The sequence below is a fragment of the Mycoplasmopsis arginini genome (genome assembly GCF_965278885.1).
Classification (GTDB): Bacteria; Bacillota_I; Bacilli_A; order Mycoplasmatales; family Metamycoplasmataceae; genus Metamycoplasma; species Metamycoplasma arginini_B.
On sequence record NZ_CBDIHE010000005.1, the window covers coordinates 1 to 57,671 of the forward strand.

At 25.3% G+C, this 57,671-nt stretch carries 47 protein-coding genes and 3 tRNA genes (1 of these 50 running past the window's edge); 32 read left to right on the top strand and 18 right to left on the bottom strand.

The window, feature by feature from the left end:
• Positions 1 to 2,226 (top strand): hypothetical protein (locus ACQW0Y_RS02130; protein WP_427867536.1); only part of this gene is annotated, 2,226 nt, incomplete at its 5' end.
• 44 nt (positions 2,227 to 2,270) lie between these two features.
• Here the strand turns inward: ACQW0Y_RS02130 and thrS are convergent.
• Positions 2,271 to 4,010 carry a threonine--tRNA ligase gene (thrS, locus tag ACQW0Y_RS02135; RefSeq protein WP_427867537.1) on the bottom strand — a complete coding sequence of 580 codons (1,740 nt, stop codon included), beginning with the start codon at positions 4,008 to 4,010 and terminating at the stop codon, positions 2,271 to 2,273.
• The gene (trpS, locus tag ACQW0Y_RS02140) at positions 3,997 to 5,001 is read right to left on the bottom strand and encodes a tryptophan--tRNA ligase (protein WP_427867538.1); all 1,005 of its coding nucleotides are present in this window, start codon (positions 4,999 to 5,001) and stop codon (positions 3,997 to 3,999) included. The genes thrS and trpS overlap by 14 nt, the downstream gene beginning before the upstream one ends.
• A 301-nt stretch (positions 5,002 to 5,302) precedes the next feature.
• Between trpS and ACQW0Y_RS02145 the strand changes: the two genes are divergently transcribed.
• Genes ACQW0Y_RS02145 through ACQW0Y_RS02155 form a run of 3 tightly spaced genes read left to right on the top strand, consistent with a single transcriptional unit; the run spans position 5,303 to position 10,783 of the window.
• On the top strand, positions 5,303 to 5,665 hold the full coding sequence (locus ACQW0Y_RS02145; RefSeq protein ID WP_427867539.1) for a PTS glucose transporter subunit IIB: 363 nt from the start codon (positions 5,303 to 5,305) through the stop codon (positions 5,663 to 5,665).
• A gap of 1 nt (position 5,666) precedes the next feature.
• A complete protein-coding gene (locus ACQW0Y_RS02150) occupies positions 5,667 to 9,668 on the top strand; it encodes an AAA domain-containing protein (protein ID WP_427867540.1) in 4,002 nt (1,333 codons plus the stop codon).
• Positions 9,668 to 10,783 carry a hypothetical protein gene (locus ACQW0Y_RS02155; RefSeq protein WP_427867541.1) on the top strand — a complete coding sequence of 372 codons (1,116 nt, stop codon included), beginning with the start codon at positions 9,668 to 9,670 and terminating at the stop codon, positions 10,781 to 10,783. The genes ACQW0Y_RS02150 and ACQW0Y_RS02155 overlap by 1 nt, the downstream gene beginning before the upstream one ends.
• 30 nt (positions 10,784 to 10,813) lie before the next feature.
• Here ACQW0Y_RS02155 and def read toward each other — a convergent pair whose 3' ends face one another.
• Entirely contained in the window at positions 10,814 to 11,371 is a 558-nt protein-coding gene (gene def / locus ACQW0Y_RS02160) for a peptide deformylase (protein ID WP_427867542.1), read from the bottom strand.
• Between the two features lie 98 nt (positions 11,372 to 11,469).
• Here def and ACQW0Y_RS02165 point away from each other — a divergent pair, with 98 nt between their 5' ends.
• Positions 11,470 to 12,729 carry a hemolysin family protein gene (locus ACQW0Y_RS02165; protein WP_427867543.1) on the top strand — a complete coding sequence of 420 codons (1,260 nt, stop codon included), beginning with the start codon at positions 11,470 to 11,472 and terminating at the stop codon, positions 12,727 to 12,729.
• A gap of 34 nt (positions 12,730 to 12,763) precedes the next feature.
• On the opposite strand, the gene ACQW0Y_RS02170 is transcribed toward ACQW0Y_RS02165, so the two are convergent.
• Entirely contained in the window at positions 12,764 to 14,377 is a 1,614-nt protein-coding gene (locus ACQW0Y_RS02170) for an ABC-F family ATP-binding cassette domain-containing protein (protein WP_427867544.1), read from the bottom strand.
• A gap of 153 nt (positions 14,378 to 14,530) precedes the next feature.
• Between ACQW0Y_RS02170 and ACQW0Y_RS02175 the strand changes: the two genes are divergently transcribed.
• The 3 genes from ACQW0Y_RS02175 to ACQW0Y_RS02185 all read left to right on the top strand — a co-directional run bounded on the left by ACQW0Y_RS02175 (position 14,531) and on the right by ACQW0Y_RS02185 (position 15,467).
• Positions 14,531 to 14,686 carry a hypothetical protein gene (locus tag ACQW0Y_RS02175; protein ID WP_427867545.1) on the top strand — a complete coding sequence of 52 codons (156 nt, stop codon included), beginning with the start codon at positions 14,531 to 14,533 and terminating at the stop codon, positions 14,684 to 14,686.
• Positions 14,687 to 14,727: 41 nt separating this feature from the next.
• Positions 14,728 to 15,288, top strand: a complete 561-nt coding sequence (locus ACQW0Y_RS02180; RefSeq protein WP_427867546.1) for a hypothetical protein — start codon at positions 14,728 to 14,730, stop codon at positions 15,286 to 15,288.
• A gap of 103 nt (positions 15,289 to 15,391) precedes the next feature.
• Positions 15,392 to 15,467 (top strand) — tRNA-Lys (locus ACQW0Y_RS02185).
• 34 nt (positions 15,468 to 15,501) lie between these two features.
• Here ACQW0Y_RS02185 and ACQW0Y_RS02190 read toward each other — a convergent pair.
• The gene (locus ACQW0Y_RS02190) at positions 15,502 to 17,649 is read right to left on the bottom strand and encodes an ATP-dependent Clp protease ATP-binding subunit (protein ID WP_427867547.1); all 2,148 of its coding nucleotides are present in this window, start codon (positions 17,647 to 17,649) and stop codon (positions 15,502 to 15,504) included.
• 205 nt (positions 17,650 to 17,854) lie between these two features.
• On the opposite strand from ACQW0Y_RS02190, the gene ACQW0Y_RS02195 reads away from it, so the two are divergent.
• From ACQW0Y_RS02195 to ACQW0Y_RS02245, 11 genes are all read left to right on the top strand, one after another.
• The gene (locus ACQW0Y_RS02195) at positions 17,855 to 18,322 is read left to right on the top strand and encodes a hypothetical protein (RefSeq protein ID WP_427867548.1); all 468 of its coding nucleotides are present in this window, start codon (positions 17,855 to 17,857) and stop codon (positions 18,320 to 18,322) included.
• Entirely contained in the window at positions 18,300 to 19,103 is an 804-nt protein-coding gene (locus ACQW0Y_RS02200; protein ID WP_427867549.1) for a F0F1 ATP synthase subunit A, read from the top strand. Before ACQW0Y_RS02195 ends, ACQW0Y_RS02200 begins: the two co-directional genes overlap by 23 nt.
• A 41-nt stretch (positions 19,104 to 19,144) precedes the next feature.
• Positions 19,145 to 19,453 (top strand): ATP synthase F0 subunit C, encoded by a 309-nt coding sequence (gene atpE / locus ACQW0Y_RS02205; protein WP_427867550.1) that lies wholly within the window; start codon positions 19,145 to 19,147, stop codon positions 19,451 to 19,453.
• A 19-nt stretch (positions 19,454 to 19,472) separates the two neighbouring features.
• The gene (locus ACQW0Y_RS02210; RefSeq protein ID WP_427867551.1) at positions 19,473 to 20,024 is read left to right on the top strand and encodes a hypothetical protein; all 552 of its coding nucleotides are present in this window, start codon (positions 19,473 to 19,475) and stop codon (positions 20,022 to 20,024) included.
• Positions 20,025 to 20,026: 2 nt separating this feature from the next.
• Entirely contained in the window at positions 20,027 to 20,557 is a 531-nt protein-coding gene (locus ACQW0Y_RS02215; protein WP_427867552.1) for a F0F1 ATP synthase subunit delta, read from the top strand.
• A 13-nt stretch (positions 20,558 to 20,570) separates the two neighbouring features.
• The gene (gene atpA, locus ACQW0Y_RS02220) at positions 20,571 to 22,154 is read left to right on the top strand and encodes a F0F1 ATP synthase subunit alpha (RefSeq protein WP_427867553.1); all 1,584 of its coding nucleotides are present in this window, start codon (positions 20,571 to 20,573) and stop codon (positions 22,152 to 22,154) included.
• Positions 22,133 to 23,017 (top strand): ATP synthase F1 subunit gamma, encoded by an 885-nt coding sequence (gene atpG, locus ACQW0Y_RS02225; RefSeq protein ID WP_427867554.1) that lies wholly within the window; start codon positions 22,133 to 22,135, stop codon positions 23,015 to 23,017. Before atpA ends, atpG begins: the two co-directional genes overlap by 22 nt.
• A 15-nt stretch (positions 23,018 to 23,032) precedes the next feature.
• Complete coding sequence (gene atpD, locus ACQW0Y_RS02230; protein ID WP_427867555.1) at positions 23,033 to 24,469, top strand: F0F1 ATP synthase subunit beta; 1,437 nt, start codon at positions 23,033 to 23,035, stop codon at positions 24,467 to 24,469.
• Positions 24,470 to 24,472: 3 nt separating this feature from the next.
• Positions 24,473 to 24,841, top strand: a complete 369-nt coding sequence (locus ACQW0Y_RS02235; RefSeq protein WP_427867556.1) for a F0F1 ATP synthase subunit epsilon — start codon at positions 24,473 to 24,475, stop codon at positions 24,839 to 24,841.
• Between the two features lie 165 nt (positions 24,842 to 25,006).
• Positions 25,007 to 27,253 (top strand): hypothetical protein, encoded by a 2,247-nt coding sequence (locus ACQW0Y_RS02240; protein WP_427867557.1) that lies wholly within the window; start codon positions 25,007 to 25,009, stop codon positions 27,251 to 27,253.
• A gap of 132 nt (positions 27,254 to 27,385) precedes the next feature.
• A tRNA-His gene (locus tag ACQW0Y_RS02245) sits at positions 27,386 to 27,461 on the top strand.
• Between the two features lie 11 nt (positions 27,462 to 27,472).
• Here the strand turns inward: ACQW0Y_RS02245 and ACQW0Y_RS02250 are convergent.
• From ACQW0Y_RS02250 to ACQW0Y_RS02270, 5 genes are all read right to left on the bottom strand, one after another.
• The gene (locus tag ACQW0Y_RS02250) at positions 27,473 to 28,045 is read right to left on the bottom strand and encodes a thymidine kinase (protein WP_427867558.1); all 573 of its coding nucleotides are present in this window, start codon (positions 28,043 to 28,045) and stop codon (positions 27,473 to 27,475) included.
• A 143-nt stretch (positions 28,046 to 28,188) separates the two neighbouring features.
• Entirely contained in the window at positions 28,189 to 30,060 is a 1,872-nt protein-coding gene (locus ACQW0Y_RS02255; protein WP_427867559.1) for a hypothetical protein, read from the bottom strand.
• Between the two features lie 232 nt (positions 30,061 to 30,292).
• On the bottom strand, positions 30,293 to 31,276 hold the full coding sequence (locus ACQW0Y_RS02260; RefSeq protein ID WP_427867560.1) for a hypothetical protein: 984 nt from the start codon (positions 31,274 to 31,276) through the stop codon (positions 30,293 to 30,295).
• A 92-nt stretch (positions 31,277 to 31,368) separates the two neighbouring features.
• A complete protein-coding gene (locus ACQW0Y_RS02265; protein ID WP_427867561.1) occupies positions 31,369 to 32,160 on the bottom strand; it encodes a hypothetical protein in 792 nt (263 codons plus the stop codon).
• 205 nt (positions 32,161 to 32,365) lie between these two features.
• Positions 32,366 to 33,700: a hypothetical protein gene (locus ACQW0Y_RS02270; RefSeq protein WP_427867562.1), complete on the bottom strand. Its 1,335-nt coding sequence runs from the start codon at positions 33,698 to 33,700 to the stop codon at positions 32,366 to 32,368.
• Between the two features lie 16 nt (positions 33,701 to 33,716).
• Here ACQW0Y_RS02270 and ACQW0Y_RS02275 point away from each other — a divergent pair, with 16 nt between their 5' ends.
• Positions 33,717 to 34,004: a hypothetical protein gene (locus tag ACQW0Y_RS02275; protein WP_427867563.1), complete on the top strand. Its 288-nt coding sequence runs from the start codon at positions 33,717 to 33,719 to the stop codon at positions 34,002 to 34,004.
• A gap of 65 nt (positions 34,005 to 34,069) precedes the next feature.
• Here ACQW0Y_RS02275 and ACQW0Y_RS02280 read toward each other — a convergent pair whose 3' ends face one another.
• The 3 genes from ACQW0Y_RS02280 to metK form a co-directional block, all read right to left on the bottom strand.
• Positions 34,070 to 34,219, bottom strand: coding sequence for a hypothetical protein (locus ACQW0Y_RS02280; protein WP_427867564.1), 150 nt, complete (start codon positions 34,217 to 34,219; stop codon positions 34,070 to 34,072).
• Positions 34,220 to 34,691: 472 nt separating this feature from the next.
• Positions 34,692 to 34,765: transfer RNA gene (locus tag ACQW0Y_RS02285), tRNA-Trp, on the bottom strand.
• A gap of 26 nt (positions 34,766 to 34,791) precedes the next feature.
• Positions 34,792 to 35,931: a methionine adenosyltransferase gene (metK, locus tag ACQW0Y_RS02290; RefSeq protein WP_427867565.1), complete on the bottom strand. Its 1,140-nt coding sequence runs from the start codon at positions 35,929 to 35,931 to the stop codon at positions 34,792 to 34,794.
• A 363-nt stretch (positions 35,932 to 36,294) separates the two neighbouring features.
• Here metK and ychF point away from each other — a divergent pair, with 363 nt between their 5' ends.
• A complete protein-coding gene (ychF, locus tag ACQW0Y_RS02295) occupies positions 36,295 to 37,398 on the top strand; it encodes a redox-regulated ATPase YchF (RefSeq protein WP_427867566.1) in 1,104 nt (367 codons plus the stop codon).
• 24 nt (positions 37,399 to 37,422) lie between these two features.
• Here the strand turns inward: ychF and ACQW0Y_RS02300 are convergent, their stop codons facing one another.
• From ACQW0Y_RS02300 to ACQW0Y_RS02315, 4 genes are all read right to left on the bottom strand, one after another.
• The gene (locus ACQW0Y_RS02300) at positions 37,423 to 37,776 is read right to left on the bottom strand and encodes a hypothetical protein (RefSeq protein WP_427867567.1); all 354 of its coding nucleotides are present in this window, start codon (positions 37,774 to 37,776) and stop codon (positions 37,423 to 37,425) included.
• A gap of 1,120 nt (positions 37,777 to 38,896) precedes the next feature.
• Positions 38,897 to 39,877, bottom strand: coding sequence for an aspartate--ammonia ligase (asnA, locus tag ACQW0Y_RS02305; RefSeq protein ID WP_427867568.1), 981 nt, complete (start codon positions 39,875 to 39,877; stop codon positions 38,897 to 38,899).
• A 100-nt stretch (positions 39,878 to 39,977) separates the two neighbouring features.
• Positions 39,978 to 41,897 (bottom strand): hypothetical protein, encoded by a 1,920-nt coding sequence (locus tag ACQW0Y_RS02310; protein ID WP_427867569.1) that lies wholly within the window; start codon positions 41,895 to 41,897, stop codon positions 39,978 to 39,980.
• Between the two features lie 195 nt (positions 41,898 to 42,092).
• Positions 42,093 to 43,286 (bottom strand): phosphoglycerate kinase, encoded by a 1,194-nt coding sequence (locus ACQW0Y_RS02315; RefSeq protein WP_427867570.1) that lies wholly within the window; start codon positions 43,284 to 43,286, stop codon positions 42,093 to 42,095.
• Positions 43,287 to 43,412: 126 nt separating this feature from the next.
• Between ACQW0Y_RS02315 and ACQW0Y_RS02320 the strand changes: the two genes are divergently transcribed.
• The 3 genes from ACQW0Y_RS02320 to tuf all read left to right on the top strand — a co-directional run bounded on the left by ACQW0Y_RS02320 (position 43,413) and on the right by tuf (position 45,986).
• Positions 43,413 to 43,811: a hypothetical protein gene (locus tag ACQW0Y_RS02320; RefSeq protein ID WP_427867571.1), complete on the top strand. Its 399-nt coding sequence runs from the start codon at positions 43,413 to 43,415 to the stop codon at positions 43,809 to 43,811.
• A 34-nt stretch (positions 43,812 to 43,845) separates the two neighbouring features.
• Positions 43,846 to 44,424, top strand: a complete 579-nt coding sequence (locus ACQW0Y_RS02325) for a diadenylate cyclase (RefSeq protein ID WP_427867572.1) — start codon at positions 43,846 to 43,848, stop codon at positions 44,422 to 44,424.
• A gap of 368 nt (positions 44,425 to 44,792) precedes the next feature.
• The gene (gene tuf, locus ACQW0Y_RS02330; protein WP_427867573.1) at positions 44,793 to 45,986 is read left to right on the top strand and encodes an elongation factor Tu; all 1,194 of its coding nucleotides are present in this window, start codon (positions 44,793 to 44,795) and stop codon (positions 45,984 to 45,986) included.
• A gap of 58 nt (positions 45,987 to 46,044) precedes the next feature.
• Here tuf and rmuC read toward each other — a convergent pair whose 3' ends face one another.
• Positions 46,045 to 47,544, bottom strand: a complete 1,500-nt coding sequence (gene rmuC, locus ACQW0Y_RS02335) for a DNA recombination protein RmuC (protein ID WP_427867574.1) — start codon at positions 47,542 to 47,544, stop codon at positions 46,045 to 46,047.
• A 65-nt stretch (positions 47,545 to 47,609) separates the two neighbouring features.
• Between rmuC and ACQW0Y_RS02340 the strand changes: the two genes are divergently transcribed.
• The 8 genes from ACQW0Y_RS02340 to ACQW0Y_RS02375 form a co-directional block, all read left to right on the top strand.
• The gene (locus ACQW0Y_RS02340) at positions 47,610 to 48,350 is read left to right on the top strand and encodes a hypothetical protein (RefSeq protein ID WP_427867575.1); all 741 of its coding nucleotides are present in this window, start codon (positions 47,610 to 47,612) and stop codon (positions 48,348 to 48,350) included.
• Between the two features lie 25 nt (positions 48,351 to 48,375).
• Positions 48,376 to 49,272, top strand: coding sequence for an HAD-IIB family hydrolase (locus tag ACQW0Y_RS02345; RefSeq protein ID WP_427867576.1), 897 nt, complete (start codon positions 48,376 to 48,378; stop codon positions 49,270 to 49,272).
• A gap of 3 nt (positions 49,273 to 49,275) precedes the next feature.
• Positions 49,276 to 50,568 (top strand): hypothetical protein, encoded by a 1,293-nt coding sequence (locus ACQW0Y_RS02350; RefSeq protein ID WP_427867577.1) that lies wholly within the window; start codon positions 49,276 to 49,278, stop codon positions 50,566 to 50,568.
• Positions 50,569 to 50,644: 76 nt separating this feature from the next.
• A complete protein-coding gene (gene uvrA, locus ACQW0Y_RS02355) occupies positions 50,645 to 53,476 on the top strand; it encodes an excinuclease ABC subunit UvrA (protein ID WP_427867578.1) in 2,832 nt (943 codons plus the stop codon).
• Positions 53,477 to 53,563: 87 nt separating this feature from the next.
• Positions 53,564 to 54,508, top strand: a complete 945-nt coding sequence (gene lgt, locus ACQW0Y_RS02360) for a prolipoprotein diacylglyceryl transferase (protein WP_427867579.1) — start codon at positions 53,564 to 53,566, stop codon at positions 54,506 to 54,508.
• 28 nt (positions 54,509 to 54,536) lie between these two features.
• Entirely contained in the window at positions 54,537 to 55,451 is a 915-nt protein-coding gene (locus ACQW0Y_RS02365) for an NAD(P)/FAD-dependent oxidoreductase (protein WP_427867580.1), read from the top strand.
• Between the two features lies 1 nt (position 55,452).
• Entirely contained in the window at positions 55,453 to 57,033 is a 1,581-nt protein-coding gene (locus ACQW0Y_RS02370) for a hypothetical protein (protein WP_427867581.1), read from the top strand.
• Positions 57,034 to 57,043: 10 nt separating this feature from the next.
• Positions 57,044 to 57,671: the 5' end (the start) of a hypothetical protein gene (locus ACQW0Y_RS02375; protein ID WP_427867582.1), read on the top strand. It continues 929 nt past the right edge of the window; the window shows 628 of its 1,557 coding nt (coding positions 1-628); it begins with the start codon at positions 57,044 to 57,046; the stop codon falls past the right edge of the window.

Sequence of the window (57,671 nt, forward strand, 5' to 3'; positions counted from 1 at the left end):
CTAGATAAAGCTAAAGCTGCTAAGTTATCACTAGATAGTTCGAATACAAATATTGGTGATGCTAAAGAACAATATGAAGCTAAAAAATCTGAAGCACAAAATTATTCAACAAATGAATTAGCCAAAGATAAGTATGAAAGCATTAAAAATGAATTAGATTCTGAACTAACTAGAATTCAAAATCTAGTCGATAGTGCATCTGAAGAACAAAAAACCCCTGAATTTTACTTAGATAAGAAGCAAAAAGTTCAAGATGCTCTAGATAAAGCTAAAGCTGCTAAAAATGAATTGGATAATAGTTCTTCTTCAGAAGGTTTACAATATTGAAGAAATAAATATATAGAATTAAAAACAGAAATCAACAATTATAAGAATAGTAATTATTATTCTACATTACAACCTGAGCGAAGAGAATATGATAGATTATCACAAATTGATGATAAAGATTATGAAAAATATGAGGAAGATGATGAATCAGTTAAGACTGAGGATTATTTTAAAAAGAGATATGAATATATTTCAAAAGAATTTGAACTTTCAAAAAAACATATAGAAAATATTAATGAAGTAAAAGAAGTTTTTGAAAATAAAAAGCAGGAAGTATCCGAATACATTTTAAATCAATTGAACGATGAAAATTATTCTGAAATTAAAAAAGAGTTAAACAACTCATTATTAAACGTTGAAAAAATATTAAAAACTATAAAAGATAATAATGTAGAATATAAAAAAGATTATTTATTTTTTGAAAGTTTAATTGATTATTTGAATTATGAGTTAAATAAGGCTAAAGAAGAAAAAGAATCATTTAATGATTTCGCAAATTGATTTAATTCATATAAAACCACAGTTGAAGATTTTGCTAGTTCTTCTCTAGGAGAAAATAAATATAAACAAATTAAAAATAAGTTAGAAAATAAGATTTTAGAAATAACTAACGAAATTGAATCTATTCCTGAAAGCCAAAGAAATTTTGATGTTTATAAAGCAGCAAAACAAAAACTAGAAAAAGAATTAAAGGAATCTAAATTTTCAAAATTGTTAGAAGACGATTATTATGAAGCATATAATAAAATGAGAATAGAAGCGGAAAAATTTAATAATATTTCCCTAGCTAATTTTAATTTTTCAACAAATATTACTTTAAATAAGTTATCATCATCAGCAGAATCAATTTATGACTGATTTTTAAGAAATAATAGTGAAGTTGATAAAGATATGTCAAGAAACTTTTCTTTAGAAGAAAAAACACAAGAATTTTATAAAAATAATATAAATAAAATTAAAGAGTATATGAAATATGCTGATAATGTTAAAGAAGAGATTTTAAAATTTAATGATTTTAGTAATCAAAAAGAATATTTAGATTTTAAAAAAGCACTTAACGTTGCAAAAACACTTGTAAGAACAAAATATAGCATTTTTGGTTTAAATCATTCTAAATGACAGGAAGCAATACAATTTGAAAAAGATTATTTATCTGGTATATCTAGAGCTTTTTATTATAGAAATATAGATCAATTTAAAGAAAATTACAATGAATATAAAAATAACTTCTTACCTAAATTAAAAAAATATAGAGAAGAATGATTAGACAAAGTTGATTATGCAATATTAAATCCTGGCACAGAAAGCGGTTATAAATATAATTTACAAAATACATTAGATAAATATAAATCTAAATTAAATGAACATTTTGGAATTAATGAAATTCCAAATGAAATGATAGAAAGAAACAATAAATGAGCATCTGAATTAATTAAAATCTTTTCAGACGAGGAAAATCTTATTTCAAATCTTGCAAAATACGAAACTTTATTAACTTATAGTTATAACCAATATTACGATACATTTATGACAAAATATGAAAATAAAAATATTAAGTTAACAGATGATGAAATAGTTGAATTAATTAAAAGTTTCATTGATGAAAAAAATAGCTTTAGTCAAAAATTAGAAGAAATTAAAACATTTAAAGAATCGTTAAATGACGATAAATATAATGATTTAAAAGAACAAATTAATACTTTTATTGAAGAAACTAATAACTCATATAATGAAAATAAAAATGATTATATAAATTTAAAATATTATTTAGAATATAAGCAAAATTTAGCTGATTCAACAATTGATTATGTTGCTCATTTAAAAGAAGTAAATCAAAATTTAATAAATAAATTATCTGAATTTGAAGCTTCAAAATCACAATTAGATCAAAGCAATTAATTTTTAAAAAATAAACGCTAAGCTAATAACTTAACGTTTATTTTTTATTTCAATTCTCTTTTTAAAGTAAATAATTTTTGTATAAATTCTTCTTTAGAATATGTTGTAGTTTGATCACTTCCATATTCACGCACAGCTAATACATTATTTTCGACTTCTTGTTTTCCGATAACAATAATAAACTTAGTTTTTTGAATTTGTGCTTCACGAATTTTTTTGTTGATTCTCTCATTTCTTAAATCAACATTAACATTAATATCTAAATCTAATAATTCTTCATATAATTTTTGACAATAATCATTTAACTCGCTAGTAATTGGCATTATTGTTACTTGTCTTGGACTTAATCAATATGGTAAAACACCTTTAGTTTGCTCTAATAAAGTTGCAATAAATCTTTCATATGTTCCAATTAAACCACGGTGAATTAAAACAGGTCTTTCAAACTCTTCGTTATCATTTACAAATTTCATATCAAATCTTTGTGGAAGTAAAAAATCTAATTGTAATGTCGACATAGTAATAATTCTATTTAAAACTGTTCTAACTTGGAAGTCAACTTTAGGACCATAGAAAGCAGCTTCCCCAATGAATTCTTTATATTCAATATTTAGCTCTTTTAAAACTTCTCTTAAATCATTTTCAGCCTTATCTCACATTTCATCGTCTTTAAAGAATTTTTCATTATCATTAGGGTCTCTTAAAGAAAGTGAAATATGATCGATTTCAATATTAAAATCTTTTAAAGCAGTTAAAATCATTTTATATAAATGTTTAAATTCTTGTTTAATTTGATCAGGTCTTACAAAAACATGGCCTTCAGTTAAATCCATAGCTCTAACTCTTTCAAGTCCCGATAGAGCTCCAGATTTTTCATAACGGTAAAGTCTTGATTGTTCTGAATAACGAATAGGCAAGTCACGGTATGAGCGTCTTGTTGAATTAAATAAAATGATATGATGAGGACAAGTCATAGGACGTGCCACTAATGTTTCATTATCCATTAATATAGGTTTAAACATTGTATCTTGATAATGAGCTCAGTGACCACTAATTTCATATAGTTTCTTTTCACCAAAATGTGGTGTTAAAACTTCGGTAAAACCAAATTTCTTGTCAAGTTTTAGAACATAATTTTCAATTGCATTATGAATCTTCATTCCATCTTCTAATCAAATCGGAAAGCCTTGTCCTGATAATTGGCTAAACATAAATAAATTTAAGTCTTTACCAATTTTTCTATGGTCTCTTTCTTTTCTTTCTTGTAATATTTGAAGATAGTTATCTAATTCTTCTTTTGTTTCTCATGAAGTACCGTAAATTCTAGTTAACATTTTGTTATTAGAATCGCCCCTTCAGTAAGCTCCTGCTGTTGATAATAATTTAAAGTGTTTAATTTCTTTAGTGTTTTCAACATGACCACCAGCACAAAGATCCGTAAATAAAATTTCATTTGTTTTTGGGTGAATAAATTGGAAAAAGGTTATTTCTTTCCCTTCTGAAGAAAACTCATCAAATAATTCTTTCTTGTAAGGTTGATTTTCGAATGAGAAAAATTCTTTTCCAACTTTTTTAGTTTCATAACCTTGTTCAGCCATTTTCTTCATTAGTTTTTCAATTCGAGGTAAATCTGATTCTAAAATCGGGTTTTCAAATTCAAAATCATAGTAAAAACCCTCTTCAATTGCAGGTCCAATAGCTAATTTTGTATTTGGATATAATTTTAAAATTGCTGCTGCTAGTAAATGGCTGGTTGAGTGGTTAAGTTTATTATTTGCTTTCATTATTTAAGCCTAATCCTTTCATTAATTTCTTAAGATTTTCATTTGCAACTTTAGAAGCTTTTTGTGCTCCTTTTTTTGCAAAGTTATCAATTGATTTTATTACTTCTTTATACTTAAGTTGAATTTTTTCTAAAAATTCTTTAACTAATAATCCAACTTCTTGTTTTAATTCTCCATAGTTTTTATCTTTAAAATAATTTTCTGCATCTTCTAATTCGATATCTTTTAATGAAGAATAAATTGTTAATAAATTTTTTATTCCTGGTTTTTCATCAGAAATATATATTTTTCCTTCTGAATCTGTTACTGCTTTTAGTATCTTTTTGTACGCTTTTTCAGGGTCATCTAGTAAATAAATTGAAGATTTTTCATTAGTATCTGACTTAGACATCTTTTTAGTTGGTTCAGTCAATGACATAATTTTAGCTCCAACTTTTGGAATATATGGTTCTGGAATTTTAAAGCCAATATTAAATTTATTATTTAATCTTTGAGCTAAATTTCTTGTTAGTTCAACGTGTTGTTTTTGATCAATTCCCACAGGAACTAAATCAGCATCATAAAGTAAAATATCTCCTACCATTAATGTTGGATACATTAGTAAACCAGTAGGAATAGTTTCCATTCCGTTTGAGCTTTTTACCTTAGAAGATTTATCCTTAAATTGCGTCATTCTTGATAATTCGCCAATCGTTGTATTTGTTAAAATCAATCAATTCATCAATCCGTGTTCCATTACATCCGATTGAAAGAATAATGTAGATTTTTCAGGATCAATTCCACAAGAAATAAATAAAGCATAAATATTTCTGCGATTTTCTTCTAATACTTTTGGGTCAATTGGTAATGTTAAAGCATGAAGATCAGCTATGAAAATATAACTATCGTATTTATCTTGTAATTTAACCATATTTTTAATAGCACCAATATAGTTTGCGATAGTTAATTTTCCGGTTGCAGTTATTCCACTTAATACTCTTTTTTTAGCCATTATTTCTCCTTGTTTAAATTTCATAAGTTATAATGTTTGTTTTAAAAATAACAAAGTCTTTATAAATTTTATTACTTTTTTTAAAAAATTTACTATATTAAATAATTAATTATTTAATAAAGTCAATAATTGCCAATAAATTAATTTTTAACCTTAAAATAAGTTGAAAACATTTAAAATGTATAAGGAATTTTTAACATATATTAAAAAAAATTCAATTAATTAAATAATTTTAGTTTTTAATTTTAAATTAAAATATAATTTAAAAGTATAAAACTATTAACTTAGATAAAGGATTACAATGAATTCAAGAAATAAATTTTTATATGTCATTTTAATTATTTTAACTTTTGGTCTTATTTTAGTTTACTGAAAAAATAAGTATAAACAAACTAAAACTAAAGATTATTTAAGCAAAGAAACCAAACTTAATTTTAATTTTTATGAACTAGTTGATTATTTAGGTGGAAAAGAAAATATCGAATCTGTAACTTCAACTCAAAAAGTTGTAAAAATAAATTTTTATGAAAAAAGTAAAGTTGAAGCTTTAAAAATTAAAAACTTAGATGGAGTTACTGGTTTGACATTTCAAAGCAAAAGTATTTCATTAGTTGTTGGTAATACAGCAAAACATATTGAAGATTTAATTAATGAGGTAAAGTAAGATGAGTTCAAATAATACAAAATATCAAACATTAATGGCTAATCTTCTTAACATTGATACTAATGATTCATCTTTATTTAGCACAATAGATAATGAGAAATATTTTGATGTTTTAAAAAACTTTGGTGAATCGACATTTGATAAAATTTATACAAAATTTAATATTGATTGTGTTTTATCAGAAGTTGCTAATAGAACTATAGCTGAAAAAGTAAAAGAAGCTAAAACTAAAAGTGAAGTCGTAGCAATTTTTAAAGAGTACAATAAAAGAATTGAAGATAATCTTTTTAAAATGTTAGGATCAAGTTTTGAAAAAGCTAAAAATATTATTATTGCTAACCAAGAAACAGAATTTCAAAAATCAATTGTTAAATGAAAGAAAATTTTAAACAAAGCCCAAAATATAAATATTGAGACTAATATATGACCTTTACATATTGGTTTTTTTTATATTTCAATCAAAACAGAAAATAAAACAGTTTATGCTCCACTTTTCTTTAAAGAGATTTTGATTGAAGTAAAAAACTCTTTAATTTATTTACATTCTAATTCAGATATAAGAGTTAATAGTAAACTTGTTACCTTTTTAAATCAAGAAGGTTTTTCATTGAATGTTGATTCCTTTGATTTTAATAATTTATCAATTCAAGATGTTTTTGAAAAATTTAAAACAATTTGATCTCCGCTATTTAAGATGCCCGAAACTTTAAGAAGGGGCGTTGAACATCTAACTGTTGAAACAATTAACAATACCGCAATTGAATTTCATCCTGGAATAGTTTTAGGTTTTTATAATGTTTCTTCTGGTTATTTATGAAATCAAATGAAAAAAATTATTGATAACGATGAATTTGATGAAATTTTAAATCCTAATTTTAATAAGAACTTATATCGTGAAAAGGTTAATAGAGTTATTTTTGATAATAAATTTAAATTATTTAAAATTCAAGAAACAAACTTTTCACAAGATGTTGCAACTGTTTCGTCACTATATCAAGACACAATTATTTGAGGTCCTCCAGGAACCGGTAAATCTCAAACAATTTCTAATTTAATTGTAAATATTATTGCTAGAGGATATTCAGCATTAGTTGTTAGTCAAAAGAAAGCTGCTTTAGATGTTTTAAGAAATAGAATGAAAAAATTATCTATTTTTTGTCTGTTTGCTTTAAATGATAAAAATTTAAGACAGGAAACTTTTTATGAACCATTACGTGAATTTATACATTTATTAGAAAACTACCAAAGTTCTAGAAAAGAGGAAGGTTTTAGCGTTTTTACTGATGAAGATGAAAATTATGTTGATAATGTTAATTTAATTAAACAAACTAAAAATCTTGACAATATTATTAATTTTTACAGTGCCATCATGAATGGTAATTTTACTGTTGGCACTTATGAAAGTTTAAAACTTTTAGATAAGAGTTTGAATTACAAAATCAATAGTGAATTTAATGATCGTAAAGAAATTATTAAAAAATTATATGAAGCTAATTACAATAAAAAGCATCATATTTTTACAATAGTTCCTAAAAAAATCAAGAACATGGCAGATATATTATTAGCTGATGAAAGTTTAATGACTATTGGTATTAATGAAGCCTTAAAATATGTTAATTTAGTTAATTTTGAAGAAATTACAAATTTTAGTAATCAATATAAAAAGATATTAACAAATAAAACTGTTAAACTAAATGATGATAAAACAATTGTAAAAATGCTTTTAGAAAAAACATTTGAAAAGATGACAAATTTTACTGATGAGCAAAAATCACAATACACATCATTTGCAATGGCAATTAGAACCGGACATTTAAAACCATACAAGTTTTTTCACAAACATAAAGAAATGATTAAATTGTTATTCCCTATTATCATTACTACTCCAGAGTTGGATTTATCGATGTGAGAAAAACAAGAGTTTGACTTTGCTATTTTAGATGAGTCTTCACAAATGTTTATTGAAAAAGGTATTCCAATATTATATTTAGCCAAAAGAAAAGTTTTAGCCGGTGATAGCCAACAAATGCAACCAACAAGATGATTTTCAGCGACATATAATTTTGATGAAGAAGATGACTTTGGAAATATTGAGTCATTATTAGATTATGCTAAAGCGCGTGGTGTTTATTCTTTACTTTTAGATAAAAACTATCGTTCTAAGAAAGCGACATTAATGACTTTTTCTTCAAAACATTTTTATGATTCAAAACTAGATGTAATTGATAATTATGAATTATCTTTATCAGATGAAAAAGCAATTGAAGTATTTCAAGTTGATGGTACTTGAGATAATAGTATGAACGTTGAAGAAGGCGGAAAAGTTATTGAATTAGCTAAAGATAATTTAGCAAAATTTAATAAAATAATAATCTTAGTATTTAACGTTAAACAACAAGAATATTTAATCAATAGAATTTTTGGTAATGAACCAGAACTAGAAGAAGCACTAATGAGCGAAAAGGTTGTTATTAAAAATATTGAAAATATTCAAGGCGATGAAGCAGATTTAGTTATTATGTCGGTTGTATATGATAAAAATACAACATTGTATAATACTTATGTTGCAAGAAAAGGTGGTAAAAACGCTTTAAACGTTGCTATTTCAAGAGCAAAAGAAAAAGTTTTTGTTGTTAAATCAATTTATGCTGAAGATATTGAAATTACTGAACGTTCAACAGTAGATATGATTACTTTTAAAGAATGATTAAAGTTTTTAGATTTATCGATTGAAGAACAAAAAAATTATTTAGATAAAGTTGAAGATTATTTAGCAACTAAATTAATTTCAATTCCCGAAGATATTAAGTTTAAAGTTGATGTTTTAGATGAATTAAGACAGTTAATTGATGATGAAAATTTAACCTTGAAAACAAATTACTCAGTTGGAACAAAATCAATTGATATTGTCTTAATTAATAAACTAAACAATAAACTAGTTCAGGGCTTTATTCTTGATAATTTTAATTATAAAAATGATTACCGTAAATACTTGATTTTTAAAGATAACATTCATTTTTTAGAAGCTAAAGAGTATCCAATTATTACTATTTCTGAAATTGAATGACCAATAATTAAGAACAAAATTTTTGCATATGTAGAAGGCTTAATAAATCAAGAAAAAAATGCTAATAACTTTATAATTAAAAATAAAGAAAATCAAGTTATTGTTGATGATATATCGGGAAATCTTGAACAATCGATTTTAGCTTCAAATTTAAATCAAGAAATTAATTTTCAAGATACTAATCAACAAATTTCAGATGAAAAAAATTCGAGCGATGATGAAAGTAATTCAGATGAAATTGACGATTTTTATGTTGAAGAAGATTCAAATAACAATGTATCATTAAATGAAATTGATGAGTTTGAAGACCAAAATAATTTTGTAGAATTAGCTAACGAAGAAATTGAAGAAGTAGAAGAAACCGATTCTTTAACAAATAATTTTACATCTGAAAAAATTGAACTAGAAAATAGTGAAGATCAAAATAAAATAGATTTTACTTTTGATGAAAAAGAATTGAATAATTTTGAAGAAATAGAAGAATCTGATAATGAAAATGAAATGAAACATCTTTCTAAAGAAATAATTGAAGAAGATTTTTTAGAAAAAGAAAATACTTTAGAATTTTCAAGAGATAATATCAAAAAAAATAATAGCGAAGATATTGAAATTGAACAAACTACTGAAATTAATAACTTTAATTTTGAAAATGCTACATTTAATAATGAAAATAAAAATGAAACTATAGATTTTGAGGAAATTAATTCAGATTTAACAAATAACTTGTATACAGATGAAAAAATTTCTTTTGATGAAAATGATATTGAATTTGAGACTGAAGAAATTAGAAATAATCCAGATGAAAAAACAAAAACAATTGAAATAGAAGAGATACCTCAAATTGATTCATTTAATAATGATGCTAAACAAATATTAGAAGATTTTAATTTGGTTGATACAAACGAAAAAACAACTGAATTTGGAATTGGAGAATAATGAAGAAGAAAAACCCAAAACTAGAATTTGATTGAGAAGATTCAATCGACAAAGATATTAGTCCTGAAGATCAACTCAAACATAAGAAGCACGCTCAAAGTGTGGTCAAAGCTAAAAAAGTGAGAAAAATTTTATTTTGAACTTTTTCAGCAGCAGCACTTTCATCAATTGTTATTGCCACAGTTGCTATTAATTTATCTAAACCTTCTAAGGCACTAATTTATTGGTATAATCATGTTAAGAAGTATTCTTTCAATTCAAATAATTTAAATAATGAGGATATTAGAATAACAATTAAAAAAGACGCGAAAATTGAAGGTACACCAGAAAATGTTATGTCTAAGATAATTAATAATACTAGCGAAGACAATTTTAAATTATTATTCAAAGATTATGCATTAGCAGAAAATTTAAAACCTGAAAAAAATTGAAGTATTGAATATGAAAATTTTGTTATTGATTCAATTTCAAAAAATACTTTATTTATAGATTTAGTGTTTAAACAAAAAGGAAATACCCCAATTGATTTTATTATTAAAAACTTCCCAATTGTTACTTCAGAAAATACAAAAAAATATAACGAAGAGGCAATTAAAGAAAAGAAGAATCAGTTCACAAATGAATTTATTGAATCAATAAAAAAACAAATTTTATATAAATTGCTTTTACCTATTAATATAAAAGATAATTTTTCTGATGAAAAAATTAATAAATATAAAGAAGCATTTAAATCTTATATTGAAAAATTTAATGAAAAAATTTCAAATAATATTGATAACTTTTCATCTTTATTAGATATTTCATGATCTTTTAGTGAACCATTTAAAGTAAATGATAATTTAGAAGAAATGAAAATAATTTCAAACTTTGTAACAGAAACAAATAATTTTTATTCACCAATTATTTTTACTTCACCTATCACTTTAAAGGGCTTTGATCAAGAAGATTGGAAAAATTCCTCAAAACTTGTTTTTAAGGGAAGAATAATTACCTTATCAACAAATACAGAAAAAATCAACAAAATAAAAACTCAATATGGAATTTATATTGAGCCAAAATATGAAAATCAAGAAATACAGTTTGAGATTCCTTTATTATTTGATAAAAACAAATAGCAAAAAATAGGCTTAAAACAAGCCTATTTTTTATAATATTTCTAGTTCTTTATCTTTACCTCAAGGATTTTTTTGATTAATTTTATCAATAAATAAATTTCCTTGTAAGTGATCATATTCATGTTGGAAAACTATAGCAGTATAACCACTAACTTCATAACGTTTAAATTTCTTTTCCATATATGAATAAGCATCAACAATTACTCTTGAATATCTTGGTACATAACCTTCTTGTTTTGGTCAGGATTCGTTAACACTTAAGCAACCTTCACCTTCAGATAAAGCTAATTTATGATTTGAATGACCAACTAATTTAGGATTAATTAAAGCATCATTAAAAATCACTTTATCATTTGCGTCTACTATTAATATATAAAAAATACTTTTAGGTATTCCATATTGAATAGCAGCCACACCAACAGCAGGTCTAAATTTTGTGTTAGGTTTTTGACTATCCGAAACATGGTAAATCATTTTTTCAATTAAATCAATGTTTTCCTGTGATAAAGGAATTTCTATATCTTGTGATTTTTCTCTTAATATTTTTTCTGGTAATTGTACTAATTTAACATCTTCAAATTTAAACATAATATAACATTATAAAAGAATTATTTTATTAAAATGATTTTTTTTGTTAATATTTATACATTACTAAAATAATTATTTTATAAATGGAGAACTTTTAGATGGATATTCACCTCTACCCTTGACAATATGCCCTTTTAATAATATCTTTAATATTATTGCTTGTTAGTTCAGGTATTTTTTCTGCTACCGAAACAGCTTATACTTCGCTATCAAAAGCAAAAATTGAAACAATGATTGAGAAAAAAGTTAAAGGTCATAAGATTATTGAAAAACAACATAACTTTTTTAACCGAACATTAGGAACAATATTAATAGCTAATAATTTGGTAAATATTGCTTCATCAACATTACTTGCTTATTTATTAACTCAAGCATTTGGTGCATCTAAAGTAGGTTTGGCTTCAATTATTTCGACAATTGTTATGACACCTATTATTGTTTTATTTGCTGAAATAATTCCAAAACTAATTGCAAAAAGATACCCAGAAAAAACTGTTAATTCATTTTATTGATTTATTGAAATGTTATATTGAATTTTTATTCCAATAACATATCCTATTTCAAAAATTGGCAAGAAGATCTATATTACAAACACTGAAGAAGATGTAAAAAGTTTATTGAATATTGCCCAAGACGAAGGTGTTTTAGAATTTAAAGAATCTGTTATGGCTCAAAATGTATTAGATCTTGATTCTACAAAAGTTTCACAACATTATATAAAAATGAAAAACGTTGATTTTTTAAGTTCAAAAGCAACAATGCAAGAAGCTTTAGCGATGTTTAAAGAAACAAATTATTCAAGAATACCTGTTGAGAAAGATGGAGATCTTATTGGTATTTTACTTTTAAAAGATATATTCTTTTTACAAAGAGGAAATATTTTAAACTATATAAAATCAGTTCCAAGAGTATCAGCTAATTCGATATTATCAGTAGCATTAGAAAAAATGCGTCAATCTCGTGCTCAAATGGCATTTGTTACCGAAAGCAATAATGATGATAAAGCAATAGGAATTATTACTATTGAAGATATTTTAGAAGAAGTTGTTGGTGAAATTTATGATGAGTATGATAATGATGAGCAAATTTATGAAATAAGTTTAGAGAGATGTGAAGCTAAGGGAACAGTTCTAATGAAAACATTATGAAAACAATTAGAACTTGATCCACATCTTGACTATGAACTAGATGATAAAGAAAAGAATCAAACCTTGTCAGCTTGATTAGAAACTAAAAAAGGTCACGCTTTAAGAAAAAATTCTAAATTTGAACTTGATGAAAAAATAACATTTAAAGTTTTAGAAAAGAAAAATAAAGACCAAAAATATGATTATATTGAAATAGATTGAAGTAACTAAAAATCTGGAAATTAGTTCCAGATTTTTATTATTTTTAATATCCCATAGCTTCTTCATATTCATCAAGATTTCCATAAAATAGGAAACTTGATTTTGGTTTTATTTCTAATAGCACATTAGCACATTCTTTAATCATTGCTCGGTTATATGTTGTAAAAATACATGAACTTTTATATGATTTAATTCCTTCAATTAAACTATCAATTGATTCAGAGTCTAAATGGTCTAAAGGTTGATCAAAAATTAAAAAGTTACTTTCTTCTAACATTAATTTTGACATCATTAAACGTACTTTTTCACCACCACTTGTTACTTGTACATTTTTAAATACACTATCATTTGAAAATAACATTCGTCCTAAAAAAGCTCTCATTCTTGCGTCACTATTATCTTTAGTTTCTTGAGTAGTGTTATTTAAAGGTCATTTACTTAATCAATCAATAATTGTTTCAGATTCTTGGAAATATTCTTGATTATTTGACGGGAAGTAGTTAGGAAAAATGGTAATTCCTCATTCAACAGTTCCAGAAGTTGGTTTTCTTTTGCCCATTAAAATTTCTAATAATCTTGTTTTTGCAATATCATCATTTCCAATTATAACTATCTTATCACCAGGTTTTAAAGAAAATGAAACGTTCTCAAATAATGTATCGCCGGCTTCATTAACATAAGTTAAATTATGAACACTTAAAATTTGTTTACCAGGTAATCTATTTAATTCAAATTTAATGTAAGGGTATTTTCTTGAAGAAGGTTTTATTTCATCAATAACAATTTTTTCTAATAATTTTTTACGGCTTGTTGCTTGCTTTGATTTTGAAGCATTAGCTGAAAAACGCGCAATAAATTCACGTAGTTTTTGGGCTTGTTCTTCTTTTCTTAAATTTGTTTTTTGTTGCATCTCAATTAACAATTGGCTTGATTGTTTTCAAAATGAATAGTTACCAACAAATAATTTAGCCTCTGAATAATCGATATCTATAATATGTGTACAAATAGCATCTAAGAAATCACTGTCGTGGCTAACTACAATAACAATATTAGGATAGTCCATTAAAAAGTTTTCTAATCATTTAATTGTTTTTAAATCTAAACGGTTAGTTGGTTCGTCCATAATTAAAATATCTGGATTACCAAATAATGCTTTAGCTAATAAGACCTTAACTTTTTCATTAGCTTTTAATTCCGACATTTGCATATTTCATTTTTCAGGTTCAATTCCTAAATTGGATAATAATGTTTGTGCATCATTTTCAGCATTTCAACCACCCATTTCACCAAAAAGCTGTTCTAAATGACTAGCTTTTTCATAATCTTCCATAGTTGCATCAGGATTTTCATAAATCTTATTTTTTTCAATATTTATTTGATAAAGTTCCTTATTTCCCATAATAACAACATCAGTTACATTATAATCATTAAATTCATCTTGGTTTTGGCTTAAAACACTCATTCTTGCATTTTTTTCTTTAACAATTTGTCCTTCAGTTGCTTCAATTTCTCCACTTAAAATTTTAAGGAATGTTGATTTTCCAACTCCATTAGCACCAATAATTCCATATACATTTCCTGGTAAAAACTTTAAATTAATATTAGAAAATAATTTCTTATCAGGAAAAATTTTACTTATTCCACAAACGTCTAACATAGTATGCTCCTTTACTTCTTATTATAATTTAAAAATTTTACTAAATTTTATTCGTTTTTTATTGATATTCGCATAGACAAATTAATAATGACAAAATTCAATATAATAATTTATATACTTTAAAATTGAATAAAAAAATAAGGAATTTAGTTTATGTGCAAATATAAATTGGAGTTAGAAAAAGACGAAAATGGTCAAATTATGTTAACGAAAAAAAATGTTGAAATTATTAATTTTATTTTGTCAATAGATTCAAACTATAAATTTAGTACCCAAAATTTTAATTATTCTAATAAAGTAGAATTTTAACTACAAAAAATTTTGAAAATAACTATGACTATATAAAAAGATTGTGCAAAATAATTAACCAAGAGAATTCTACACATTTATCAGTAAGTGGAAATAAAAAAGGAGATAATAATGGAATTGAAATTATGGCAAAAAAAATTAATCAAATTAAAGATTTAGAAGAAAAAAATATACGTGGTGATTTTTCAATAATTGAAGAAATTTCAAAGGCTGTTGAAGGAAGAAATAATTTTAGTTTTGCTACTAAATTTTGTGCTTATGTTTCAAATATTTCTGTAAATATTGAAGATAAAGATAGAGATAAGTTTGTAATTTACGATAACATTATTGCTAATGTTTTACCATATTTTTGTTGAAAATACTTGTCTACTAGTGATTATATAAATGAAAATCAGAAAAGCATTATTAAAAATAAAATTGTAAATAAAAACGGTAAAAATGACTATCAAAGTTTTATAAAAATTATTGATAAAATAATTGAATCAAGTAGCAAAAATACAGGATATAAAATTAGTAGAAGAAATTTTGATAAATTAATTTGATACTTTTATAAAGGTGATTCTGAATTAATAGAATATGCATTGTCCTTTATAAAAAAATAAATAATTTTTATATTTAATAAGGATTTTTTATAAATTAAATTATTATTTTTAAATATGATTTTAATATTTGTTTATAATTTATTACGCGCTTATTAAATATTATGCATCCTTAGCTCAGCAGGTAGAGCAAGGGACTCTTAATCCCTGGGTCGTGGGTTCGAACCCCACAGGATGTACCATATAAAAAGACAAGGTCTTAAAGCCTTGCCTTTTTTATTTAATTTTTATCACAATCTCATCATCTTCAATATTTATTGTTATGATTGAATCTTCTTTTATTTCATTGCTTAAAATAAAGTCTGCGATTTTGTTTTCGATTTGATTTTGAATAAATCTCTTTACTACTCTCGCGCCAAATGCTGGATTGTAAGCCTTATTGGCTATGTATGTTAATACATCTTCTTTATAAAATAAATTTGCTTTTATGTTATCTAAAATTCTTTTTGCTAATTTTCTTAATTCTAAATCTACTATTTCTTTTACTACTTGAATACTTAATTGGTTAAAAGGAACTATTTCATCAATTCTATTAATAAACTCTGGTTTAAATTTGGTTAATAAGATTTTCATTAATTCATCTTTTTCCGGCATTTTTTTCATGATTTGCTCTGAACCAATATTTGAAGTCATAATAATAATTGTATTTTTGAAATTAATCTTTCTTCCCTTGCTATCAGTTAGAATTCCGTCATCTAATATTTGTAATAAAACATTTAGAACATCAACATGAGCTTTTTCAATTTCATCAAATAGAATAATTGAATAAGGATTTTGTCTTACTTTTTCAGTTAATTGTCCACCATTATCGTCATAACCAATGTATCCTGGAGGCGATCCGATTAATTTTGAAGTACTATGTTTTTCCATGTATTCAGACATATCTAAACGAATAATATGATTTTCATTGTCAAAGAGGTTAAATGCAAGTGCTTTTGCTAATTCAGTTTTACCTACCCCTGTTGGGCCTAGAAATAGGAAAGAACCAATCGGACGATTTGGATCGTTTATTTTAGCTTTAGCTCTTTTAATTGCTTCAGAAACTAAGTCAATAGCTTCTTGTTGTCCTTTTACTCTTTTTGCTAAATTTGCACTTAAATTAAGTAATTTATTCTTCTGTGTTTCTAATAATTTAGTTACTGGAACTTTTGTTCATTTACTTACAATTGACGCAATTTCTTCTTCATCAATTGTTTCTTTGATTAAACGATCTTTTAAACTATTTAGTTGATTTTCTACATCTTTTTTAGATTCTTCCAAACTAGGTAATAACGAATACATAACTTTTGATGCTTCTAAATATTTACCTTCAGATTGTAAAATTGTTAAATGTCTTTTTAATTCTTCAATATTATCTTTAAAAGATGATAATTTTGCAATTAATTCTTTTTCTTTATTTCATTGATCAGTTAATAATTTATGTTTTTCCTTCAAGGCATTTAAATTATTATTAATTTGTTTAACTCTTTCACTATTATTCTTAATTTCTTTATTAACTGAGTTTTCAATAGCGGCTTTTTCAATTTCTAATTTAGCAATTTCATAATTTAATTTTTCAATAGGCTCAGGAATATATTTCATTTCTGTTTTAATATTTGCTGCCGCTTCATCAATTAAGTCAATTGCTTTATCAGGTAAAAAACGATCTGAAATATAACGTGCTGATAAATTTGCTGCAGCCACTAAAGCTTCATCTTTAATTTTTACTTCATGAAATGTTTCATATCTTTCTTTTATACCTCTTAAAATGGTAATTGTATCTTCTATTGAAGGTTCATTAATAAATATTTTTTGCATTCTTCTTTCTAATGCTGAATCTTTCTCAATATACTTGCGGTATTCATCTAATGTTGTTGCGCCAATTAAATGTAATTGCCCTCTTGCCATCATTGGTTTTAGCATGTTACCTATATCCATACTACCTTCACCGGTTTGGCCAGCACCAACAATCATATGAATTTCATCAATAAATAAAATTATTTCGCCATTAGAATCTTGAATTCTTTTTAGAATAGCTTGAATTCTTTCTTCAAATTGTCCCCGATAAGATGTTCCAGCGATAATTGATGAAATATTTAATTCATAAACCTTTTTAGATTTTAAATTTTCAGGAACTTGGTTTTCAATAATTTTCCTTGCTAAACCTTCTACGATAGCAGTTTTACCTACCCCAGGTTCTCCCACTAAAACCGGGTTATTCTTAGTTTTACGTGATAAGATCCGTACTAGTGATCTTATTTCCTCGTCACGATTAATAACTGGCTCTAGCTTTCCTTCTAGGGCTAGTTGTGTCAAATCTCTTCCATATTGTAATAATGGATCTTTATTGTTATTTTCTTGTGCAGGTGTTCATGATGCGTGCATAACTTTCCTCCTTTATCTAACTTAAATCCTAAGAAAATTATACCACTTTTTAGCACTCTAGTAATTAAAGTGCTAAAAAAATAGAAAATGTTGGTGGCTATATAAAAAAAGTCAAATAATATTAATTTATTAATATTTATCATTAACCTTAAAAATAAAAAGTAATATAATTTACATAGGTTATTTTATAAATAACCACTTGAGCATGAATAAATTAAATGGAAAACTTTTTTGAATAACTTATACTACCCTAAATATTGCCTTATTGTTAATATTCTCTGCAATAGCCTTTTTAGATTATTCTTTATTACTAGGGTATTTGGTTGGTATAGTTAGTTTTTTATTATTTTTAGTTATGTTAAAGCTGTCACTAAGATTAATAAAAAACAGTATTGATAGTAATAGTAAAAAGCAATATAAAACTCGAATGTTTATTGCTATTTTAATTTTTTTATTATTAATGATTTTAAACGTCGCTATTTTAGGATTTTTTATTTGAATAAATTCTTATTATCATTCGATTTATCCTAGTTCTAATTTAGCATTTTTTCCATTTAATACAATAACAATAACAGCTCCTTATTTATTATTGTCAGTTTTTTCAATAATCTGAGCTGTTATATTTGCAATTAAGAAAAGAAAGGAGGACAATGGACAAACTATTAAAAATTAATTGATTTGGTTCATCTGAAATTAATAGTAATCAAATTTTTTCGCTTATTTCGCTTGTATTTATAACTTTAGTTTTATCAGTTTTAATTTATGTGGCTGTTAAAAGGCAAAAAGTTAATAAAGCACCTAATGCAGCAATTATCTTAGTTGAAACTGCAATTATAGGTGGAGATAAATTTATTTCAGAAACACATGAATCAAAATTTGATAAGGCAAATCCATATCTTATTTCCTTATTTGTATTTATATTTTTTGGAAATATATTATCAATAATTGGTTTAGCACCAATGGGTTCTAGTTTATCAGCAGTTTTAGCTGCAACAGTAGTTTCATGATTAGGAACAGCTGGTGTCGGTATCGCTTATAACAAAGTAAAATATGTTATTAAACTTTTAAATCCATTAGAATTTGCTTCTAATTATTCACCGATTATTTCAATGACATTCCGGGTATATGGAAATATTATTGGTGGAGTTGTTTTAGTATCATTAGCATCGATATTCTTAAACAATATTTGAGCAAAAATTATTGGTGTGCAAGCAACTTCAGAGGCTGCAACATTTAATCCATTTGGAATTTTGATTTTACCAGCATTTAATTTATATTTTGATTTATTTGGTGGTGCAATTCAAGCTTTTGTTTTTGTTGTCCTAACAATGTCCTACTGATCACAGGCAGCAGAAGTTGATGTAAAAGAAAAACATAAGAAAAAAATTAGAGATTGAAAAAAGAAAATTATTGCAAAAAAAGAAAAAAATAAAGAAATTATTCAAACTAGTTAAAAAAATAACAAATTAAAATAACTTAATTTAGGAGAGAAAAAATGATTGATAAATTAGACAAAGTAAGAGAAATTATTCAAACCTTTGACGCTGACAAAGCAGGTTTAAAAGATGCACATAATTATCCTATTGCATATGGTTTAACAATGCTTGGAGCTGGTTTAGCTATTTGTGGTGCTGGTGTTGTTTCTTTAGGGCAAGGTATCGCTGTTGCTAAAGCTTGTGAAGCTGTTGGAAGAAACCCTGAAGCTTTATCTAAAGTACGTACCTTATTAATTTTAGGTCTAGCTATTGTTGAAACTGCATCTATTTATTGTTTAGTTATTGCTTTACTATTAATTTTTATATAACAAAAAGAAAAAATACAAAATGGAAACATTAACTATTCTAAATAAACTATCAGAAGGTAGTGGAAGTGTTAGTGAAGAATTAGAAAAAACATTCTCGGGACTAACATTTAATTGACCTTTATTTGTATTTTCTTTAATTGTTTTAATGCTTGTAACTGTTATTATCACTTTTTTAGTTTACAAACCAGTTAAAAAAATGGTAAAAAGACGTCAAGAATTAATTCAAGAAAATATTGACGCTTCAATTAAAGCTAAAGACGAAGCTTTAAAAGTTCAAGAAGAACACGATAAAAAAATAATTGAAGCAACAAATCAAGCAAAAACTATTATAAATAATGCTAAGGCTGAAAGCGAAAGAATTGTTAACAGTGGTTCAGCTGCAGCAAAGAAAAAAGCAGAAATGATGTTAGAACAAGCAGAAATTTTGATTAATAAAAAACGTGCACAATTTAATGTTGAACAAAAGAAAATTATTATGGAAAATGCAGTTGAAATTGCTAAAAAAATTATTGGTCGTGAAATCAAAGATTCTGACAACATTAAAATGATTAATGAAGTTATTGAAAAATAATTATGACTGATTTAAACGAAATTATTAATAATTGATCATTTGCTTTATTTGATCTTGCTAAGAGTTCAAATAAATTAGTGGAAATTACAAATGAATCTGCTGACATTATTAAAGTTTTAAAACAAAATAAAGAATATTTAAAGATGCTTAATTCTTTTGATTTATCAGAAGAAAGAAAGTTTAAAATGATTGATGAGGCTTTTGCTTCATATCATCCATATATTTTAAACATGATTAAATTAGCAACTAAAAAACACGTTGTTAAGTATATTGATATTATTTTCCACCGTTTTATCGAATTATCAAACGATAAATTAAATATTAGATATGGTCATGTTTATTCAGTTAATCCTTTAACAAAACAAGAAATTTCACAATTAGAAGTAAAACTTTCAAAAGATTTGAATTCAAAAGTTACTTTAATTAATGAAATTGATAAAAGTTTAATTGGTGGAATCAAAATTAAAGTTGACGAGTATTTAATTGATAATTCTGTTTTAGGAAAATTAAATAAAATTAAGTCTTTAGTATAATGAAAGGAAAAATATGGCTTTAAAACCAAGTGATTTATCAGCTATCATTAAAAATCAAATTAAAGAATTTAATGATAATGTAAGTTATGTCGAAGTTGGTAGAGTTATAACTGTTGGTGATGGGATTGCTCTAGTTAGTGGTTTAACTAATGTTGAATATGGTGAATTAGTTATTTTTGATTGTGGCATTGTTGGTATGGCTTTAAACCTTGAGGAAGAGTTAGTTGGTGTTGTTGTTTTAGGAGATGATAGAAATATTGTTGAAAATTCTCACGTTAAAAGAACACATGAAGTTATTTCAGTTAAAGTTGGTGATGCTTTATTAGGTCGTGTTGTTAATGCACTAGCAAAGCCAATTGACGGAAAAAATAAAATTGATAGTGAAATTAGTAGACCAATTTTTAAAATAGCCCCTGGGGTTATGACTCGTAAAGAAGTTTCAGAACCTTTAAATACAGGTATTTTAGCAATTGATGCTTTAATTCCTATTGGTAAGGGACAACGTGAATTAATTATCGGTGACAGACAAACCGGAAAAACAGCAATAGCAATCGATGCTATTTTAAATCAAAAAGGTAAAGATGTTTATTGTATTTATGTAGCAATAGGTCAAAAAAATTCAACAATAACACAAATTGTTGACCAATTAGCTAAAAATGATGCAATGAAATATACAACAATTATTGCTGCTTCAGCTTCAGAAAGTGCACCATTACAATATATTGCTCCATATACTGGTGTAACAATTGCTGAAGAATGAATGTCTCAAGGCAAGAGTGTATTAATTGTTTATGATGACTTATCAAAACATGCTGTCGCTTATCGTACATTATCATTATTATTAAGAAGACCTCCTGGACGTGAAGCTTATCCTGGTGATGTTTTCTATTTACACTCACAATTATTAGAAAGATCAGCACGTTTAAATAATGATTATGGTGGTGGTTCAATTACTGCACTTCCTATAATTGAAACTCAAGCTGAAGATATTTCTGCATATATTCCAACAAATGTTATTTCAATTACCGATGGACAAATTTTTACAAAAGAATCGTTGTTTAATTCAGGTCAAAGACCAGCAATTGACATTGGTTACTCAGTAAGTAGAGTTGGTTCAGCAGCACAAACCAAAATGACTAAGAAAGTTGTTTCAAGTTTAAAACTTGAATTAGCACAATATAATGAAATGCAAGCTTTTGCCCAATTTGGTTCAGATCTTGATCAAAATACAAGAATTATCTTAGAACATGGTGCTAAAGTTTATGAATTATTAAAACAATCACAATTTTCACCTTATTCACCAGCACAACAAATTATTTTATTATTTTTAGCAAAATACCGTTTAATAAACGTTATTCCTAAAAATAGCATAATTAAATATCGACAAGAAATTTTAACTTATTTTGCAACCGATACTAAAGCAACAGAAATTATTAGAAAAATCGAAGAATCAACTGATTGAACTAATGAGTTAATTGAAGAAATTTATAATCAAATTATTGTATTTAATGATTTATTTATAAAAACTATTCCATTATATAATAAAGATAATTACATTCTTATTCCTGAATTACCATGGAAACCTTGCAAAAAATAAAACAAAGAATTAACTCAATTAATTCAACTAAAAAAATTACTAAAGCAATGGAACTTGTTGCAACAGCAAAATTTTCCAAAATAAAAAATAAAATTAGTGAAGTAAAATCGTATTTTAAAAATGTTGAAAATATATTTATTAATTTAATCAAACACTCAGAACAAGATATTGATAAATTATTAAACCGTCATGCTTGAGAATTTACAGCAAGAAGAAATTTATATATTGTTTTTGGAAGTGATTTAGGACTTTGCGGTTCTTTTAATTCGGAAATGTATAAAAAAATCAATGAAGTAGTTACTGGCGATGATATTTTGATTGTAATTGGATCAAAATTATTAAGCCTAATTGAAAAAAATAAAAAATATCATATTATTCAAACCTTAACACAAATTGGAGATAATCCAACTTACGAAATAGCTCAAGTGGTTTCAAATAAAATTTATGATGTTTTAGAAATTTCATTGTTAACATCAGTTAAATTAATTTATACAGATTATGAAAACCCATTAAAGGCCGACCCAATTGTTCAAGAAATTTTTCCAATTTCAAAAAATACAATAGAAAAAATTGAACAAGAAAATTTAAATAATAATTTAAATAAAGATAATTTAGAAATAATTTTTGAACCAAATCCAGAAGTTATTCTAATTAATTCATTCCGGATCTTTTTTGAAGCCTCAATTTATAATGCTTTAATTAATGCAAAATTAGCCGAAACTAGTCAAAGAAGAACAGCAATGGAACAAGCATCTGATAATGCAGAAGATTTAATAGAAGATTTAAAGATTGAATACAATAGTTCACGTCAATCAAAAATTACTCAAGAACTTACCGAAATTGTTAACGGATCAGGTTCTTAGTGAAAGGATTTAATAATGGCAAAGAAAGAAGAAAAAAATGAACTAAATTACGGTGTTATTACCCAAATTTTAGGTGCTGTTATCGATGTTAGATTCGAAGAAGGTAAAGCGCCTAAAATGCTTAATGCTCTTGAAGTTATTGATGAAAATAATCCCGAAAATAAACAAATTCTAGAAGTTGCTCAACATATCGGTAATGATACAGTAAGAACTATTGCTATGAGTTTAACAATTGGTTTAAGAAGAGGAATGAAAGTTCTTGATTTAAAAAGACCAATCAGTGCACCGGTAGGAAAAGAAATTCTTTCAAGAATGTTTAATGTTTTAGGGCAACCTATTGATTTATTAGGTGGTAATTTTGAACATCAAATGCCTATTCATAGAAGTGCTCCAAGTTTTGAAGAACAAAAATCTACATTAGAAATTTTTGAAACAGGTATTAAAGTTATTGACCTTTTAATTCCTTATATTAAAGGTGGAAAAATTGGTTTATTTGGTGGAGCTGGTGTTGGTAAAACAGTATTAATTCAAGAACTAATTAATAACATCGCTAAACAACATGGGGGTTTATCTGTTTTTGCTGGTGTAGGAGAAAGAACTAGAGAAGGAAATGACTTATACCATGAAATGAAAGCAAGTGGTGTTTTAGATAAAACTGCTTTAGTATTTGGTCAAATGAATGAACCTCCTGGAGCAAGAATGAGAGCGCCATTTACAGCTCTTACAATGGCAGAATATTTCCGTGACCAAATGGGACAAGATGTTTTACTATTTATCGATAACATTTTTAGATTTACTCAAGCAGGTTCGGAAGTTTCAGCGCTATTAGGAAGAATGCCTTCAGCCGTAGGTTATCAACCAACCTTAGCAGTAGAAATGGGTCAATTACAAGAAAGAATAACATCAACTAATAAAGGATCAATCACTTCCGTACAAGCAGTTTATGTTCCTGCTGATGACTTAACAGACCCAGCTCCTGCAACAACCTTTACTCACTTAGATGCAAAAACTGTTTTAGATCGTGATATTGCTGCTTTAGGTATTTATCCAGCAATTGATCCATTGGGCTCAAATTCAAGAATGATGGATCCAAATATCATTGGTTTAGAACATTATAATACCGCAAGAGAAGTACAAAATATTCTACAAAGATTTAAAGAATTGCAAGATATCATTGCTATTTTAGGTATGCACGAACTTTCTGAAGAAGATAAAAAAGTTGTAGCACGAGCAAGAAGAATTAGAAGTTTCTTATCACAACCATTTTTTGTTGCTGAAAAATTTAGTGGTATTAAAGGAAGATATATTCAATTACAAGATACAATAAGATCATTTAAAGAAATTTTAAGCGGGAAATATGATGATTTACCTGAAGAAGCATTTTTATATGTGGGTACAATCGAAGATGTAATTGAAAAAGCTAAAACTTTAGGTTATAAATTTGAAAAATAATTTATGAGTGAAAACAAATTTATTAACGTTCTTATAACTACCCCTAACGGAGTTTATTATCAATCTAAAGCTAATATAGCTACTTTTACAACTACCGAAGGCCAAATTGGTTTAATGAAGGAAGCAGTACCTTTTTTAGCAGCTCTTATTCCATCGAAAATAATTATTAAAGAAGAAAGCAATGAAACTAAAACGTTTTTCATTGATCGTGGAATCGTAGAATTTAAAAATAATTTGCTTTCTTTAATTGTTAATCATATCGATATTAAACCTTTTGACATCGAAGCAAAATTCGAAAAAGTCGATGAAACAAAATATACAATTATTGAGGAACTAGTTTTAAAGAAAAAATTGGCTGAACAAAAGAAATAATTTAATGCAGATTTATTCTGCATTTTTTTATTTTTATTTCATTTTTAGATATTTTTATATAAAAAATCCAATAAAACTTAATGAAAATCATCGATTATAAAAAACATATCAATAAATTGTTAAAATTTATTATTTAAAAATTTAAATAAATTATTATGAGGTAAAATGAAAAAATCAAGTAAATTGTTAATAGGGTTAACATTTCTAGCAGCTACTGCTACAGCAGCATCTGTTGCTTTAACCGTTGCAACAGTAGTTAAGAAAACTCCTAAAAAACAACTTTCAAAACAAATCAAAATTTTTGAAGAAGAATTAGAAACAAATAAAGATTTAAAAGAATTTCAAAAAGCTGAAATTAAATTAGCTTTAGAAGCGGCTCAAGCAGTTTTATCAAATCCTGAGTCAACTAATGAAGAAATTAAGAACGCTTTAGATGTTTTGGTTAAAAAGGTAGAAGAAATTAAGGCACAAACAGAAGAACCTGAAACACCAGAACAAAAATTAGCAAAAGCAAAAGCAGCTTATGATGAAAAAGTTAAAGCATCAACAGAATTAATGGCGCAATTAACAACCGAAGATGGTAAATATAGCGAGATTAAAACAACTTTTGAAAACGAAGTAACAAGTGCTAAAGCAGATGTTCCTGCAGAAAATGCTACTGTAGAAAACTATCAATCAGCAACAACAAAATTAAATGATGCTATAGCTAAAGCACAAAAAGCAAAAGAAACTAAAGATGCTGAGTTAGCAGCTTTTGAAACCGCTAAGAATGCATATGATGCAAAAGTTACTGAAGCAACACAGTTAGCAACACAACTAACAAGTGAAGATGGTAAATATAACGAAATCAAAACTACTTTTGATCAAGAAGTAAACGAAGCAAAAGCACTTGTTCCATCAGAAAATCCTACAAAAGAAAACTATGAGTCAGCAACTGCTAAATTAAGTGCTGCTATTACAAAAACAAGTGAAGCAAAAGAAGCTAAAGATCAAGAAATTATTGAATTTGAAACAATTAGACACGTATATAACACAAGAGTTGAAGAAGCAACACAATTATCTACTGAATTAGATAATGATAAATACAGAACTATTAAAACAACATTTGATCAAGAAGTTGAAACCGCTAAAGCAGATGTTCCGGAATCAAATCCTACAAAGGAAAATTATCAATCTGCTACTTCTAAATTAAATGCTGCAATTGCAAAAGCAAATCAAGCAAAAGAAGATAAAGATAGAGAATTAGCGGCTTTAGAAACTGCCAAAACATCATATAATAACAAAGTTAGAGAAGCAGAAGAATTAGTAACAACTTTATCTGCTTCGGAAGAAAAATATGGTGCAATTAAAACTAAACTTCAAAACTCTTTAAATGAAGCAAAACAAAATATTAACGATCAAAGTACTACAGATCAATATAACACTGCAATTTCAGCAATAGAAGATGCTATTGAAACTGCTAACACAGAAAAGGAAGCTAAAGACGCTGAATTAGCAGCATTTGAAAATGCTAAGAATGCATATGATGCAAAAGTTAGTGAAGCAACACAGTTAGCAACACAACTAACAAGTGAAGATGGTAAATATAACGAAATCAAAACTACTTTTGATCAAGAAGTAAATGAAGCAAAAGCACTTGTTCCATCAGAAAATCCTACAAAAGAAAACTATGAGTCAGCAACTGCTAAATTAAGTGCTGCTATTACTAAAGCAACTGAAGCTAAAAATGCTAAAGATCAAGCTGAAGCTGAAGCAGCTGCAAAAGCACAAGCATTACAACAATTTAATACTTTAAAACAAGAAGTTGAAACATATTTAGCAACATTAACTGCTCCTGAAAAACAAACAATTAAAAATGAACTTGAAGAAGAATTAAATAAGCAAAAACAAATAGCAGAAGCATCTGACGCTACTTCAGAAATAATTAATAATGCTAAAAATGCTTTAAAAGCAAAATTAGATGAAACAAAAGCGAAAGAAAATAACGAAGAAGGACCTTCTACAAATGTTGAGGAATTAACTGAAGCACAAAGAGCTATTGTTGAGAAAGTTAATAATAAAACAATTTTAACTGGAACAGTTGCTGAAAATGTTAAATCTGAAATTCTAAAATTATCTTCAACTAAACTTTCAGATAGTCCAAATGATAAAAATTATTTTGGTTATTTAAAGAATAATAAGCAAACTAAAACATTTACTTTTGGATCAACCAATAAGAAGGCTAAGACAGCATTGGGTGATAACTTATTTGCACAAGAATTTTTAGATATGGCTTCTAATAAAGAAATAGTATTTGCAGTTTCTAATTCTCAAAGACTTGCTTTATGTTTTGACAAAAAAGAAGACGGAAAAATAGTAATTCCTTTTAGATTTAAAGATAAAACAACAATTTATGAAATTGAATTATTTTAATTTAAAGTTAAAATATTAAAACAAAAAAACACATTGCTAAAAAATGTGTTTTTTCTTTTACTTTTTTATAGCCTTAATTTTTAATTAAATTTAATTATTTGTGTTAAAATAATAAGGCAATTTATAAAAATGGCGTTCGTGGCGAAGTGGTTAACGCTCCGGGTTGTGGCTCCGGCATACGAGGGTTCGATCCCCTTCGAACGCCCCATTTTTTTTATTCTATTTTTTTGCCTTTTCGCCTAATAAATGACATTTACGGCATCTAGCTTCATATTCATTATAATCGCCTAAATAATTTAAATCATTGCTTTTAGCCTTACGATAAGAAGTAGAAGCAATATTTTGGCAAATCACGCATATCGCTTGTAACTTGGTTACAGTTTCCGCTATTGCCATAAGGCTTGGAATAGGCCCAAAAGGACGACGTTGATAATCTTGATCTAAACCAGCAATAATAATAAGATATCCTTTATTTGCTAAATCATCAGCAACATTAATTAAATCATTTCCAAAAAAATGTGCTTCATCAATTAAAATTGCTTGGTACTTTTGCTCATTTAATAACGAATAAATTTCTTCGATTTTTTTAATTGAAAATGTTTCATGTTTTAGGCCACAACGGCTAACAATTTCATTATCTGAAAAACGGTTATCATACTCCGGTTTAATAATTAAACTATTAAATTTTGCATATGATAAAGTTCTTAGTCGTCTTAAAAGTTCTTCACTTTTACCGCTAAACATAGGTCCTGTTATTATTTCGATCATTCCTTTTGAAAACACTTTGTACATATTATTTCCCTTCTTTTTTTTATTAGATATTTTTTTATATTAATTAAATTGTATTTATTATAAATAATAAAATTTTTATATCAATAAAAAAATCAAAATATTATAAAAGCAAGGGTAAATATTATTACACTTGCTTTTTATTATTAGATTTGAGAATCTAGGAATTCTAAAAATTTATTCACATTTTCTTCAACTTTATCAATATCATCAGTTAATGATAGTTTATATATTTCTAAAACTAGAGGTTCTTTTATTAATGTATCTATATTTTTATTAACATTACTTATATAACTTTTCATATAGTTATATCTCTTATTGGCTTTTTCACGATTTGAATTATGTGTGATAAAGTAGTCTTCATATCTATCGAAAATAAGGTCACGATTTATTTGTTGATATAAATGACGTATTATTTTTTCATAAATATCATATAGTTTAATTTTTTCATCTTTTTCTTTTGTTGAAAGAAATCTATTAAAAAAGTTAATTAAACTAAATGCTGGTGTTTTATCCTCATTAAAATAAGAGCTATTCATTTTTTCATACAAATTAATGTAGCTATATCTAAAAAATGGATTGAGGTTATCTTCATAAACATCGCCTTCAAAATAAAAAATATTAGCAAGTATATATTTATCTTTATGTTTATCGATTCTATAAAATCTATTTAGTTCATATTCTTCTTGATTAGTTTCTAATTCTTTTTCTGATTTTTCTTCGTGCTTTTTAATTCTGCTAGCATTTCAATCGCCATCAGTAATATCAGTTGCTTCAGTTTCAAGAAAGTTTAATCCACTTTGATCTACAGGAACTACTTGATATGAATATAAATAGGATGACAGTGAACTTAGTCTTGAATCAAAAAATTTATTAGGTTCACCTTTACTAGTATATGTTTTTTGGGTATATAAATATTCATCATATAATATATCTTTATCATCATCAAATCAATTACTCATAAAATTATTTAATACATTTTTAAATTTTTGAATTTCCTTTTTGGTTGCTGAGTAAATTACTGATTGCATATTTAGTGATAAAAAACGTTTGTAATTATTTTTTTTGTCATGTTGTTTATTGTTTTCTTCATCATTTAATTCCTTATCACTTCTTAAAACTTCTTCAGAACCAAAATTCTTAGCATAGTTATCTAAATAATTTTCTAAAAGATCTTTCTTTAGCTCAAATAATTCAGTTATATCATTTTTTTCTTTGTTAACACTTTCTAAGCTAACTGCATCTAAAAAATTAGGTTTATTTAAATATTTAATAGGTTCATCAGTTTTTGCTACTTCTGATAAATTACTATCATAATATTCTTTTTTATTTGAAGTGATAACATCATAATTATCTATATAATTTACAATTTCATTAGTTTGATTTATATCGTGAAAATCACCTAAAATAGTTTGTTTAGCATTAGTTGAATAATAAATTGTAGATTTTAAATTTGTAAAAAACTTTTTAACTTTAAGAATAGTTTGATATTCTTTAACAAATTGTGAAATTTTGGTGAATTTTTCTATTTTGATTAAGAAGGCATTTTTATTATTTTGAGAAAAGTTATCATCATTTAATTGATCTTCCAAATATTTTTTTGCTTTCTTAATAATATTTGCATTAGCTTCAGGAAGAATATTATGTTCAATAGGTTTTGGCATAATAACTTTTCTATTAGGTTCAAATTCGATATTTTCAAAATCTTTATCGCTAAATTGAGAATTTAAAATATCAAAATCTAGTTCCCTTGATTCAATATTTAAATTTTGAATTTTGTTTTCTAAAGTTATTAAATCTTCAAAACTAGTGAAAGGATTATTAGTATCACTTTGACTTAAGGTTAAATAAGCACCACGATTTAATCTTATTAGTCTTTCAATAAATGGATTTACAATTTTTTCTTCTCTTTTTAAGTTGCAACCATTAACAAATGTTATTGCTGATGCAATAAAAGTTGTAGTTGCTGCTACAACTATTAAACCTGATAAAATTCTGCGTTTGCTTGAATTTCTCATAGTTAAAACTCCTTTCTTATAAAAGTTTTTAATTCATTTATTTTTTGTATTAGTTTTATATATTATTTTTAATTTTAAAATTTGAAATTTCTTCTAAATTTTTAAATTGTGCTATAAATTATATAACTAGTTGAAAAAAAACAAAAAAAAACGATTTTTTTTGATAAAAAATGATATAGAAAAAATATGAATCTTAAATTTTTGGATAAATCTAAGATTCATATTTTTATAATTATTGGATTTTTGAATCTAGGAATTCTAGAAACTTATTAAAGTTTTCATCAACTTTATCAATATCGTCAGTTAATGATAATTTATACATTTCTAAAACTAAAGGTTCTTTTATTAATATATCAATGTTTTTATCAATAGTATTTATATAATTTGAGATATAGTTATATCTTTTGTTAGCTTTTTCGCGATCTGCATTATGAGCTATAAAGTAGTCACGATAATGATCAAAGATAACATCACGGTTTATATGTTGATATAGAAGTCTTGCAATTTTTACTTGTATTTCATATAATTTGATTTTTTCTTCTTTTTCTTTCACAAAAAGATTTTTATTAAAGAAACGAATTAGACCAAAAGCTGGAGTTCTATCATATTCGAAAAATGATTGTGCGTGATTTTTATAAAGATTAATGTAATAAAACCTAAAGAAAGGATTAATAACTTCATCATTATTATTAAATGTATGAATATTTACAAGAATATATTTGTCATTATATCTATCTAAGTGAGTTGGCATATCAGGTCCACCTACACCATCTTCATCACTTGCATCTTCATCTATTGCAATTTTTTCACTATTTTCTTCATCGGTAGAATTAATAAATTGTTTTAAAGCTTCATCATAATATTCTTTAGTAAAAAATTCTTGTTGAAAAACATGAAGAACAAATGTGTTTTTTCAATAACTTTTTTCTCATTCATCATCACCTGCATAAAAATATTCTTTTGTTACATCTTTTGTTTTAACATTTCAATTAGTTATAAAGTTATTTAAAAAATCTTTATATTTTATTATATCTTTTTTAGAAGCTGAAAAAATTAATGATTGCATTGCTAGAGAAATGTATTGTTTATAACCTTCTTGTTTAGGAGTGTTTGAATCAACATAAATATTAAATGCATGATCAAATGGCACATCTTCCTTATCGACATTTTCTTCAGAACTAAAATTCTTAGCATAGTTATCTAAATAATTTTCCAAAAGATCTTTCTTTAAATCAAATAATTCAGTTATATCATTTTTTTCTTTATTAACACTCTCCAGACTAATTGCATCTAGGAAATTAGGTCTATTTAAATATTTAATAGGTTCATCAGTTTTTGCTTCTTCTGATAAATTGCATCATAATATTCTTTTTTATTTGAAGTGATAACATCATAATTATCTATATAATTTACAATTTCATTAGTTTGATTTATATCGTGAAAATCACCTAAAATAGTTTGTTTAGCATTAGTTGAATAATAAATAGATGAATCTAAGCTAGCAAAAAATTCTTTTACTTTTAAAATAGATTGATATTCATCTTTGAATTGCAAAATATTTCTAAATGTTGCAATATTTTCTAAATATGCATTTTTGTTATTTTCTGAAAAATTAGAATTATTTAGTTCATTTTCTAAATATCTTTTTGCAACCTTAATAATATTATCTTTTGCTTCAGAAAGGATGTTTTCATTAATTGCTTGTGGCATAATAACTTTTTTTCCAGTTTCAAATTCAACATTTTTAAAGTCTTTTTCACTAAATTGCGAATTTGAAATTTCTGCACCTAATTCACTGGCTTCAGCTTGTAATGCCACTATTTTCTTTTCTAAATCAATCAAATTCTCAAAATTAGTAAAAGGATTATCCTTATTTGTTTGTTTTGATATTGCATCAGTATCACGATTTAATTTAATCAATCTTTCAATAAAAGGGTTTGATTCTTTATCTTTATCATCCTTTTCATCTTTCTCGGTATTATCTTTGATTTTTTTAGTGTTGCAGCCTTTTGTAAAAAAGACAGCCAAAGCAACAAAAGAAGTTAATGCTGCGCTAGTAATTAATCCTGCTAAAATCTTACGTTTAGTTGACTTTTTCATATTTTAACCTTCTTAGATTATAAATACTTAATTTGTTTAGGTTTTATAAGTTTTCTTTTTAAATTTATATTTTTTTCTTTTTATTTCTTGAATGTTTCTTTCATTTATTATTTTATTACTTTTAGAAAAAACCCTTAAAAAGAAGCCAAAAAAACTAAAAAAATAGAGCTTAAGTATATTAAATACTTAAGTTCTATTTTTATTATTATTGTAGTTTTGAATCTAAGAATTCTAAGAATTTATTAACATTTTCATCTACCTTGTTAATATCATTTGTTAAAGATAATTCATGGAATTTAATAACAACTGGATCTTTTAATAATTCATTAATGTCTTCAGGTAAATTATTTACATGGTTTGATAAAAATTCATATCTTTTATTTGATTTTTCTTTATCAATGTTATTGTGTGTAAAATAATCTGAATAATGATCAAAAATTTCTTTTGAGTTAATATTTAAAAATATTTTATCAATTATGGCTTCGTGAATTTTTACACTTTCAATATTTTCTATATATGCTTTATGATATGCAGTTGATTGATGGCCTTCAGCTATTTCTTCATTTAAACTTGTTGGAGTAGGGAAAAAGTTAATTAATGAAAAACCTTCACTACTATCAAAAGATTCTAATCCCTTAGCCTTGCTAAGATCAAAAATTGATATTGACTTTCTTCTAAAAATTGGGTGAATTTTTTCACTTTGATTTTTATGGCTTGAAAATAAAACTAATATTTTTTTATTATTATATTCTTTTAAAGTATAATAATCATATTCATAATAACGGCCATTACCGTTATGTGTTACACCATTTTCAATATTGCTAATATCATTTTCATTTAAATCAAAATCACTCTCATAAGTTGTCTCAGGGTATTCTTTATCAAAATATCACATTGAATTAACATAAATAGGATGTATTATCTCTTGAATTGCTCTTTGAAATTTAGTAGTGTTTTCTTCAATGGCATAAGCCGATAAAAAACCTGCAAACTTAGTAAAATCATCTTTTTTGTTAGCTTCTAATGCATTCATTAACATTTTCTTAAACTTTTCTATTTCATCTTTATTAGTGCTAAACAAAATATTTTGAAGATTTCTTGCTATAACCCTTCTTGCTTTAAATTCTGATCTAGATTTAGAAATCTCTGTATTATAATTAACCTTTTTTCTTAAAACATTTCTAACATATTTAGGTAAATATTCTTCGATTACTTCTTTTTTAAGTTCATTTACTTCTGAAATATTGTTAATTAATTCAGTTATTTTTTCAATATTAACTGCATCTAAAAAATCTTGCTTATTTAAAGTTTCGATTACTTTGTCAATTTCTTGTTCATCTGTTAAATAATTATCATAAAAATCTTTTTTAATTAAAGAAGTATATTGATAACTTTCAATAAAGTTTTCTATTCTTTCTTTATCTGTTAATTTGTCAAATTCACTCTTAATAAAATCTTTTGATTTATTTGAATAGTAAATTGAATCTTTTAATTCATTTTTAAAATCATTAATTGATTTTATTAATTTAATTGCATTCATTACTTCTTCAACGTTTGTGCTTTCGTTAATTTTTTGTTTTGCTTCATTAACTAAATTAGCATCAACATCATTAACTTCACTTGCAATTTTATTACCTACAATTTTAGCATTTTCTAATATATTTGCTAAAGCAGGAGTTAAGTATTCTTCATTTAATTTTGTAGGTAATGATACTTTTTTATTTTCTTTGTATTCTAGATTTGCTAAATCTTCGCTTTTACTTTCTTCTTCAGCAATTTTGTTCTCTAATTCATTAGATTGATTTAGTAATCCATGAACTTCTTTTTCAAAATTAAGTAAATAATCTAGGGTAAGAAGTTCATCTTTTCTACTTGAATTTTCAAAAGCGTAGTTTGCTTTTTGATTTAATTAAATTAATCTATCTTCAACAGTTTTTTTATTTGATACTGTAACTTTTCTATTTGCACTTACAGCAAAAACAATTGCAGTTGAAATTGCAGCAATTGAACCGGTTACAGCAAAAGCTGTTAACAATCTTCTTTTATCTCTTTTGTTCATTTTCTATTTCCTTTTTTTTCCTTTTTTATCATTAAAAATCTTTTTAATAAATATACCTTATATAAAATATACCTTATATATGTATCATATATAATATATTCGAATATATTTTATAGATTTTTTAGCAATTTATGTATAAAAATGCAAAAAAAAGTAAAAAATAATGACTTTTTTAATAAATATGGTACGCAAATAGATTATTTATATTTTTAAACTAACATTTCATTGTTCTTAAAATATAAATAAAAATTCAAAAAATTTAAATATGTAATGCTTAAAATTTATTTAATAAAAAAACTAAATTAAAAAAACATTAAAAAACAAGAAGAAAACTTTAAAGAATAATATTTAAAAGTTTAATTATTTAGTTTTTAATTAAATTTTAAAAACCTCAAATGTTAAACCTAGTAATTTGGAAAAACATTTGAGGTTTTCTTAAAAGTTTGTTTTTTTATTTCAAATTATTTTGATATGGCAGGAGATGCAGGAATCGAACCCGCACAAATGGGTTTGGAGTCCATGGTTCTACCATTAAACTAATCTCCTAAAATATATATAAATTATAAATTAGTTTATATATATTTAAAAAAGTTTTCAATTTCTTGCACTTTATCAATTTTTTCTCAACTTAAATCTAAATCATTTCTACCAAAATGACCAAAAGTAGACGTTTGGAAATAAATTGGTTTTAATAAATCAAGAGTTTTGATTATTCCTTCAACACTTAAATCAAAAATTGCATAAATTGCTTTAATAATTTGTTCTTCGCTATGTTTTGAAGTATTAAATGTTTCAACAAAAATTGATTGAGGTCTTGGCAAACCAATCGCATAAGATAATTGAATTTCCACTTTTTTAGCAATTTTAGCTGCTACTAAATTTTTTGCAATGTATCTTGCCATATAAGCTGCAGAACGATCTATTTTTGTAGCATCTTTTCCTGAAAATGCTCCACCTCCATGTCTTGCAAAGCCGCCATATGTATCAACGATTATTTTTCTACCAGTTAATCCAGTGTCACCTACTGGCCCACCAATAACAAATCTTCCAGTAGGATTAATTAACAATTCATAATCTAAATTGAAATTATGTTTTGCTAAAACATAATTAACAATATTTTTTTGTATAAATTCTTTAAATTGATTGTAATCAAAATTTTCTTCATGTTGAATTGACATTAATACTTTCTTAATTGTATAGGTATTTAATTCATCATCATATTCAATTGTTACTTGGCTTTTCATATCTGATTTAGCAAAAGGAAACTTATTTTCTCTTCTTAAATTTTCTGCTCTTTTAACTAATTCATGAGATAAAATTAAAGCTCAAGGCATATAGTATTCATTTTCATCCGTAGCATAACCAAATAAAATTCCTTGATCACCAGCTCCTAATTCTTTATTATTATCCTTATCTACACCTTTGGCAATATCATCACTTTGTTTAGTAACACCATTAATTATTTTAAAATCATTTTTATTGTAACCTAAGTTTTTTAAAATTTTTCAGGCTTCATTTATTGCGTCTATTTTTGCATTTGTAGTAATTTGTCCACCAATGTAAATTAAATCATTATTTGCAATTACATCACAAGCAACTCTTGAATATTTATCTTGTGATAATGTTGCATCCAAAATTGCATCAGAAATTTGGTCGCAAATCTTATCAGGGTGACCTGCGCCTACTGATTCACTTGTTATTAATCTTTTCATATTTTTTATTCCTTTCTTTATGATTTTATTTTTTGTAATAATTAAAAATAAAAAACAACTTATTTAATAATAGTAAGTTGTTTTTTAATTAACATAAGCACTTAATGATACATGTTAGATTTTAAATCTCTGACTATCCACCTTATTTTTTAAAAAAACAGGTTGGCATGTTTCATCGCTGTCAAGCTAAACAACTCTATATGTATTTTTAATTATGCCAAGTATTATAACAATATTTTTTATTTATTTTAAAAATTAAATTAAATAAAAAATAAGTAATAATTTTTTTATTTAACAAAAGTTAATAAAAGATTAATTATTTTTTTAAAATTATTAATATTAAATAAATATGGAGGATAGATTATGTCTTTAAAAGCAGGTATTGTGGGATTACCTAATGTTGGGAAAAGTACATTATTTTCTGCGCTTACATTAAATGAGGCTGAATCAGCAAATTATGCCTTTACAACAATTGAACCTAATGTTGCTATTGTTAACTTAGAAGATGAGAGATTATATAAACTTGCAGAAATTGTTAATACCAAAAAAGTTGTTCCAGCAACATTTCAATTTGTTGATATTGCTGGTTTAGTTGAAGGAGCTTCAAAGGGTGAAGGTTTAGGGAATAAGTTTTTAGCTAATATTAGAGAGGTTGATGCTATTGTTCATGTAATAAGATGTTTTGAAAATGATGATATTGTCCACGTAAATAATAAAATTGATCCAATTCATGATTTACATATTATTAATTTAGAACTTATTTTAGCTGATTTGCAAGTTGTTGAAAACATATTAAATAGAATTGGCAAAAAAGCATTAAATTCAAAAGATGAAGAATTAAGAAAAGAATATAATTTACTTTTAAAAATTAAGGATTATTTACTTGAAGAAAAAATGCTTAAGAATATTGATTTTGATGAAGAAGAATTTTTATTAATTAAAAATTATCAATTTTTATCAATGAAGCCAACAATTTATGTTGCAAATTTAGATATTAATACTTATAAAAACATTAATGAATCGCAACACTTCTTAAAACTAAAAGCAGAAATCGAAAAAAATAATGAAGTTATAATTCCAATTTCTGTAAAAATCGAACATGAACTATCTTCATTTTCAAAAGAAGAAAAACAAATGTTTCTAAGTGAATATAATATTGAAAAATCTGGTTTAGACGAAATTATTTCAAAAAGTTTTTATATTTTAAATCAAGCGACTTATTTTACTGCTGGAGAAATCGAAGCCAGAGCTTGAGTTTTTAAAAACGGAATGAATGCAGCAGAATGTGCCGGAATTATACATACTGATTTTGAAAAGAAATTTGTTAAGGCTGAAGTTATTAAATACGAAGATTATATATTGTATAATGGCGAAAAAGGTGCCAAGGAAAATGGGAAAATGTCGCTTGAAGGAAGAAATTATTTAATGAAAGACGGCGATGTTTGTTATTTCAAAATAGCAAAATAAAAAAGCAAAATTTGCTTTTTTATTTTAACTTTCGGGATTATCGATTTTCTTCTTATCATCTAGAGACTTGACAATTACAAACTTAATTCCGCGATGTACATAAATTAGTTGTTGATTAAATTTTTTAAGTTCACCTACTTTTTTATTATTTCTTAATAATCTATATTCTATTTGAATTTTCTCATATTCTTTTAATTGAAAATCTAAACCTTTAATTAAATATTCTTTAATTTCATTATATTTATCGCTAGGTTCTAAATTAAGATCAGCTATTAATTTTTTTGCTTCTTCTGTTACTATTTCGATATCTTTAATATAGTTTTTATTGTCATAATAAATGTTTGCATAATGTTTAATATCTTCATTAATAGAAATCATAGAACTTATTACATTCTCAAACCATATTGTAATTTGTTCGTTAGTAAAATTAAATGAGATTTTATCCTCAATATATTCCTCGGTTAAATTATTTTTAATAAATCCAAATTTTTCAAAAATTACATCTGAAATTCTACTTTTATCAAGAGTCTTATCTTTAATATAATTATCAAACGTTTTTATAGGTCCTTTTAATACAGCTTCTTTTTCTTTTAATATTTCATTAGCAATGATTATTTTTCTTTTTGTTAGTGCTTCTTTTTGTTTCTCTTTTATTTTTCTAAAGATTTTTTATAAACTTCTAACTCATTTTCATTAGTTATATTTCTAACATCTTCTTTTGTTTTTCTTATTGAATATTCCAATATTAAAATTGCTTGGTCATAAGCATTTTTTATTACCTCATTTATTTTTGTTTCTTTTTTATAACTTTTTAGTCGGTCAAGTATTAATTCTGCTTTATCTAAATTTTTTCTATATTCTGTTTTTGCTTCTTTTAAGTTCTGTGTATTATCATCAAATATTTGTTTTTCATTTTTAGTTTCATTTAAAGCAATATTTAATAATTCAGTTGCTTCGTTATATTGTTCTTTTTTGCTACCATCATTAATGCTTTTAACTATTTGTTCTTTTTTAAAATTTAATTTGTTCTTAATTAAATAATACTTTAAATCTGATAAGTCATTAAGTAAATATAGATTAACTTCATTTAATTTTTCTAAATATTGTTTTTTACTTAGGTAATCTAAGTCTTGATTGTTTTCTTTTTTTGTTAAAAAACAACTTGCGTTGTAGCTATACTAATTGCCCCGGTTATTGCTCCTAGCGATAATAATATTTTGTCTGATCTTTCCATATTTTCCCTGTAATTTCAATCTTGTTTTTAAAACATATTGTATCTTAATAAAAAATAATTGCACTTAAATTAATTTTTTAATTCAAAAATGTAGCAAAAACAACACATTTTTAGTATTTTTTTTAAAAAAATATAATCATTTTGTTTTGATAACCTTATTTATTTAAATTTTGAAGAAAATAAAAATATGGCTCTTTTTACTTAAAATTTTTTTGTAAATAAACCATATTTTTTATATTTTAATAATAGAAAAGAAAGTAATTTTTATAAAAGAGTAATATCATTTTCAATTGCTTTCTTTTTTGTATCTTCATCTCAAACACTAACTTGAACTTCACCAATATGTTTTTTTTCCAATAAAAACATCGCAATTCTTGATTGTCCAATCCCCCCACCGATTGTTAGTGGTAATTTTTCTTCAATTATATTTTTATGGTAAGGGCTTATTTTTATAATTTCATTTTCTAATAAATTATATTGATTAATTAAAGCGGATTTATTAACCCTAATTCCCATACTACTTAATTCTAAGGCAATATCGTTAATTTCATCATATACAATTAAATCACCATTTAAGTTTCAATCATCATAATCTTTAGCTCTTTTTGAATGAGGTTTACCATCAGGAAGTAAATTACCAATTTTGTAAATAAAAATTGCTTTATATTTTTTTACTATTTGATATTCTCTTTCTTCTGGATTTAAATCTGGATATAAATTATATAAATCATTAGAATCAATAAAAGTAATCTTCTTAGGTAATTTATTACTTAAAACTGAATAAACTTTGTTAATTGTTTTTTCAGTAAACTTTAGACTTTTATAAATTTTTTTAACAATTGATTTTAAAAAAGCTAGATTTCGATCTTCATTTCTAATAACTAGTTCTCAATCTCATTGATCAACATAAAAAGAATGAGTTAAATCAATATCTTCTTGTTGTCTAATTGCATTCATATCAGTATAAATACCTTCATATAAACCAAAATTGTAACGAGATAAAGCATCCCTTTTTCATTTTGCTAAAGAATGGATAATTTCAATATTTTCATTAATATTTTTTGGTTTGAAAAAAACTGGTGTTTCGCCCGAAAGACCGTCATTCAATCCACTACTGCTTCTTAAAAATATCGGTGCTGAAACTCTAGTTAAATTTAAAGACTTTCTTAATTTATGTGAAAATATATCTTTTAGTTTTTCAATTGCAAATTGAGTTTCTTTTAGAGTTGATTTTAAATTTCTCATAGTTAAAATTTTAACAAAATATACAAATTATAAAATGAATAAAAAATAAAGTTCGATTTATTCTTCGAACTTTATTTACTAATAAATTTAATTACTAAAATTAGTTATTATCAACAGTGTTTTTTTCATTATTAGCTTCGTCTAGTGCTCGCGTTAAATCGCTTAATATTGTTTGATAAATTGTGGTTAATTGATTAACTTGGGTTATCTCTTTATTTTGAGAACTAATATAATTTTGTTTTGATGTTTGGTATCTATTTTTGTTTAAATTAATTTTTTCTTCTAACCTAGTTTTAATATCTTGGTATTTATCGTCATTCAATTGAGAGATTAATTGTTCTGCTTCTTCTAATTTAGTTAAAATTTCTTCTTCTCGTTCTTTTTCTAAGTAGTAGTCATAAGGATCATTATCTCTTATTTCTTCTAAAAACAGTATTGATTCCGTCATTGCTGAATATCATTTGCTAATTTCTGTTTCATTATTATCTAAAGAAATTTTTTGATCTAAGTATTCTTCTGAATTCACAAGTTTTACAAGATTTTCATATTTTTTAAATATTGAGTCTGAAAGTTGATTTCTGTCTATTTCTCCGGATTCTAATCTAGAATTAATTTCATTCTCTCAAGAATTTTTCAAGTCCTCGAAATTTGTTCTAATATTTGATTTTATTAATTCACTTCTTTTTGCTAAAGTATCTTCAATAGATTTAACTATTTTAGCTTTTGCTTCAGTATAAAGTTGTGTTTCATTCTCGGGTGTTGTGTTAGCAACACTTTGTTTCACTTCATCTCTAGTAGTTTCAAGTTCTTTTATTATTTTTCCTTTATTATAAATATGAGCACGTATTGTACCTTTTGTTGCTTTAAATCTACTAATTAAGTTTTCAAATTCAGCTAGTTTTCTATTGTATTGAATTCTTGGATTTGTTTCAGCATCAATATCGTCTTTTCCTCCTCTTGCTTTTTGAAGAGCTTCTTCTAATTCTTGGATTTTCTGATTATAAAAGTTAGTTTTTTCTTGAATATCAGTTAAAGTGCTACTTTGAACTTCATTTTTAATTCTTTCTAATTCTGTAGTTAATTTTTCTTTAACAGCATTGTATTTTTCTTCATTTAAATCCACATTTAGATATCCTTCAACTTCTAAAACTTTTGAATTATATCTTTCTTTGTTTTCTTGTAATATATCTATGTAATCTTTCTTATTTTGAAAAATTCTATCTGCTGTAGGTTTGAATAATTCCGAAAAATCTGATGGATCTTTTGGCTCTAGTGCTTCATTAATTTTTTCTACGGTATATTCACTAGATAAGTGTGCTTCAATTTCAGAAATTAGTTCATTATAATAGTCTTTATTTGCATTTTTTAATTCAGCCAATAAGTTTTCTATTCTATTTTTTATTCATTGAATTTTAGATAATTCTTTAACAATAACTTCTTCTTTTTCTTTTGTATTATATAAAAGATCATCTAATTTTTCAATAGCGTTATCATATAAAGATTGGGTCTTTAACTCTTGATTATAAATAGCATTATTTATCGCTTCCTTTTCAGCTATTAAATTATCTCTTAAAGCTTTAATTCTTTTAATTTCTACACGTGATAAATAAGTATTTTCATATTCCGAAAGTTCTAAAAGTTTTTTATCAGCTTTTGCTTTTTTATTTAAAGCTTTATCAATTGCTTCTTGTAATGAATTAATAGCATTTGTATAATCAACTTCATTGCTTTCATTTGTAATAGTTTTAGAAATTTCATCTTTTGAGTTATCTAGTTCGCTTCTAATATCTTGATATTTATTGTGTTTTAAATCATTATGTAATAATGTTTCAACTTCATTTAATTTTTCTGAATATTTATGTTTATTTAAAATACTGAAGTCTGTATTTTGATTTGCAGGGGTAACATTATCATTTGCAACATTTTTTGAAAGTAATGTTGTGGTTGTAATTGTTAATGCGGTAGCAGCTAAAGCACCCGAAATACCTAAGACCATTAACAATTTTTTAGATCTTTTCATTTTCTATTTTTCTCCTCTTATTCTTTTTTCAGTTTTATTTTATTACTTTTTTAAAAAAACATAAAAAAAACGCTTAAATTTTATTCAAAATTCAAGTTTTTTAATTTTAAAATAAAAAATAAAGGCTCTCAATAAAAATATTGAAAGCCTTTAAATTTGAAAAAATTTTAAAATTATATTTTCATTAATTAATTATTATTTGTCTTGAATTGCTTCAAATCCTGGCATTTTATTACCTTGGATAAATTCGATAGAAGCACCACCACCTGTTGATATAAAACTAAATTTAGATTGGTAACCTAATTTGTTAATTGCAGTAACTGAATCTCCACCACCAACAACTGAATATGCATCTTGGTTATTAGCAATTGCAATTGCAATCCCTTTAGTTCCATTTTCGAAGTTTTTAAATTCAGTTACACCAGCAGGACCATTTCAGAAAATGGTTTTAGCTGTTGAAATAACTTCATTAAATAGTTCTACTGATTGTGGACCAACATCAAGTCCCATATATCCATCAGGAATGTCGATATTATCTTTTGTTGTAAATGCAGGGAGTTTATCAGCAAATTCATCTGTGTATGCATTATCAATAGGTAAAACAATTTTATCTTTATATTCAACTAAGTATTGTTTTGCCATTTCAACCCTATCATCTTCACAAATTGATGTACCAATTTTGTGCCCTAAAGCCTTTTGGAAAGTATAAGCCATACCACCAACTACTAAAACCTTATCAGCAACGTGGAATAATTTTTCTAGAACTTTAATTTTGTCACTAACTTTAGCACCACCAACAATAGCAACAAATGGTCTTTCAAATCCATCTAGAATTTTTTCTAAATGTAGAACTTCGTCATTCATTAAAAATCCTAAAGCAGATTCTTTAACAAATTTAGCAATTCCAGCAGTTGAAGCGTGAGATCTATGAGAAGCTCCAAAAGCATCATTTACGTAAACATCTCCTAATGATGCTCAGTATTTTGCTAATTCATCACTATTACCTGATTCTGCCTTGTCATTTAAATCTTCAAAACGAGTATTTTCTAAGAAAATAATTTCACCTGGTTTTAAGTTTTTAGCAGCCTCTTCAACTTCATTTCCTCTTGTTGCAGGAACAAATTTAACTTCTTTACCTAAAATTTGTGAGAATTTTTCAACAACAACTTTTAAAGATTTGTTTGCTTTATCTTCTTCACTTTTAATTCTTCCTAAATGTGATAGCATGATTAAAGAAGCGCCATTATCTAAAATGTATTTAATTGTAGGAATGGCTGCATCAATTCTTTTAGTGTCCATAACAATTCCGTTTGATACAGGAACGTTAAAATCAACTCTTAAAATTACTTTTTTTCCTTTTAAATCAATATCCTTGATTGTTTTTTTCATTTTATCTCCTAATTTAATATAAAATTTTTAACGATATAGATAATTATAATAAAATTATTTTAATTAATAAATAATAGATAAAAAAAGTAATTTATCTAAATTTATATATGCTACTAAGGGGAAAATATGGCACAAAAGCAAAAAGATACAAGAACATTAAACTATGATCCAGAAAGCGATAGTATTTCAAGAATCATAACCGAGTTCCAGGCTTACAAAAAGAACGCTAAATTTTACAAAGAATATTCCGAAATGGAAATTTTTAATTTTTTTCAAAAAATGAGATTTATGAGCATCATGGACGAAAAAAATAAGGATTTAGTTAAAGAAACACAAAAAAGACAAGCTCAATTACAAATGAAATATCAAACATATGTTGAATTTGAAAATTGATCTGAATCACCTTTATCTTCTCCTGCTAAGCCAATTAGTAAAACAAAAAGAATATTAATTGTATTTTTTGTTATTTTAATTCAAAGCATTGTTTTAGGATTAATTATTTATTTAACAAAAAGAGCTTCTTAATTAATATAATAAAATAAATAAATGGAGGTATAAGATGAGTACGGCAGTATACATTACTTTGGCAATTGTTGTTTTAATAGCGCTTATAATTTCTATTAATTATATTATTGTTGCTGTTAATGCCACAAAGAAGAGTAAATCAATTAAGAAAACATTAGGAAATTCTACAAAAATAAGAATTATTTACCAATTAAAAGAAGCATTAGAACGATTAGCAAAGACTAAAACCGGAGCAATTATAACAATCGAAAACAATGATAATTTAGATGGTTTAAGAACCGATGGAATTATTTTAGATGCTAATATTTCTTCCTCAATTTTAATTTCAATTTTTAATAAGCATAGTCCACTTCATGATGGAGCTGTTGTTATAAGAAATAATAAAATTTACTATGTTGCAACATACTATAAAATTACCAAAAAATCTATTGATAATAAATATGGAGCAAGACACCGTGCTGGAATGGGGATTTCTGAAATGTGTGATGCCTCAACATTAATTGTTAGTGAAGAAAACGGGGGAATTACTCTAGCAGAAAACGGTGTTTTACAAGCAGTTCCAATCGAAAATCTTCAATCAGTTTTAGGAAGAATTTTAAAAGACTCTAATTAATTAGAGTTTTTTGTTTGCTTTTGTAAAGTTAAATTTTTTAAAAATAACCAAGCATTATAAAATATTTTTTTACCTAAAATTAAGAACAAAAATATAAACAATTTATTTTAATATGTTATTATAAGGATAAGCAAATAATATAATAAAAAAACAAACCTTATTTTTGGTAAAATTATTTGGATAAAAATTTTATTTTTGTTAAAATTATTTTTATTGCTAATTAACATTAAACGTATGTTTTTTTGGACAGGACATAGATGAAAGGCTATGCTTAGGTGGTTAAACGCGTTTAATCAAGATTTTCTAAATCTTATAAAATTAAAAATATCAAAACAAATATAAAAATATTTAATTAGAAAGGAATCAAAATGGCAAAATTAGATTTTGACCGTTCAAAAGCTCACGTTAACGTTGGTACAATCGGTCACGTTGACCACGGTAAAACAACATTAACAGCTGCTATCGCTACAGTTTTATCTAAAAAAGGTTTATCAGAAGCTAGAGACTATGCTTCTATCGACAACGCTCCTGAAGAAAAAGCACGTGGTATTACAATTAATACATCACACATCGAATACCAAACAGAAAAACGTCACTATGCTCACGTTGACTGTCCAGGTCACGCTGACTACGTTAAAAACATGATTACAGGTGCTGCTCAAATGGATGGTGCTATCTTAGTAGTTGCTGCTACAGATGGTCCTATGCCTCAAACACGTGAACACATTCTTTTAGCAAAACAAGTTGGTGTTCCTAAGATTGTTGTTTTCTTAAACAAAATTGACATGTTCAATGCTGATGAAAGAGAAGAAATGATCGGTTTAGTTGAAATGGATATCCGTGGATTACTAAACGAATACGGATTTGATGGAGACAACACACCAGTTATTGCTGGTTCAGCTCTAAAAGCATTACAAGGTGATGCAGAATACGAAGACAAAATTATGGAATTAATGGATGCTGTTGACTCATACATCGAAGAACCAAAACGTGAAACAGAAAAACCATTCTTAATGGCTATCGAAGACGTTTTCACAATCACAGGTCGTGGAACTGTTGCAACAGGTAGAGTTGAACGTGGTGTTTTAACACTAAACGAAGAAGTTGAAATCGTTGGTCTAAAACCAACCAAGAAAACAGTTGTTACTGGTATCGAAATGTTCAGAAAGAACTTAAAAGAAGCTCAAGCTGGAGATAACGCTGGTTTATTACTACGTGGTATTGACAGATCAGAAATCGAACGTGGTCAAGTTTTAGCAAAACCTAAAACAATCGTTCCTCACACAGAATTTGAAGCTACAGTTTACGTTCTTAAAAAAGAAGAAGGTGGACGTCACACACCATTCTTCCAAAACTATAAACCACAATTCTACTTCCGTACAACAGACGTTACTGGTGGTATCGCATTTATCGGACAACGTGAAATGGTTATGCCAGGGGATACAGTTGAATTAAAAGTTACTTTAATCGCTCCTATCGCTGTTGAAGAAGGTACAAGATTCTCAATCCGTGAAGGTGGTAGAACCGTTGGTGCCGGAACTGTAACAAAAATTACAAAATAATTTCCAATCAAAAAAATATGCTGCCAAAGCGGCAGCATATTTTTTGTTATTCATTTTACTAATCTTCAAAATTTTCTTCTGGTAATAGTTTTTCTTCTAAGTCTTTTTTAATTTCTATTTTTGAAATATTTAATTCTTTAGAGTTTTTATTAATTTTTTCAACTACAAGACGTGAATTTTTATATGCAATCTTAATCTTGTCCGAAGCATTATTAACTGATTTTAAACTTTCGATAATGTTATTATTCATATTCTTGTAATTAGTTTTAATTTCAACAAATAATCCCCTAATTTTATCGATATCCTTTGCCACTTTGAAATTTTGGTTTTGTAGAAATAAATTGTAAATAAAAGCTATTGTTAAAGTAGGACCTAATATAAATACATTATGATCAGTTAAAATTTTAGATGTAAAATCATATTCCTGAAGAATTGAAGAGTAAATGAATTCAGAAGGTACAAACATTAAAGCATAAGGTGTAGTTTTTTTATTAACATTAATGTATTTTTCACTAATACTTTTAGCCATTTCTTTAATACTATTTCTAAAAGCTTTAAGATTTTTTTCTTTTAATTCTTTATTTGTTTCATTTACATATTTATTTCATGAATCAAGCGGTAATTTGCTATCTATTGGGATAATTTGATCTACTTCTTCATTTTCTAATGTTTTTTGTTTTATTTTTATTGCAAAGTCAACTCTGGCATTATTTTTTGGATCTATATTGTATTGTTCGAATCATAATTTATCTTTTGAATCTGGAAAGTGGTTTTCAAAAATTTGTTTTAATGAAAATTCACCAAAATTTCCAATATATTTGTTGCTTGAAAATGCTTTGTTAAGATCAGTAACACTTTTTTGAATTGTACTAAACTCAGTCATTCCTTTATTCATTTCATCCATCGAAGTTTTGATGTTACTAAAATGTTCGTTAATTTGTTTTGTAAGTTTATCTTCAAAATGTTCATCAATTTTTGTTTTGATTTCTTCAAATCATTTTTTATTTCCATTTGAAATAGCATCAATTTTGTCATCAATTTTTTTACTTAATTTATTAGATAATTCATTAAATTCTGTACTTTGGTTTTTAATTTCTTGTTTTAAAAGATTGTTAATTGATAAAAAGTTACTATTTATTGTGTTAAATAAGTCTTTTTTATAATCATCATTATTCTTAATTAATTCATCTTTTTCTTCTTTACTTTGTTTTCTAAAAGATTGTTCAACGCTTAGAAATTTTTCATTTATATTAATAAATAATTTTTCTTTAAAGTTATTGTTATTTTCATTTAATGAACTTATAACTTCATTAAATTTTGTATTAATTTGTGATTCAATTGCTAATTTTTGATCACCTTGAAATTTAGTAAATAAAATTTCACTGTTTTGTTTAAAATCTTCTAAATATTTTTCATATTTAATATCTTCATTTTTTTCTAATGAAATTTCATTTTTTGTTTTATTTTTTCTATCAATAATTAAAAATAAAATTAAACCGATAATTGATAATAAAAGAATTGTTGTAATTACTAATGTAATTATTAAAATAATGTTCATATATTCTCCTTTTCCTATTTAATATTTAAATAATAAGCTAATTTATTATAAAATTTAATTTAATTATGAAAAAAAGAGTAAAAAAACTATTATTGACTTCTTTAACAACATTATCAATTTTACCTGCTGCATCTGTAGTTGTTTCTTGCCAAGATAAAAATCAAATAAAAAATGAGAATAGTGATAAAAATTTTGAAGAAATAAAAAATAAATATATTAATTTAACTTGAAATGATTTTTTATTATCAAAAGAAATGGAAAACCAAAAAAACTCATATAAAAATTTTTCATTTGAATCTTTTTTTGAGTGGAATAATAATGGAAAATTACAAAGTTTAGATAGCCTTGAAATAAATAATCAAACAGAGGATTTACATTCAAAAGAATCTATTAAAATAGATAATCCTGAGACTATGAATAATTTTTTATCTAATGAATTTAACTATTTAATAGACAAATATAATCAAAATAAAAACGAAGAAGATAAGTTGATTATTGTTTTTCGTAGCCAAAAATTACCAATGCCTGAAGCTTCAATACTAGTTTGAAGCTGATTAACAACAAAAAAACACTTAAATGATAGTAAAAACATTAATGAAATAAAATATTTGGAAAAGAATAAAACAGTCTTGTATGGTCATTGATTTTATAACGAAGAATATGAACAACAAAAAAGTTCTAATAAAGTTTGAAAAATATTAAGTTATACAGTGCCATCTATTGCTATTGGAGGATTATTTTTGTATATAATAATAGCAATATTAATTAAACGAAAAAAAGTAGCTTTTAAAAATAAGAAAAAATAAAAATATAATAAACAAAGGGGATGAAATGTACGCAATAACAAATAATAAAAAACCTGTTATTTTTTCTGATGTTGATGGAACACTTTACAAAAATTTTGACTTAAAAGAAGAAACTATAAAGGATATTTTATTTGCAGTTAATAATGGCGCTGATTTTAATATTTGTACAGGTAATCCTGTTCAAGAAAGAATGCTTGATTTAGCCCAAAAATTAAAAGTAAAATACTTACTTTGTTCTTCGGGTGGAGAAATCTATGATGTTGAAAAATCACAAGTTATTAAAAGTTGAAATATTGATTTTTCAATTTTAAAAGAAATAATTAGAGTTGCTAATAAAATGAATTTACAAGCAATTTTTTGAGATGATAAAAGTTATTTCTACCTAAAAGAAATACCAGAACTTACAAAAGAGGTTTTAAAACATCATTTTATTAGTCAAGATAAATTAACCTCAATTCCTAAATTTTGAAAAGGCGAAGAGATTAACCCAATAAAAATTGAGTTATATTCATTAGATGAACCATATTCACAAACATATCCACAAAAAATTTATAAACAAATAAAAAATTTAAAAGACAAAATTGAAATTATTCCCACACATTGTAATGTTGAAATAAATTATTTAGGAGTAAACAAGGGAACAGCAATAAAATGATTGGTTGAAAACCTTTATAATAAAGAAGATGTATTATTAAATGAAGTAATGACAATAGGCGATAGCAATAATGATGCATCAATGTTAAAATTAACAAATTATTCATATGCAATGGCAAATGCTACTAAGGAACCTTTATCAATAGCGAAATTATTTACAAGTGATGTGTGTCAAAATGGTTTAGGGGAAGCAATTTTAGATTACTTATATCGTTTAAAAAATATTGCTAGAAAACATATGTTACACGAATTTTTAGAAGGAGAATAAAATATGAAAGCAACAAGAATAGGTCAAAACTATTTATTAAGAGTAAAATCTATTAATTATTTATCACCATTTTTTAAAAAAGACAATGTTGAATTAATTAACTTTTTTGATGAAAAAAATGAATTAAAAACTATTTTTAGCGATTCTTTAACTTTTGAAGAATTAGCCGGAATTATAATAGGTTTCTATGGAGATAAAACGAAAAATTATTATCCAATTTTTGAATCAGAAAAATTTAACAATTTATTTGATCAACCAAAAAATTTAGAAGAAAAAATCACAACCAACAAGATTATCAAAAATGAATATTTAGTTTATAAATATATTAATTTTTTAAATGATGAAAATTATGAAAATTATCTAACAATTATTCTATCTGACTATTCAATAATTTCATTTAAATTTACTATATCAAAAGCTCCAAAGTATAAAGATTCAAACCTTAGTAAACGTTATATTCAATATAAAGAGAAAAATGTTAACTATTTAAAACAACATAATTTTGAAATAGATACAGATAAAATTATCGATAATTATTTTGTAACTAAAGATTATGGTAAGGAAATTGCAGATACTTTATTAGCAACTGATTTTGTTTCATTTCCTCTTAACCAATTAAATCCAGCTTTTGAATGAAGTAGGGAAGAATCTTTAAATTACTACGATTATGAATTGTTATTAAGATTAGACTTATCTACAATATCAAAAGACTTATTTTCTATTTATGAATGAAGAGATGATATATATCAAAATTATTTGGATGATGTTGCTTCAGAATTTGTAGCACAAGATGATTTTCCTTTTTCTTCAATTAAAAAGCTATTTAATGACCAAGACCTAAATGATGAAGATAGAGAAGAATTAGCTTCAATTGAACAAATGATGTCTGATCCAACAAAAATTAAAGAAATACAAGGCATTATTAATGACCCTAATAAATTGCAACAAGCTCAAGAAGAAATAATTAAAAAAATGAGTGGTTCAAAATCATCATCTTCAGATGAAAGAGCAAAATTAAACCATGAACAAGCAAGAAGAATTGTTTTAGAAACATTTGTTGATTCTTTATTAAATACTGATGTTCCCGAAAATGAAATAATTAGAATGCTTGATGATTTTCTTGATCAAGTTCAAGATGGAACTTTTTTATCTGGCATGGCAGGATTTAATTTAAGTCTACAAGATCGAGAAGAATTTATTCAAGATCTTTTAGATATTTACCATGAAAAAAAATATGGTGAATCATCTAAAGAAAATTCTAAAAAAGAAAAAATGGAAAACGAAGATTTTAACTAATTTTTTAAAAAGCACAAAAAAGTAAATTTGTGTTTTTTTATTTTCTATTTTTTATTTAAATATAATTATATTTAATATGAAAGATAAAATAATAATAAAGAATGCAAGAGAAAATAATTTAAAAAACGTAAATTTAGAAATTCCCAGAAATAAATTTGTAGTTTTTACAGGTTTATCAGGGTCAGGGAAAAGTTCTTTAGCCTTTAATACAATATATGAAGAAGGTAGAAGAAGATATGTTGATAGTTTATCTAATTATGCTAAACAGTTTTTAGGAGGGACAAAAAAACCAGATGTTGATAGTATTGAAGGATTGAGCCCTGCAATATCTATTGAACAAAAAACTGTTCATAATAACCCAAGAAGTATTGTAGGAACTGTTACTGAAATCTATGATTATTTAAGATTATTATATGCACGTATTGGAAAGTCTTTTTGTCCAAATCATAAAAATGAAATTACTGCACAAAAAAGTTTAGATATCATTAATCACGTTTTGAATCAAAAAGAAGATTCGAAAATTTTTATCTTATCACCTGTTGTTAATAATCAAAAGGGTTCATTTGCCACAACACTAGCTAGATTAAAAAAAGAAGGTTTCTTACGTGTGAAAGCAAATGGAGAAATTCTGGAATTAGCAAAAAATCCAGTTTTAGATAAAAATAAAAAATGGAATATTGATTTAATTATCGATCGTTTTACTTTAACTAAAGATTCACAAACAAAATCAAGAATAGCAGAAGCAATAGAAATTGCCTTGCAATATTCAAAAGGTCTTGTTACAATTGAAGTTATTGGAGGTGAAACAAATACATATTCAATAACTCATAGTTGTAAATTTGGTGATTTTGATATGCCTAAAATTGAACCAAGAATTTTTTCATTTAACTCACCAAATGGAATGTGTGAAAAATGCAAAGGTTTAGGACTTTTACAAAAGGCTTCATGAGATTTAATTTGCCCTGATAAAACACTATCTATTAACCAAGGTGCAATTCTACTTTTTAAAAACTTAGTTAATTCAAAAAACTTAGAATGACAAGAGTTTGACAAATTACTTTCTTATTATAATATTGATAAAACTTGACCGATTAATGATTTAACTAAAGAACAAATTGAAATTTTAAAGTATGGTTCAACTGAGGAGATTGCTTTTACTGTTACATCAGAAAACGGGATTAAATATGAAAAATCTCGTCAAATTGAAGGGGTTTGTGACAAGATAGAAAGAAAATATCTTGATACCACTTCTAATGAAATAAGAATGTATTATTCACGTTACTTATCAGATAGTCCTTGTGATTTATGTAAGGGAAAAAGATTAAATAAATATGCTTTGGCAACTAAAATTAATAATTTAGATATATATGAAATCTGCAATAAATCAATAGAAGAATTAAAAGAATTTCTAAAAACAATTCATTTAAGTGATATTGAAAAAGAAATAACAAACTTAATTCTCATTGAAATAAATCATCGTATTGATTTCTTAATTAATGTTGGTTTGCAATATTTGACCTTAAATAGAAAAGCTGAAACATTGTCAGGTGGTGAAGCGCAACGAATTAGATTGGCAACACAAATAGGAGCAAATCTAACTGGAGTTTTATATGTTTTAGACGAACCTTCAATTGGACTACATCAAAAAGACAACGAAAAGTTGTTAAATTCATTACGAAAAATGGTTGATTTAGGTAACTCATTAATTGTTGTTGAGCATGATGAGGATACAATAAGACAAGCCGATTTTATTGTGGATATTGGCCCTAAGGCTGGTGAACATGGTGGTGAAATTGTTGCTAGCGGTAATATTGATAAAATTATCAATACAAAAGAAAGTATTACTGGACAATATTTATCAAATAAATTAGAAATTAAAGTTCCAAATAGTCGTCGGTCAGGCAATGGTAAGGTATTAATAATTAAAAATGCTAAGGCAAATAACCTAAAAAATATTTCTGCTAAATTTCCACTAGGAAAATTTATTGCTGTAACAGGTGTTTCTGGATCTGGAAAATCTTCATTAATTAACCAAGAACTAATCAATGAACTTGATTTGCTTTTAAAAAATAAAAGTTATTCTGATGATAAAAATAAAAAGATTACTGGGTATTTATATATTGATAAATTAATAAAAATAGACCAAAGTGCTATCGGTCGAACACCTCGTTCTAATCCAGCAACTTATACAGGTGTATTTGATGATATAAGAGACATATTTGCTAATGTCGAAGAAGCAAGAATTAGAGGCTTTACAAAATCGAGATTTTCATTTAATGTTCCTGGTGGAAGATGTGATAAATGTGATGGTGATGGGGTAATAAAAATAGAAATGCACTTTTTACCTGATGTTTATGTTACATGTGATCATTGTGATGGACAAAGATATAATTATGAAACATTGGAAGTTAAATATCGTGGTAAATCAATAAATGATATTTTAAATATGACTGTTGAACAAGCTTATGCATTTTTTATTCAAAATGGAAAAATTAGAGATCAACTGCAAACCTTATTAGATGTTGGTTTAGGATATATAAAATTAGGTCAAAATGCCACAACATTATCAGGTGGTGAAGCGCAGCGTGTTAAATTAGCAACATACTTACAAAAAAAGCCTACAGGAAAATCATTGTATATTTTAGATGAACCTACAACTGGATTACATTCATATGATGTTCAAAATTTATTGAACGTTTTAAATCGAATTGTTGATAATGGTGATACAGTAATTGTTATCGAACATAATTTAGATGTAATTAAATGTGCAGATTATATTATAGATCTTGGACCAGATGGCGGTAAAAATGGCGGAAATATTATTGCTTCTGGAACTCCGGAACAAGTAGCACAAATTACAAACTCATATACAGGACAATATTTAAAGAAAATATTAAAATTATCTTAATAAGTAAAAATTAAAATATAATTTAATAATAAATTATTTTTAATTATAATTTACATATTAAATAAACGAAAAAAGAAAGGAGAAAATATGAAGGATTATGCAGGAATAAGTTTACAAATCGGGCCATTTCACATTTATTCGCTAACAATGATGTTAGGAATGATTGCAGCTATTTTAACTGTTTTTTACTTTTGAAAAAGAGAAAAATATTCTTTTGAACAATTAGCAATTTTAATATTTATTGCTTTACCTACTGCTATTATTGGTGCTAGATTTGTTTTTGTTATTCAACAATTAATCGAACACAAAGGGTGAGCTAATGGACCTTGATATAAAATGTTTTATATCTGAGAGGGTGGTCTATCAATTCACGGTGGTGTTATTACAGCAACAATTTGTTGTATTATGTATATTGTGTTTTCAAAAAATCCAAAAAAAATTGACTTGAAAAAAGCGTTTTCAATCATTTTACCAGCCGTATTTATAGGTCAAGCAATTGGTCGTTGAGGTAACTTTGCAAACCATGAAGTTTATGGACAAATTATGTCTGAATCTTCATTTGCATTTAAGATGCTCCCACAATTAATTAGAGAACATATGTTTATTAATGGTCATTACCGTCTACCATTATTCTTATATGAATCAATTGCTAACTTATTTGCTTATATTTTATTAGTTTGAATTTTAAACAATTGAAACTGATTAAGACCTGGAACAACAGGAGCTTTATACATTGTTTTCTATGGAATATTACGTTTCGGAATGGAACCTTTACGTCAAGACAGTTATACAATTTATAAAGTAATTTCTGCCCTATATATTATTGTTGGAGCAATTTTAGTTATTCTATTTGAATTTACTTTAAAACTAAATTACAATGTTTATAAAGTATGCAAATATCAAAAGGAATGAACACATAAATTTTTCTACTTTATCGTTTATGAACCAAAGAATAATAATAAAGGTTTATTAAGAAAAGATTTTACTAAACAAAATGATTTAAATAAAGAAATTAACGTTAGCTTAAGCTAATGTTTAATTTTTTAAAGGAGAGGCTTTTATGGATAATAAATTTGATGTTTTAATTATCGGCGCTGGTCCTGCAGGACTAACAGCAGCTTTATATTTAGCTAGAAATGATTATAACGTGGCTTTTATAGAAGGATATGCACCCGGTGGTAAAATGGTGCAACAATCAAAAATTGAAAATTACCCTGGTTTTAATTTTATTAGTGGCTTTGAACTTTCAATTAATATGTTGAATCAAGCTAAAAATAATGGTGCTAAACAAATTTTTGGTATGGTTTCTAAAATTGAAAGTATGAGTGAAACTGAAAAAGTTGTTACTTTGCAAAATGGAAATGAATACTACGCTAGCGCAATAGTTATTGCAACAGGAATGGTTAACTTAGTACCAACAAGTGTTGAAAATATCGAAAAATTTAATGGTAAAGGTGTTTCTTATTGTGCTATTTGCGATGGAGCATTATTTAAAAATCAACCTTGTGCAATAATTGGTGGGGGAAATTCTGCTTTTGAAGAATCTGCCTATTTAGCTTCAACTGCTTCTGAAGTTCATATTTTTGTTAGAGACGAAGTGAAAGCAGAAGCACGCATAATTAATGATGCAAAAAAACATAGCAATATATTTATTCATTATAATTCACAAATTTTAAAATTAAATGGTGATGATAAAGTTGAAAGTATTATTGCAAATGTTGATGGTGAAATCAAAGAAATGAATATAAAAGGAGTTTTTCCTTACATTGGATTTAAAGCAGCAACTTCATTTATTTCAGACAAAAGTTTATTAAATGAACGTGGTTTTATTATTGTTGATAAAAATATGGAAACAAAAGAAAAAAATATCTTTGCCATTGGGGATGTAATTGCAAAAGATATTAGACAAATTACTACTGCAACAAATGACGGAACAATTGTTGCTAAAACAATTTCTTCACGGATTGTAAAATAATATGAATAAAAAAGTTTTTTTAGGTTTACTAGGTTCAGTTATATCGCCACTAGCTGTGGCTTTTTGTATTTCTTGTGAAACTAAAGAAACAGAAAAAGTAAACTTAATAATTCCTTTTGTTCAATCACACGAAAAAAAGGCTTTTAATGCTATTTCTACTCTTGTAAATAAATTTAATAATAGCTTAGATAATAAATATTTAAATAATAAAATTAATATTCGTAATGTTTTTGATAAAAAACAGATAAACTATAAAGTTAATTTAGAAATGAATATTAAAGATAGCAGAACACCTTCTCTTGTTATTTCTTATCCTTCAATTGTTCCTTTAATTTATAATAATAATCGTTTATTTGATTTAACAGAGATTACTAAGAAATCAAAAATTAAAGAAAAAATTTTAGATTTTAATAACCGTTTAGGTTTTAATAATAAAAATAAAATTTATAGTTTACCAATTGGAATTAGTTCAGAGATTTTTATTATAAATAAAAAGTTACTATCTTATGTATTGCATTCTCTTTATGAATTTAATAAAAAAGAAAATATTAATAACAAATATATTTCCAATTTAAAAAATTCTCAATTTTTCACTGATCTAATTTTAAATTATGAAAGTTTAAATGAAAATAAAGAAATTATTTTATTTAACAAAGAACAAGTCAAAGCGTGAAATTTAAAATTAGATGAAGATATTTTAAATTATGATGATGATTTTAATTCTTTTATCGAACTTTTAAATAAATCGATGGTTAATAAAAAACAGTTAGATATTTTATTCATTAAGCATATTGAAAATTATTTATTTGAAAATCTTTTTAAAAAGTCCGAATCTAATTTTTCTAATTTTTTCTTAAAATATGATGAAAATAAAAAAATAATTTATGACAATATTTTTAAGAATGATTCAAGAGAAAACATTGAATTTAAAAATGAGATTTATGATTTTTATAATAAGCTTAAGAATAATATTTTGTATATTGAAGCAAACAAAAATCTTAATATTAAAAATAGTAAAAATCAATTATTCACTTTCATAACCTCAAGAGCCTATGAATTTAATTACGAATATTTTCTTGAAAATAAAAATGATTTATTAATAAAAAATGTTCCACTTAAAAGAAATAAGACACAAGACAAAGGCTCATTTTTTATGCAAGGTTTATTTGTTTCAGCAATTAAATCAGATATTAAAGAAAAAAACGAAGTTATTCATTTATTTTTAAATTGATTATATAATTCAGAAAATAAATTAGAATGAGTTGTTAATAATAAAAAAACCATTTTAACTCCAATTGAATACCTTAGTTTTGCTTTAGGTTATGTATTTCCAACAGAAAATTTTGCTCAACAAAATAATAAAGTTTTCGAAGATAATATTGCTAATCAACTACTTTTGGAAAATATATTTAATGATAATTTAGTGCCTTTTACCGATTTGGTCGATGAGAGAAGCGCAAAATTAAGAGAAAATATTAAAATATTAGTGTCTAATTATTTATTAACGAAAGCAAAAGAAAATGCTTCATCAGATCAAACAGTAAATGATTTTCTAGTGAAACTAGAAGAATTAATAAAGTAAAGGCGAGAAAATGAAAGTTAAATTATTTGCAAATTTTTTAGATAACATAAGTAACAAAAATAACACTTTGTTTGACTTAAAAAATAATAGCATTATAGGACAAATAAAAGAAGGTTTTAATAACTTTAATGAAGTTACAATTAAATTATTAGCATTTTCAATTAATAAAATATTGATTAATAACACAAAAAGTCCTATTAAAATTTTAATTGCTAATGATGGAAGCCATAAATATCTTCCATATTTTGAAAAAGAATTATTGAATTTAGTAAATCAAGAACAAATATTAACTTATTCATATGAAAAAAATGAACCAGTTAGCAAAGCTTTTTTAGCTTTTACAAATAGTATAACTGAAGCTTTTACAATAATTATTTATGTTCATAAGTATGATGAAAAAAATAATTTTGCAATTTCCTTTTTTAATAAAAATGTCGAACCTTTAAATTTTGAATTAGTAAAATTATTTTTACTAGAGTATCGAAACATATCAATTGATAATATAAAAGATAGAAATAATTTAAATCCTAATCTTGATTTTCAAAAAATTTTAAAAGAATATACTGATTTTTTATTAAATAAAAACTTTACTAACAATGCAAATCATTTATTGAAAATAGGAGTAATTAACTCTCCTT